General features: G+C 72.0%; 60 protein-coding genes (1 of these 60 cut by a window edge). 32 read left to right on the top strand and 28 right to left on the bottom strand.

Annotated elements, in window-relative coordinates:
- The 3 genes in view from ACXJKB_RS11495 to ACXJKB_RS11485 are tightly spaced (at most 50 nt apart) and all read right to left on the bottom strand, a layout consistent with a single transcriptional unit that may run on beyond the window.
- Positions 1-65 carry the start of a gamma-aminobutyraldehyde dehydrogenase gene (locus ACXJKB_RS11495; RefSeq protein ID WP_457188418.1) on the bottom strand. The gene continues 1,375 nt to the left of window position 1, outside the view, so the window shows 65 of its 1,440 coding nt (coding positions 1-65); the start codon lies at positions 63-65; the stop codon falls past the left edge of the window.
- A gap of 17 nt (positions 66-82) precedes the next feature.
- Positions 83-421, bottom strand: a complete 339-nt coding sequence (locus ACXJKB_RS11490; RefSeq protein ID WP_457188416.1) for a cupin domain-containing protein — start codon at positions 419-421, stop codon at positions 83-85.
- Between the two features lie 50 nt (positions 422-471).
- Entirely contained in the window at positions 472-2,088 is a 1,617-nt protein-coding gene (locus tag ACXJKB_RS11485) for a PucR family transcriptional regulator (protein ID WP_457188414.1), read from the bottom strand.
- A 107-nt stretch (positions 2,089-2,195) separates the two neighbouring features.
- Here ACXJKB_RS11485 and ACXJKB_RS11480 point away from each other — a divergent pair, with 107 nt between their 5' ends.
- The 7 genes from ACXJKB_RS11480 (at position 2,196) to ACXJKB_RS11450 (ending at position 9,125) form a co-directional block, all read left to right on the top strand.
- Positions 2,196-3,743, top strand: coding sequence for a CoA-acylating methylmalonate-semialdehyde dehydrogenase (locus ACXJKB_RS11480; RefSeq protein WP_457188412.1), 1,548 nt, complete (start codon positions 2,196-2,198; stop codon positions 3,741-3,743).
- Complete coding sequence (locus ACXJKB_RS11475) at positions 3,736-5,094, top strand: aminotransferase class III-fold pyridoxal phosphate-dependent enzyme (protein WP_457188410.1); 1,359 nt, start codon at positions 3,736-3,738, stop codon at positions 5,092-5,094. The genes ACXJKB_RS11480 and ACXJKB_RS11475 overlap by 8 nt, the downstream gene beginning before the upstream one ends.
- 13 nt (positions 5,095-5,107) lie before the next feature.
- Positions 5,108-6,517, top strand: coding sequence for an NAD(P)/FAD-dependent oxidoreductase (locus tag ACXJKB_RS11470; RefSeq protein WP_457188408.1), 1,410 nt, complete (start codon positions 5,108-5,110; stop codon positions 6,515-6,517).
- A gap of 98 nt (positions 6,518-6,615) precedes the next feature.
- The gene (locus ACXJKB_RS11465; protein WP_457188406.1) at positions 6,616-7,587 is read left to right on the top strand and encodes a cupredoxin domain-containing protein; all 972 of its coding nucleotides are present in this window, start codon (positions 6,616-6,618) and stop codon (positions 7,585-7,587) included.
- A 117-nt stretch (positions 7,588-7,704) separates the two neighbouring features.
- Positions 7,705-8,058, top strand: a complete 354-nt coding sequence (locus tag ACXJKB_RS11460) for an iron chaperone (protein WP_457188404.1) — start codon at positions 7,705-7,707, stop codon at positions 8,056-8,058.
- 161 nt (positions 8,059-8,219) lie between these two features.
- Complete coding sequence (locus ACXJKB_RS11455) at positions 8,220-8,648, top strand: aromatic ring-opening dioxygenase LigA (RefSeq protein WP_457188402.1); 429 nt, start codon at positions 8,220-8,222, stop codon at positions 8,646-8,648.
- A 57-nt stretch (positions 8,649-8,705) separates the two neighbouring features.
- Entirely contained in the window at positions 8,706-9,125 is a 420-nt protein-coding gene (locus ACXJKB_RS11450; RefSeq protein WP_457188400.1) for a DUF7144 family membrane protein, read from the top strand.
- A gap of 32 nt (positions 9,126-9,157) precedes the next feature.
- Here the strand turns inward: ACXJKB_RS11450 and fgd are convergent, their stop codons facing one another.
- The 3 genes from fgd to ACXJKB_RS11435 form a co-directional block, all read right to left on the bottom strand.
- A complete protein-coding gene (gene fgd, locus ACXJKB_RS11445) occupies positions 9,158-10,171 on the bottom strand; it encodes a glucose-6-phosphate dehydrogenase (coenzyme-F420) (RefSeq protein WP_457188398.1) in 1,014 nt (337 codons plus the stop codon).
- 43 nt (positions 10,172-10,214) lie between these two features.
- Complete coding sequence (locus tag ACXJKB_RS11440; protein WP_457188396.1) at positions 10,215-11,060, bottom strand: sigma-70 family RNA polymerase sigma factor; 846 nt, start codon at positions 11,058-11,060, stop codon at positions 10,215-10,217.
- A 118-nt stretch (positions 11,061-11,178) separates the two neighbouring features.
- Positions 11,179-12,156, bottom strand: a complete 978-nt coding sequence (locus tag ACXJKB_RS11435) for a helix-turn-helix transcriptional regulator (RefSeq protein ID WP_457188394.1) — start codon at positions 12,154-12,156, stop codon at positions 11,179-11,181.
- A 176-nt stretch (positions 12,157-12,332) separates the two neighbouring features.
- Between ACXJKB_RS11435 and ACXJKB_RS11430 the strand changes: the two genes are divergently transcribed.
- From ACXJKB_RS11430 to ACXJKB_RS11390, 9 genes are all read left to right on the top strand, one after another.
- Positions 12,333-12,668, top strand: coding sequence for an ANTAR domain-containing protein (locus tag ACXJKB_RS11430; protein WP_457188392.1), 336 nt, complete (start codon positions 12,333-12,335; stop codon positions 12,666-12,668).
- A gap of 8 nt (positions 12,669-12,676) precedes the next feature.
- Positions 12,677-13,387: a GAF and ANTAR domain-containing protein gene (locus ACXJKB_RS11425; protein WP_457188390.1), complete on the top strand. Its 711-nt coding sequence runs from the start codon at positions 12,677-12,679 to the stop codon at positions 13,385-13,387.
- Positions 13,388-13,469: 82 nt separating this feature from the next.
- Positions 13,470-14,615 (top strand): glycosyltransferase, encoded by a 1,146-nt coding sequence (locus tag ACXJKB_RS11420; protein ID WP_457188388.1) that lies wholly within the window; start codon positions 13,470-13,472, stop codon positions 14,613-14,615.
- Positions 14,612-15,679: a glycosyltransferase family 4 protein gene (locus tag ACXJKB_RS11415; RefSeq protein WP_457188386.1), complete on the top strand. Its 1,068-nt coding sequence runs from the start codon at positions 14,612-14,614 to the stop codon at positions 15,677-15,679. The genes ACXJKB_RS11420 and ACXJKB_RS11415 overlap by 4 nt, the downstream gene beginning before the upstream one ends.
- A complete protein-coding gene (locus ACXJKB_RS11410; protein WP_457188384.1) occupies positions 15,676-16,722 on the top strand; it encodes a hypothetical protein in 1,047 nt (348 codons plus the stop codon). The genes ACXJKB_RS11415 and ACXJKB_RS11410 overlap by 4 nt, the downstream gene beginning before the upstream one ends.
- Complete coding sequence (locus tag ACXJKB_RS11405; protein WP_457188382.1) at positions 16,719-17,576, top strand: glycosyltransferase family 2 protein; 858 nt, start codon at positions 16,719-16,721, stop codon at positions 17,574-17,576. The genes ACXJKB_RS11410 and ACXJKB_RS11405 overlap by 4 nt, the downstream gene beginning before the upstream one ends.
- Positions 17,573-18,010: an SRPBCC family protein gene (locus ACXJKB_RS11400; protein WP_457188380.1), complete on the top strand. Its 438-nt coding sequence runs from the start codon at positions 17,573-17,575 to the stop codon at positions 18,008-18,010. Before ACXJKB_RS11405 ends, ACXJKB_RS11400 begins: the two co-directional genes overlap by 4 nt.
- Positions 18,007-19,596: a phytoene desaturase family protein gene (locus tag ACXJKB_RS11395; RefSeq protein WP_457188378.1), complete on the top strand. Its 1,590-nt coding sequence runs from the start codon at positions 18,007-18,009 to the stop codon at positions 19,594-19,596. Before ACXJKB_RS11400 ends, ACXJKB_RS11395 begins: the two co-directional genes overlap by 4 nt.
- Positions 19,593-20,210 (top strand): methyltransferase, encoded by a 618-nt coding sequence (locus ACXJKB_RS11390; protein ID WP_457188376.1) that lies wholly within the window; start codon positions 19,593-19,595, stop codon positions 20,208-20,210. The genes ACXJKB_RS11395 and ACXJKB_RS11390 overlap by 4 nt, the downstream gene beginning before the upstream one ends.
- A 167-nt stretch (positions 20,211-20,377) precedes the next feature.
- On the opposite strand, the gene ACXJKB_RS11385 is transcribed toward ACXJKB_RS11390, so the two are convergent.
- From ACXJKB_RS11385 to ACXJKB_RS11375, 3 genes are read right to left on the bottom strand one after another with little or no spacing between them, the layout of a single operon-like run.
- Positions 20,378-20,578 carry a CDGSH iron-sulfur domain-containing protein gene (locus ACXJKB_RS11385; RefSeq protein WP_457188374.1) on the bottom strand — a complete coding sequence of 67 codons (201 nt, stop codon included), beginning with the start codon at positions 20,576-20,578 and terminating at the stop codon, positions 20,378-20,380.
- Entirely contained in the window at positions 20,575-21,531 is a 957-nt protein-coding gene (locus ACXJKB_RS11380) for an iron-containing redox enzyme family protein (RefSeq protein ID WP_457188372.1), read from the bottom strand. The genes ACXJKB_RS11385 and ACXJKB_RS11380 overlap by 4 nt, the downstream gene beginning before the upstream one ends.
- Positions 21,528-22,709 (bottom strand): alcohol dehydrogenase catalytic domain-containing protein, encoded by a 1,182-nt coding sequence (locus tag ACXJKB_RS11375; RefSeq protein WP_457188370.1) that lies wholly within the window; start codon positions 22,707-22,709, stop codon positions 21,528-21,530. The genes ACXJKB_RS11380 and ACXJKB_RS11375 overlap by 4 nt, the downstream gene beginning before the upstream one ends.
- 176 nt (positions 22,710-22,885) lie before the next feature.
- On the opposite strand from ACXJKB_RS11375, the gene ACXJKB_RS11370 reads away from it, so the two are divergent.
- Positions 22,886-23,347 (top strand): hypothetical protein, encoded by a 462-nt coding sequence (locus ACXJKB_RS11370; RefSeq protein ID WP_457188368.1) that lies wholly within the window; start codon positions 22,886-22,888, stop codon positions 23,345-23,347.
- 13 nt (positions 23,348-23,360) lie between these two features.
- On the opposite strand, the gene ACXJKB_RS11365 is transcribed toward ACXJKB_RS11370, so the two are convergent.
- The 3 genes from ACXJKB_RS11365 to ACXJKB_RS11355 all read right to left on the bottom strand — a co-directional run bounded on the left by ACXJKB_RS11365 (position 23,361) and on the right by ACXJKB_RS11355 (position 25,735).
- A complete protein-coding gene (locus tag ACXJKB_RS11365) occupies positions 23,361-24,326 on the bottom strand; it encodes a TIGR03557 family F420-dependent LLM class oxidoreductase (protein ID WP_457188367.1) in 966 nt (321 codons plus the stop codon).
- On the bottom strand, positions 24,326-24,994 hold the full coding sequence (locus ACXJKB_RS11360) for a response regulator transcription factor (RefSeq protein WP_457188365.1): 669 nt from the start codon (positions 24,992-24,994) through the stop codon (positions 24,326-24,328). Before ACXJKB_RS11360 ends, ACXJKB_RS11365 begins: the two co-directional genes overlap by 1 nt.
- Positions 24,995-25,057: 63 nt before the next feature.
- The gene (locus tag ACXJKB_RS11355) at positions 25,058-25,735 is read right to left on the bottom strand and encodes a hypothetical protein (protein WP_457188363.1); all 678 of its coding nucleotides are present in this window, start codon (positions 25,733-25,735) and stop codon (positions 25,058-25,060) included.
- Positions 25,736-25,857: 122 nt separating this feature from the next.
- Here ACXJKB_RS11355 and ACXJKB_RS11350 point away from each other — a divergent pair, with 122 nt between their 5' ends.
- The 3 genes from ACXJKB_RS11350 (at position 25,858) to ACXJKB_RS11340 (ending at position 28,339) form a co-directional block, all read left to right on the top strand.
- Complete coding sequence (locus tag ACXJKB_RS11350) at positions 25,858-26,547, top strand: HAD family hydrolase (RefSeq protein ID WP_457188361.1); 690 nt, start codon at positions 25,858-25,860, stop codon at positions 26,545-26,547.
- 239 nt (positions 26,548-26,786) lie between these two features.
- A complete protein-coding gene (locus tag ACXJKB_RS11345) occupies positions 26,787-26,909 on the top strand; it encodes a hypothetical protein (RefSeq protein WP_457188359.1) in 123 nt (40 codons plus the stop codon).
- Entirely contained in the window at positions 26,906-28,339 is a 1,434-nt protein-coding gene (locus ACXJKB_RS11340; RefSeq protein ID WP_457188357.1) for an FAD-dependent oxidoreductase, read from the top strand. Before ACXJKB_RS11345 ends, ACXJKB_RS11340 begins: the two co-directional genes overlap by 4 nt.
- Positions 28,340-28,346: 7 nt before the next feature.
- Here the strand turns inward: ACXJKB_RS11340 and ACXJKB_RS11335 are convergent, their stop codons facing one another.
- From ACXJKB_RS11335 to ACXJKB_RS11320, 4 genes are read right to left on the bottom strand one after another with little or no spacing between them, the layout of a single operon-like run.
- Positions 28,347-28,814, bottom strand: a complete 468-nt coding sequence (locus tag ACXJKB_RS11335) for a hypothetical protein (RefSeq protein WP_457188355.1) — start codon at positions 28,812-28,814, stop codon at positions 28,347-28,349.
- A gap of 51 nt (positions 28,815-28,865) precedes the next feature.
- Positions 28,866-29,456, bottom strand: a complete 591-nt coding sequence (locus ACXJKB_RS11330; protein WP_457188353.1) for a rhomboid family intramembrane serine protease — start codon at positions 29,454-29,456, stop codon at positions 28,866-28,868.
- Between the two features lie 51 nt (positions 29,457-29,507).
- Positions 29,508-29,990: a PPOX class F420-dependent oxidoreductase gene (locus tag ACXJKB_RS11325; protein ID WP_457188351.1), complete on the bottom strand. Its 483-nt coding sequence runs from the start codon at positions 29,988-29,990 to the stop codon at positions 29,508-29,510.
- A gap of 10 nt (positions 29,991-30,000) precedes the next feature.
- Positions 30,001-31,614: an amidohydrolase gene (locus ACXJKB_RS11320; RefSeq protein WP_457188349.1), complete on the bottom strand. Its 1,614-nt coding sequence runs from the start codon at positions 31,612-31,614 to the stop codon at positions 30,001-30,003.
- 45 nt (positions 31,615-31,659) lie between these two features.
- Here ACXJKB_RS11320 and ACXJKB_RS11315 point away from each other — a divergent pair, with 45 nt between their 5' ends.
- Positions 31,660-32,454 (top strand): SDR family NAD(P)-dependent oxidoreductase, encoded by a 795-nt coding sequence (locus ACXJKB_RS11315; RefSeq protein ID WP_457188347.1) that lies wholly within the window; start codon positions 31,660-31,662, stop codon positions 32,452-32,454.
- 8 nt (positions 32,455-32,462) lie between these two features.
- Here ACXJKB_RS11315 and ACXJKB_RS11310 read toward each other — a convergent pair whose 3' ends face one another.
- The gene (locus tag ACXJKB_RS11310) at positions 32,463-32,960 is read right to left on the bottom strand and encodes a nucleoside deaminase (RefSeq protein ID WP_457188345.1); all 498 of its coding nucleotides are present in this window, start codon (positions 32,958-32,960) and stop codon (positions 32,463-32,465) included.
- Between the two features lie 100 nt (positions 32,961-33,060).
- Between ACXJKB_RS11310 and ACXJKB_RS11305 the strand changes: the two genes are divergently transcribed.
- Positions 33,061-33,504, top strand: coding sequence for an SRPBCC family protein (locus tag ACXJKB_RS11305; RefSeq protein ID WP_457188343.1), 444 nt, complete (start codon positions 33,061-33,063; stop codon positions 33,502-33,504).
- 54 nt (positions 33,505-33,558) lie between these two features.
- Positions 33,559-34,365: a polyphosphate kinase 2 gene (gene ppk2, locus ACXJKB_RS11300; protein ID WP_457188341.1), complete on the top strand. Its 807-nt coding sequence runs from the start codon at positions 33,559-33,561 to the stop codon at positions 34,363-34,365.
- 6 nt (positions 34,366-34,371) lie between these two features.
- Here the strand turns inward: ppk2 and ACXJKB_RS11295 are convergent, their stop codons facing one another.
- A complete protein-coding gene (locus ACXJKB_RS11295) occupies positions 34,372-34,938 on the bottom strand; it encodes a TetR/AcrR family transcriptional regulator (protein ID WP_457188339.1) in 567 nt (188 codons plus the stop codon).
- A gap of 38 nt (positions 34,939-34,976) precedes the next feature.
- On the opposite strand from ACXJKB_RS11295, the gene ACXJKB_RS11290 reads away from it, so the two are divergent.
- Entirely contained in the window at positions 34,977-36,140 is a 1,164-nt protein-coding gene (locus ACXJKB_RS11290) for an MFS transporter (RefSeq protein WP_457188337.1), read from the top strand.
- Here ACXJKB_RS11290 and ACXJKB_RS11285 read toward each other — a convergent pair.
- Positions 36,127-37,149, bottom strand: a complete 1,023-nt coding sequence (locus ACXJKB_RS11285) for an NADPH:quinone reductase (protein ID WP_457188335.1) — start codon at positions 37,147-37,149, stop codon at positions 36,127-36,129. The genes ACXJKB_RS11290 and ACXJKB_RS11285 overlap by 14 nt on opposite strands.
- Positions 37,150-37,220: 71 nt before the next feature.
- Positions 37,221-38,270, bottom strand: coding sequence for an aldose epimerase family protein (locus ACXJKB_RS11280; protein WP_457188333.1), 1,050 nt, complete (start codon positions 38,268-38,270; stop codon positions 37,221-37,223).
- 100 nt (positions 38,271-38,370) lie between these two features.
- Here ACXJKB_RS11280 and ACXJKB_RS11275 point away from each other — a divergent pair, with 100 nt between their 5' ends.
- Entirely contained in the window at positions 38,371-38,589 is a 219-nt protein-coding gene (locus ACXJKB_RS11275) for a VOC family protein (RefSeq protein ID WP_457188555.1), read from the top strand.
- Between the two features lie 63 nt (positions 38,590-38,652).
- On the opposite strand, the gene ACXJKB_RS11270 is transcribed toward ACXJKB_RS11275, so the two are convergent.
- From ACXJKB_RS11270 to ACXJKB_RS11255, 4 genes are all read right to left on the bottom strand, one after another.
- On the bottom strand, positions 38,653-39,534 hold the full coding sequence (locus ACXJKB_RS11270) for an RNA polymerase sigma-70 factor (RefSeq protein WP_457188332.1): 882 nt from the start codon (positions 39,532-39,534) through the stop codon (positions 38,653-38,655).
- 2 nt (positions 39,535-39,536) lie between these two features.
- The gene (locus ACXJKB_RS11265) at positions 39,537-40,133 is read right to left on the bottom strand and encodes a carboxymuconolactone decarboxylase family protein (protein ID WP_457188330.1); all 597 of its coding nucleotides are present in this window, start codon (positions 40,131-40,133) and stop codon (positions 39,537-39,539) included.
- A gap of 258 nt (positions 40,134-40,391) precedes the next feature.
- Positions 40,392-41,180, bottom strand: coding sequence for an SDR family NAD(P)-dependent oxidoreductase (locus ACXJKB_RS11260; RefSeq protein ID WP_457188328.1), 789 nt, complete (start codon positions 41,178-41,180; stop codon positions 40,392-40,394).
- A 4-nt stretch (positions 41,181-41,184) separates the two neighbouring features.
- On the bottom strand, positions 41,185-41,985 hold the full coding sequence (locus tag ACXJKB_RS11255) for an alpha/beta hydrolase (RefSeq protein ID WP_457188553.1): 801 nt from the start codon (positions 41,983-41,985) through the stop codon (positions 41,185-41,187).
- A 205-nt stretch (positions 41,986-42,190) separates the two neighbouring features.
- Here ACXJKB_RS11255 and ACXJKB_RS11250 point away from each other — a divergent pair, with 205 nt between their 5' ends.
- The 5 genes from ACXJKB_RS11250 (at position 42,191) to ACXJKB_RS11230 (ending at position 47,529) form a co-directional block, all read left to right on the top strand.
- Entirely contained in the window at positions 42,191-43,258 is a 1,068-nt protein-coding gene (locus tag ACXJKB_RS11250; protein ID WP_457188326.1) for a LysR family transcriptional regulator, read from the top strand.
- 457 nt (positions 43,259-43,715) lie between these two features.
- Complete coding sequence (locus tag ACXJKB_RS11245) at positions 43,716-44,387, top strand: GAP family protein (RefSeq protein ID WP_457188324.1); 672 nt, start codon at positions 43,716-43,718, stop codon at positions 44,385-44,387.
- A gap of 187 nt (positions 44,388-44,574) precedes the next feature.
- A complete protein-coding gene (locus tag ACXJKB_RS11240) occupies positions 44,575-45,912 on the top strand; it encodes a DUF1254 domain-containing protein (RefSeq protein ID WP_457188322.1) in 1,338 nt (445 codons plus the stop codon).
- A 274-nt stretch (positions 45,913-46,186) separates the two neighbouring features.
- Positions 46,187-46,873, top strand: a complete 687-nt coding sequence (locus tag ACXJKB_RS11235) for a hypothetical protein (RefSeq protein ID WP_457188320.1) — start codon at positions 46,187-46,189, stop codon at positions 46,871-46,873.
- A 20-nt stretch (positions 46,874-46,893) separates the two neighbouring features.
- Positions 46,894-47,529: a DUF2306 domain-containing protein gene (locus tag ACXJKB_RS11230; protein ID WP_457188318.1), complete on the top strand. Its 636-nt coding sequence runs from the start codon at positions 46,894-46,896 to the stop codon at positions 47,527-47,529.
- A 299-nt stretch (positions 47,530-47,828) separates the two neighbouring features.
- Here the strand turns inward: ACXJKB_RS11230 and ACXJKB_RS11225 are convergent, their stop codons facing one another.
- The 4 genes from ACXJKB_RS11225 to ACXJKB_RS11210 form a co-directional block, all read right to left on the bottom strand.
- Positions 47,829-48,563, bottom strand: coding sequence for a hypothetical protein (locus ACXJKB_RS11225; protein ID WP_457188316.1), 735 nt, complete (start codon positions 48,561-48,563; stop codon positions 47,829-47,831).
- A 76-nt stretch (positions 48,564-48,639) separates the two neighbouring features.
- Positions 48,640-49,584 carry an NAD-dependent epimerase/dehydratase family protein gene (locus ACXJKB_RS11220; protein WP_457188314.1) on the bottom strand — a complete coding sequence of 315 codons (945 nt, stop codon included), beginning with the start codon at positions 49,582-49,584 and terminating at the stop codon, positions 48,640-48,642.
- Positions 49,585-49,640: 56 nt separating this feature from the next.
- Positions 49,641-50,285 carry a hypothetical protein gene (locus ACXJKB_RS11215; protein ID WP_457188312.1) on the bottom strand — a complete coding sequence of 215 codons (645 nt, stop codon included), beginning with the start codon at positions 50,283-50,285 and terminating at the stop codon, positions 49,641-49,643.
- 46 nt (positions 50,286-50,331) lie between these two features.
- Entirely contained in the window at positions 50,332-50,664 is a 333-nt protein-coding gene (locus ACXJKB_RS11210; protein WP_457188311.1) for a hypothetical protein, read from the bottom strand.
- 85 nt (positions 50,665-50,749) lie between these two features.
- Here ACXJKB_RS11210 and ACXJKB_RS11205 point away from each other — a divergent pair, with 85 nt between their 5' ends.
- Together ACXJKB_RS11205 and ACXJKB_RS11200 are read left to right on the top strand one after the other, a co-directional pair.
- Positions 50,750-53,779, top strand: a complete 3,030-nt coding sequence (locus ACXJKB_RS11205) for a BTAD domain-containing putative transcriptional regulator (RefSeq protein ID WP_457188309.1) — start codon at positions 50,750-50,752, stop codon at positions 53,777-53,779.
- 229 nt (positions 53,780-54,008) lie between these two features.
- Positions 54,009-54,386, top strand: a complete 378-nt coding sequence (locus ACXJKB_RS11200) for a hypothetical protein (RefSeq protein ID WP_457188307.1) — start codon at positions 54,009-54,011, stop codon at positions 54,384-54,386.
- The last annotated feature ends 206 nt before the right edge of the window (positions 54,387-54,592 follow it).

Below are 54,592 nucleotides of genomic sequence, written 5' to 3'. Positions count from 1 at the left end.
GTCGCCGACGCGACGAGCTCGCCGTCGATGAAGTTGCGGACCGTCTGGTCGGTGGGCTCGGTCATGGGGACTCCTCCGGTGCTCAGGCGACGTAGATCTTGCGGATGGTCTCGCGGACGACCCAGGTGGTGCGCTCGCCGGCCCGCAGGCGTACGACGCTGCCGGGCGCGAGGTCGACCTGCTCGCCGTCGTCGTCGAAGGACACCGTGCCCGAGCCGGACAGCACGACGAACACCTCGTCGACCTCGACGTCGGTCGCGGTGCCCGGCGTCATCTCCCACACGCCGACCTCGACCCCGGAGACCGCGGCGAGCGCGCGCGAGCCGGCCGCGGGGGCCCCGTCGACGACGGTGCCGGGGTCGAGCGGCGTGGTCGGCACGGTGGTGGCGACGTCCAGGACACGGGTGGTCACGCGGGTCATGTCCTGCATCGTCCCCAGCGGCGGGGCACCCGTGGGCCGACGATCTGTCGTCACTTCGACCGTCCGGCCAACAGTTCGTCTGCCACGAGCGCGACGTGGAGCGAGACGCGGACGTCGGGATCGTCGAGGTCGGCGTCGAGGACCGCCTCGATCCGCGCCAGCCGGTCGTAGAAGGCGGCCCGCGACAGGTGCAGGCTGGCGGCCGCCTCGGTCTTGCTGGATGGGTGCAGCAGCAGCGCACGCAGGGCGGCGAGGAGCTCGGTCCGGGACCCGTCGGCCCGGTCGTGCTCCTGCAGCGGCCCGAGCTCGCGCTCGACGAAGAGCCGGACGCGCTCGTCCTCGCCCAGCAGCGCCAGCAGGCCGCGCAGGTGCAGGTCGGCGAGCCGGTGCACGTCGGGGTCCTGCTCGCGCCGCGCCTGCGGTGCGGCGTCGGCGACCTGCCCGGCCTCGGCGACCGTGCGGGCGACGCCGGTGCGGTCGGGTGCGGTGCGGCCCGCAGCGACGACGACGTCGTGGTGGGCCAGCACGCGCGCGGCCAGCCGGTCGACCAGCTCGTCGGCGTCCGCGCCGGGGGTGGTCGACACGAGCACCCGCAGGTCGCGCTCGACCTCGCACACCAGCGCCGGCACCCGCAGCGCGTGCGCGGCCCGGACGACCGTGGCGGCCACCTCGTCCAGGTCCACGGGCGCCACGCTGCCCACCCGGCCGCGCACGACGACGCCGGTGAGGCTGCGACGGTGCACCGGGAAGCCGGCGAGCTCGCAGCGACGTCGTACGTCGTCGGAGCCGGGGTCCTCGGCCAGCCCGGTGAGCAGCTCGAGGTGCGTGCGACGCATGAGGGTGCCGCGGTCGCGGTCGTGCAGCCGGTGCAGCGCGAGGGCCGACGCGGCGCGCTCGGCGACGGCGACCAGCCGCTGCGACGGCGCCTGCGGCGACCCGATGACCAGCCGACCCCAGGTCCGGTCGGCCGTGCCGAGCCTGGTCACCAGCCAGCCGTTGGCGGCGTCCCAGCCGGTGCGGCCGGCCACCTCGACGCGGCGCGAGCGGGCCGGCCACCCGTCGAGGAAGCCGTCGTCCTCGTCCGGCCCGGCGAAGTAGTCGAGCGGCCGGTGCTGGGCGTTCTCCACGACCACGGGCGCATCGGCGAGACGCTGCACGGCCCGGAGGACCTCGACGGGGCTGGCCAGCTCGTTGCTGAGCTCGGTGAAGGTCTCGTGCACGCGCTGCGCCTCGCGCAGCTCGGCGAGCTGCTGGTCGACCACGCGCTCGCCGATCTCCTGCGCGAGCGCCGCGAACCGGGTCTCCCGGGCCAGCACGACCAGGGGCAGGCCGTGCCGCTCGCAGGCGTCGACCAGGGCGTCGGGCAGCGCGGACCCCCACCGCCGGCCGAGCTCGACGACCACTCCCGCACTGCCGACGTCGGCGAGCTCGTCGACGAACGACACCAGCCCGGCCGCGTCGTCGTCGCCCGGCAGGCCGGTGCCCATGGTGAGCAGGAGGTCGCCCGCGCGGAGCAGCTGGCGCACGTCGGCGCGCTCGGTGGCGTGCACCCATCGGATCGCCCGGTCCGTCCCGGCGGCGCCGGCGAGCACCTCGGGTGCGGCGCGGCGGAAGGTGGGGAGCTCCAGCGCCTCGCGGAGCGTCACTCCCGGCGTCACGTCGACCACGGCGCCCAGCCTACGCGCGCACGGGGTGACGAAGTGTCCGGCCGCCGCGTCCGATGCCGACGATCCGACACCCGCCGACGTGTCGTACGCCGAGCAGGATGAGCCGCATGACCACCGCCACTCCCCACGAGGTCCCCGTCGAGATCGTGCACTGGGTCGACGGCTCGCCCCTGACCGGCTCCCCCACCGGCTGGGCCGACGTGACCAACCCCGCGACCGGTCGCGTCACCGGTCGCGTCGCGCTCGCGAGCGAGGCCGACGCCGCCCACGTCATCGCCGCCGCGTCGCGCGCCGCCCGGGCCTGGGGCACGACGTCGCTGGCACGTCGTACGCAGGTGCTCTTCTCCTTCCGCGAGCTGCTCAACGCCCGCAAGGACGAGCTCGCCGCGATCATCACCGCCGAGCACGGCAAGGTGCACTCCGACGCGATGGGCGAGATCGCCCGTGGGCTCGAGGTGGTGGAGTTCGCGTGCGGCATCTCCCACCTGCTCAAGGGCGGCCACAGCGAGGAGGCCTCGACCGGCATCGACGTGCACTCCAAGCGCGTCCCGCTCGGCGTGGTGGGCATCATCAGCCCCTTCAACTTCCCGGCGATGGTCCCGATGTGGTTCTTCCCCATCGCGATCGCGGCGGGCAACGCCGTCGTGCTCAAGCCGAGCGAGAAGGACCCGAGCGCGGCGAGCTGGATCGCCGCGCTGTGGCAGGAGGCCGGGCTCCCCGACGGCGTCTTCAACGTCCTGCACGGCGACAAGACCGCCGTCGACGCGCTGCTCACCAGCCCCGACGTGCAGGCCATCAGCTTCGTCGGCTCCACGCCGATCGCGGAGTACGTCTACGCGACCGCGAGCCGGCACGGCAAGCGCGTCCAGGCCCTCGGCGGCGCCAAGAACCACATGGTCGTGCTGCCCGACGCCGACCTCGACCTCGCCGCGGACTCGGCGGTCAACGCGGGCTACGGCAGCGCGGGCGAGCGCTGCATGGCGATCAGCGTCCTCGTCGCGGTCGACCCGATCGGCGACGAGCTCGTCGCCCGGATCGCCGACCGCACCCGCACCCTGCTGATCGGCGACGGCGGCCGCGAGGCCACCGGAGAGGCGAAGGAGGCCGACATGGGGCCGCTCGTCACGAAGGCCCACCGCGACAGGGTCAGCTCGTTCATCGACTCCGGCGAGGCCGCCGGCGCGAWGGTGGTCGTCGACGGCCGCGACGTCGCGGCCCGCGGCGGGGAGGAGGGCTTCTGGCTCGGCCCGACGCTCTTCGACGACGTCACCCCCGACATGGACGTCTACCGCGAGGAGATCTTCGGCCCCGTCCTGTCGGTGGTCCGCGCGAAGTCGTACGAGGAGGCGGTCGCGCTGGTCAACGCCAACGAGTACGGCAACGGGACCGCCGTCTTCACCAACGACGGTGGCGCGGCCCGCCGCTTCGAGGCCGACGTGACGGTCGGGATGATCGGCGTCAACGTGCCCGTCCCGGTGCCGGTCGCCTACTACTCCTTCGGCGGCTGGAAGCGCTCGCTCTTCGGCGACACCCACGCCCACGGCACCGAGGGTGTCCACTTCTTCACCCGCGGCAAGGTCGTCACCACCCGGTGGATCGACCCCGCCAACCGCCCCGAGGGCGGCCTCGAGCTGGGATTCCCGCGCAATGACTGACGTCCTCTCCACCACGAGCGACCTGGCCAGCACGTACGACGCCGGGCGGGCCTACGAGCTCGACCGCGCGCACGTCTTCCACTCCTGGTCGGCCCAGGCCGAGATCAGCCCGATGGTCGTCACCCGCGCCGAGGGCAGCCACGTGTGGGACGGCGACGGCAGGCGCTACCTCGACTTCTCCTCGCAGCTGGTCTTCACCAACCTCGGCCACCAGCACCCGCGCATCGTCGCCGCGATCAGGGAGCAGGCCGAGCACCTGTGCACGATCGCCCCGGCGGTGGCCAACGGCACCCGGTCCGAGGCCGCCCGGCTGGTCGCGAGCCACACCCCCGGCGACCTCGACCACGTCTTCTTCACCAACGGCGGTGCCGACGCCAACGAGCACGCCGTACGCATGGCGCGGCTGCACACCGGCCGCCACAAGGTGCTGACGACCTACCGCAGCTATCACGGCGGCACCCACCTCGCGGTCAACATGACCGGCGACCCGCGTCGGTGGGCCAGCGACCACGGCTCGGCCGGCACGGTCCACTTCTTCGGCCCGTTCCTCTACCGCAGCGCCTTCCACGCGACCACCGAGGCCGAGGAGTGCGAGCGGGCGCTCGAGCACCTCGAGCAGGTCGTCGCCCTCGAGGGCCCGTCGACCATCGCCGCGATCGTGCTCGAGGCCATCCCCGGCACCGCGGGGATCATGGTGCCGCCGCCGGGCTACCTCGCAGGCGTGCGGGAGATCTGCGACCGCCACGGCATCGTGCTCGTCGCCGACGAGGTGATGTCGGGCTTCGGCCGCGCCGGGCGGTGGTTCGCCGTCGAGCACGGCGGGATCACCCCTGACCTGATCACCTTCGCCAAGGGCGTGAACTCCGGCTACGTCCCGCTGGGTGGCGTCGCGATCAGCGACGAGATCCACGCGACCTTCGCCCACCGCACCTACCCCGGCGGGCTCACCTACTCCGGCCACCCGCTGGCGTGCGCCGCGGCGGTGGCGACGATCCGCGCGATGGAGGACGACGACGTCGTCGGTCGCGCCGACCGCCTCGGCGCCGAGGTGCTCGGTCCCGGCCTCCGCGAGCTCGCCGACCGGCACGAGTGGATCGGCGAGGTGCGCGGCACCGGCGCCTTCTGGGCGCTCGAGCTGGTCAGCGACCGGGAGACCCGTGAGCCGCTGGCGCCGTACGGCGGATCGAGCCCGGAGGTGGCCGCGGTCGTGAAGGGCTGCCAGGAGCGAGGGATGCTGCCCTTCGTCAACTACAACCGCATCCACGTCGTGCCGCCGCTCACCACGACCGACGAGGAGGCGCGCGAGGGTCTCGCGATCCTCGACGCCGCCCTGGCCGCGGCCGCCGGCTGACGCCCGACGCCCGGTGACCGCTCACCTCACCGCCTACGAGCGGCACGCCCCGGACCCGCGGCTCGTGGCGGAGTCGCTGGCCGACAGCGTGCCGGCGGTGTTCTGGCTCGACGACGTCGGCGCGGCGCCGGCGTACGACCCGCTGACCGCCCCGACCCGCGCCGACCTCACCGTCGTCGGCGGCGGCTACCTCGGCCTCTGGGYGGCGGTCCACGCCAAGCGTCGCGACCCCGGCCGCCGCGTCGTGCTGCTGGAGGCGCAGACCGTCGGGTGGGCGGCGTCGGGGCGCAACGGCGGCTTCTGCGAGGCGTCGCTGACGCACGGCGAGGACAACGGTCGCTCGCGCTGGCCCGAGGAGTACGACGTCCTCGAACGGCTGGGCGCGGCCAACCTCGACGCGTTCGAGGCCGACGTGCGCGACCTCGGCCTGGCCTGCGAGTGGGAGCGGACCGGCGCACTGTCGGTCGCCGTCGAGGACCACCAGGTCGAGTGGCTGCGCGACTCGCCATGCTTCCTCGACGGCGAACAGGCCCGAAAGGCGATCGACAGCCCGCTCTTCCTGGCCGGCGGACTCGCTCCCGACACCACCGCCCTGGTCCACCCGGCCCGGCTCGCGCTCGGGCTGGCGCGGGCAGCCGCAGACCTCGGCGTGGAGGTGCACGAGCACTCGGCCGTGACCGCGATCCGGCGCGAGGGCGACGTCGTCGAGGTCGCCACCGACCGCGCGACCGTCACGTCCGACCACGTCGTGCTCGCGACCGGCGTCTTCCCGGCCCTGCTGCGCCGCAACCGGCTGATGACCGTGCCGGTCTACGACTACGTGCTCGTCACCGAGCCGCTCACCGCCGACCAGCGCGCCTCGATCGGCTGGGCCGGGCGGCAGGGGCTCGGCGACCTCGCCAACCAGTTCCACTACGCCCGGCTCACCGCCGACGACCGCGTGCTGTGGGGCGGGTACGACGCCGTCTACCCCGCGGGCGGGCGGCTGCACCCGCGCCACGAGGACCGGCCCGAGAGCCACGAGCGCCTCGCCGCCCATTTCCTCGCGACCTTCCCCCAGCTCGAGGGTGTCCGCTTCACGCACCGCTGGGCCGGCGCGATCGACACGTCCACGCAGTTCGCCGCGTTCTACGGCACCACCCACGGTGGCCGGGTCGCCCATGCCGCCGGCTTCACCGGGCTGGGTGTCGGCGCCACCCGCTGGGCGGCCGAGGTGCTGCTCGACCTCCTCAGCGGTCGGCCGACCGAGCGCACCGAGCTGCGGATGGTGCGCGAACGTCCGCTGCCCTTCCCGCCGGAGCCGCTCGCCTCGGCCGGCATCAACCTCACCCGCTGGTCGCTCGACCGCGCCGACCACCGCGAGGGGCGCCGCAACGGCTTCCTGCGGGTGCTCGACCGGGCCGGGCTGGGTTTCGACTCCTGAGCTGGTCTATGCCTCCGGCGATGGTCGGTTGTCGGGGACCGATGCCGCGAGGAGAGTGAGGAGGTTATCCAACTGCGAAGGAGTTGAGCATGCCCCCGATGTCCGCTCGACCGAGGAGGTCCTCGGTGTTCCTCGCGGTGTTCGCCCTGTTGCTTGCCGCCATGCCTGCACTGCTGGCCAGCAACGCCCACGCCGCGTCCACTACCAAGGCCAAGACCTGGAACGTCATGGTCGGCGCAGAGTCGAGCTCAGGGGCCATCCAGACGATGGCGTACGGGCCGACGAAGATCTGGATCAACGCCGGCGACACGGTGCACTGGGTCTCCAAGTCGATGGAGCCGCACACGGTGTCGTTCATCGACGACGCGCACCCCGCGGTCGCGTTCAGTCCCACGACCACGTACATGACCGCGCCGACGTCGCAGGGCACGATCTCCAAGCCCGGGAAGTTCCGCAGCTCCGGGATCATGGCCCCAGCACCCGACGCCCTCTTCCCGGACGCGGTCAAGACGTACGACCTGAAGTTCAAGCAGCCGGGCAAGTACCACTACCTGTGCTACGTCCACGGCAAGGCCATGAAGGCGGTCGTCGTGGTGCGCAAGGCCGGCACTCCCTACCCGCACACGCAGGCCGACTACAACGCGATGACCACCAAGGCGTCGAACGCGGACATCGAGCACGGGCTCGACCTGTGGGACGCAGCAATGGGCGCCGCTGACTCCCACCACGTGTTCGCGGGCGCCGCCGACATGCGCGTGCAGGTCAACCGGTTCATCGCTGCCAACGTCGTGGTGAAGGTCGGCGACAGCGTCACCTTCGACATGGCGAGGAACGCGTTCCCGGTCCCGCACACGATCACGTTCGGCCCGCCCCCGGCCAACCCGTTCGCGCCGACCGGCGACCCGACGAACTTCCAGGGTGCCGCCCTCAGCTCCGGGGTGATCCTGCCTCCGGGCTTCGGACCGCCGCCGAGCACGTTCACGGTGAAGTTCACCAAGGCGGGCACCTACTCGTACGTCTGCCTCATCCATGCCGGGATGGGCATGGTCGGCCAGGTCGTGGTGCAGTAGCCGCACAGGACTGACGAGAGTCCGGTTCCGACCAGCGGCCGGAACCGGACTCCGTAGGTCGTCTGGTTCACATGAACGGGACCGACGTTGCCGTCGCCGTCGAGCCATACTGCCCTCATGCCGAAGTTCGCGTCGGTCGACGACTACCTCGCCTCGCTGCCCGCTGAGCAGAGGGAGGTGGTGGAGGAGATCGAACGGCGCGTGCTGCTGGTGGTGCCCGGAGCCGATCGCGTGATCCGCTACGACATGCCGACCTGGCAGGTTGAAGGCGTTTCCCTCGTTCACGTGGCGGCGTGGAAGCAGCACGTCTCGCTCTATCCCCTGCCACCAGCAGGCGACTCTGATCTGGACGACGACCTCGTGCCTTATGCCGGAGCGAAAGGCACGCTCAAGGTGCCGTACCCCGAGGTCGACTACGCCTTGATCGAGCGGGTCGTGCGCCGTCTGCTCGAGACCCGCTCGTCGACCTAGCGTCGAAGCTCCCCAGAGTCCCTGTCCAAGCGGGACCGCGCCGCCGCGCAGGGCCAAGGTCACCCTGTCCGGGTGAAGCAGCGCCCCGGCGAGGACGGCCACGGTGAGGGGACTCGACACCTCCCGCCCAGAGCGGAGGTGTGGGCACAGGAGGGGATGACATGCGCAAGACAGCTTCGTTGGTCGCCATCGTGGTGGGGATCGTGATGGCCGTTGCAGGAATCGCTACCTGGGTGGTCGTCAGCAACACCCTGTCGGAGCAGAAGATCGTGGTGTCGGACGACGCCAACTGCCTCGCGGGCGACGAGGTCAACGGACCCTTCTCCGCCTTCTGCCAGGCCGACGTAATCGACAAGCACACCAAGGCCATCACCGGCGGCCTCACCTACTCCGAGCTCGACAAGGAAGACCCCAACCGGGCGACCGCGATGGACTCCGCGTTCCTGCAGGCCTCGCTGTTCACCTCGGTGGTCGCGTTCGGCGTCGCGTTCATGGCCTTCGGGGTCGGCATCGTGTTCACCCTGATCGGCCTCGGCATGCGCGCGCCCGTCCCGAACCGCGACCCGGCCGGCTACACCGCTGCGGGCTGACCCGCCGCTCCTCTCGACCCATCGCCCCCGCCGGGGGCTACGACCTGGAAGGTGCACATGACGACGTCGACCTACTCCACCCGCAACGCCTGGGCCTCCGGGCTGATGCTCTTCGCGGCCGCCATGCTGCTGACCGTCGGGCTGTTCCAGATCCTGCAGGCCATCGCCGCCCTGGCCAACGACGACATCGTGGTCAGGGGGCCTGAGTACACGTACCACTTCGACCTCACGACCTGGGGATGGGTGCACCTGCTCATCGGGGTCGTCCTGATGGCGGTAGGTGCGTTCCTGTTCACCGGGGCCGCGTGGGCCCGATGGGCAGGGATCGTGGTCGCCGTCCTGGCGATGGCGGCCAACTTCATGTGGCTGCCCTACTACCCGTTCTGGGCGATCACCCTCATCGGCCTGAACGTCGCGGTCATCTGGGCCCTCGCCGTGGTCGAGATCGAGCCCGACTTCGTCCGGCCGGCGCCGTAGCCGCGGCCCGCCCGCCGGCCCGACCTCACGAGTCAGTCGCGGAGCGCGCGGATGGCCGGGGCCACGTGCTCGCCGAGGTCGGCGAGGAACTGCTCCTGATCGTGTCCGGGGCCGTGGAGGACGAGGTGGTTGAAGCCCGCGTCGACGTAGGGCCGGACCGCCTCGACCACCTCGGACGGCGAGGTGGCGATGATCCAGCGCGAGGCCACCTGCTCGATCGGCAGGCGGTCGGCGGCCGCGGCCATCTCGACCGGGTCGTGGAGCCGGTGCTTGTCCTCGGCGCTGAGCGACAGCGGCGCCCAGAAGCGGGTGTTCTCGAGCGCCTCCTCGCGGTGAGAGGCGTACGACAGCTTGATCTCGATCATCCGGGTGAAGTCGCGCGCTGACTGGTCCGACGCGGCGAGACCCTCGTCGACGGCGGGCAGCAGCTTGTCGGTGTAGAGGTCCATGCCCTTGCCGCTGGTGCAGATGAAGCCGTCGCCCACGCGTCCGGCGTACTTCGCCATCTGCGGCCCGCCGGCCGCCACCCAGATCGGGACGCCGCCGTCGGGGCGGTCGTAGATCGTGGCGTCGACGGTGCGGTAGTAGTCGCCGTCGAAGGTGACCCGTTCGCCGGCCCAGAGCTCGCGCATGAGGCGTACGGCCTCCCGCAGGCGGGCCCAGCGCTCCTTGAAGTCGGGCCAGTCCGGGAGGCCGACGGAGATCTCGTTGAGCGCCTCGCCCGTGCCGACGCCGAGCACCACGCGGTCCGGGTTGAGCAGGGCGATGGTGGCGAGCTGCTGGGCGAGCACGGCCGGGTTGTAGCGGAACGTCGGCGTCAGGACGCTCGTCCCGAGCACGACGCGGTCGGTGCGCTCACCGAGGGCCGCCAGCGCCGCGAGGGCGCTGGGCGCGTGGCCGCCCTCGTGGCGCCACGGCTGCAGGTGGTCGCTGACCCAGACACTGTCCAGGCCGGCGTCCTCGGCGCGCACCCCGAGCTCGACGAGCTCGCGCGGGCCGAACTGCTCGGCCGAGGCCTTGTAACCGACAGCGAGGGAGGAGGTCACCGCGCCATGGTGGCACGGCGACCCGCAACGACCTCGCTGGACCTCAGGCGGCCGGCGGCCGCTCGACCAGACCGGCCTTGAGGTCGGTCAGGATCCGCGTGAGGACCCGCGACACCTGCGCCTGGGTCAGGCCGACGGACTCGGCGATCTCCTGCTGCGTCTGCTCCTGGTAGTAGCGCAGCCGGACGATGCGCCGGTCGCGCCCGGTGAGGCCGCGCATCAGCGGGTCGAGCATGACCTTGGCCTCCGCCTGGGCGAGCGCGCGGTCCTCGTGGCCCAGCAGGTCGCCGAGCGACGACGAGCCGTCCGCGACCCGGGCATCCAGCGAGGTGGGCGTGAAGCACCCGTCCGCGGCGAGCGCCTCCACGATGTCGGACGTGTCCTCACCGAGGTGGGTGGCGATCTCGCTGGGTCGGGGCGATCGGCCCAACCGCGACTCGAGCTCCTCCTGGGCCGAGGCGATGCGGGTCTGGAGGTCCTGCACCCGCCGGGGCGGACGCACCATCCATCCCGAGTCACGGAAGTGTCGGCGCAGCTCACCGCGGACGGTGGGCACGGCGAACGACAGGAAGTCGTGACCGGCGTTGGGGTCGAAGCGCTGCGCGGCCTTGGTCAGCCCGAGCAGCGCCACCTGCTCGAGGTCGTCGAGGTCGATGCCGCGGTTGCGGTAGCGGGAGGCCATGCTGCGGGCCACGGCCGCGTTGGTCTCGATCAGCTGACGGGTCAGCTCATCGGTGTCGGCCTCATGGCTGACCTCACGGAGGTCGCGGACGATGGCATCGGTGCGCCGGGCTCGTGCCTTGCCCTCGAGGGGCTGGGCCGAGCGGAACTGGATGGGGCGGGACTGGACGGGGGTGTGTCCAGAGGGGCGTACAGGGGCGACAGTCATGGAAACCACGGCTCGCTTCCTGGTGTTGATGGTGCCTGCCGTGGTCTCCAGCAAGACGATCAGGTTCCACCTTCGCATGGTCTGGACCAGTCGGACAGCCGCAAAGCGAAGCCACCCCTCAGGACGGGGGACGGAGCAACGTCTGTCCTGGGTTCTCGTCGAAGACCTGGCGGTAGTCCGAGGCGAACCTGCCCGGGTTGAAGAAGCCGAACCGGGCGGCGGCGTCGCCGACCGACTGCGCTGAGCCGTCGCGCAGCGACTGGCGCGCGAGGTCGAGACGCACCCGCCGCAGGTAGTCCTGCGGCGTGCAGCCGAGCTCCTTGCGGAAGGCGTACTGCAGGGCCCGCGGCGTGACCGCGACCGCCCCCGCCAGCTGCTCCAGCGTGAGCTCCTCGTGCTCGCGGTCCTCGATGACGCTGAGGGCACGGCGTACGGCGGACGGGCTGTCGCCGTAGAGCTCGCCGCGCGCCCCCGCGCGGGTGACGCCGTCGACGACGTCGTTGGGAAACGTGTCGAGAAGGGTGTGGCCGAGGAGCATGGACGCGTCGGCGTGCCCGAGCGCCGCCGTCACCTCGGGGTAGTGGGCGGCGAGCTCGTCCACGGTGGCGCGCCACCGCGCGGCTGCCGCTCTCGAGTGCGGGACGAAGGACCGGAAGCTCACCTGGGGGCCGGACCGCTCGGGGTCGATCTCGGCGACAGCCGCCGCGAGGAGGTCGCCTGCGATGCTCGTGGTGCGGATGTCGTAGCCCTCACCGCTCCCGCTGAACGGCATGTCCCAGCCCGCCGCCAGGATCGTCTCGCCGTCGCGGGCGACGTCGGTCACGCCGTCGCGGGTGTAGGAGACGCTCCCGCCGAGCACGTCGACCACGACGAGCGCCGGCATGGGGTCGGCGTCGAAGGTGACCGGACCGCCGATGGTCAGGTGGTCGAAGGCGACGGTGCCGTGGTCGGCACGCTGGTGGCGGACCGTACCGAGGTCCCCCGCGAGCCGGAGCTGTGCCCCGAACGCCTGGTCGAGCCAGTCGCGCGCGGCATCGCCGGATCCCTCGAACTCGAAGGCATCGGGCAGGCCACGCCGTGAACGCGTGTGCGGCATGCAGCACCTCCTGGTGGAGCGTGCGGACGACCCGACGGCTTGAGTCGGATCGAGCGTAACCCAGGATCCGGCTTCCCGCCCATCGGGAGGGCTGGAGCACAGCCTGTAGGGTGGACCCGCACAAACCGTCGATCTCCGCCCTGTGTCCGCGGACCTACGTCATGCAAGAGGTGACGATGTCTGGGACACCCCTATCTCCGGGCGAGCCGGCCCCCCACGCCGATGCGCTGCGCGACGAGGTCGCGCACCTGCACGAAGCCGTCAAGTCGCAGCGCGACATCGGCATGGCCATCGGCCTCGTGTCGGCGCGCTTCAGCTGCAGCACAGAACAGGCGTGGCGCACGTTGCTGCGCGTCTCGCAGGACAGCAACACCAAGGTCCGCACCGTCGCGCGGGTCCTCGTGGCGACCCACGACGGCACCGCCGGACCCGAGGACCGCAAGGCCCTGGAGAGGTTCGTCGAGCACCTTCCGGCGTCGGGCTGGCCCGGAGGGCCGACGGCTCAGGGATAATCCACCCCATGAACATCGACGACGCCGCGCTGGCCGACAGCCTGCGCCGGCTGTCCCAGCCCCGTGAGGACGACGGCAGCATCACCTCGGCGCTCCAGGTGGTGGTCGCCGCCTGCGTCGACCTGTTCGGCGTGGACGGCGCCGGGGTGCTCATCGCCGACGAGCAGGACATCCTCGTCTACGCCGCGGCGAGCGACGGCCCGGGCCGTCTCCTGGAGCAGACCGAGGCCGAGGCGGGCGAGGGCCCGTGCACCGAGGCGTTCGTCCAGGGGCGGGTGGTCACCAGCCGCGACGTGACAGCGGAGTCCGATCGCTGGCCCACGCTTGCGAGCGCGATGGCCGACCAGCCGGTGCGCGCCGTGCTCGGCACGCCGGTGCTGCTGGGGGGCGTGCCGGTCGGCACGCTCGACGTCTACAAGAGTCACCCCCATGACTGGGACGACAGCGAGGCAGCGGCGCTCGGCAGGTATGCCGAGATCATCGCCACGACCCTGGGCGCCGCGCTCCAGGCCCACACGGCCGGCGAGCTGGCCCGCCAGCTGCAGTACGCCCTCGACTACCGCGTGCTCATCGAGCGAGCCGTCGGCTACCTGATGGCGAAGGACTCGCTGGACGCGGTCGGCGCGTTCAACGCGCTGCGCACCGCCGCGCGCAGCCGTCGTACCAAGATCGGGGTCGTGTCGGAGCACGTCCTCGAGACCGGCGCGCTCCCGGCCTGACGAGGCTCCTCCCAAGGGAGGTGGTCCGCCCTCCGGGGCACGCCCGTGCGCATGAGCCCCAACCCTGCGGGTACTTCTGCGCGTGACCACCTCCGACATGACCACGGGGGCGCGCACGGCGTCGTCCGTGCCGCGTCCGCGTGCCGGGCGCCTCGTCATCGCCTCGGTGCCTGCCAACCACGTGTACGTCCGTCACCTCGCGCCCGAGGACGGCTCGGGTCCGGTGCGCCTGCCCGACCCCACGCCTCCGGGCGCGGCCACCACGCAGCAGTGGTGGCCCCCGGTGATGCTCGACGCCGCCTGGGTCGAGGACCACGACTTCGACGTCTTCCACCTCCACTTCGGCTTCGACGCCCGCAGCCCCGCGGACCTCGAGGAGCTGGTCGCCGCGCTCCGCCGGCGTGGCAAGCCGCTGGTCTTCACCGTCCACGACCTGCGCAACCCCCACCACCTCGACCGCGAGGCGCACGACCGCCACCTCGACGTGCTGGTGCCGGCCGCCGACGCGCTGATCACGCTCACGCAGGGCGCCRCCGCCGAGATCCGCGCCCGGTGGGGCCGTGAGGCGGTCGTGGTGCCGCACCCCCACGTCGTACCCCTCGACGTGATGCGCCGCGCCGCCGCCAGTCGCGGGATGCGAGGACGTGGGCCGCGCGACCGCGAGCTCCGCATCGGCCTGCACGTGAAGAGCCTGCGCGCCGGCATGCACCCCCACCCGCTGCTCCCCGTGCTCGTCGACGCGGTCCGCGACCTGCCGGGCGCGGTGCTGCAGGTCAACGGGCACCGTGACGTGCTGCTCCCCGACGGCCCGAGGTACGACGCCGAGCTGGCCGAGGCGCTCCAGCACCACGCCGCCCGCGGCGAGGTCGACCTGCGCATCCACGACTTCCTCGACGACGACGCGCTGTGGGCCTACCTGGCCGACCTCGACGTGTCGGTGCTGCCCTACCGCTTCGGCACCCACAGCGGCTGGCTCGAGGCCTGCCGCGACCTCGGGGCCGCCGTCATCGCCCCCTCGTGCGGCTACTACGCCGACCAGGGACCGGTGCTGACCTACGAGCACGACGAGGACCACTTCGACGCGGCCAGCCTCGTGGCGGCCGTGCGTGAGGTCCACGCCAGCCACGCACCCGCCCCGATCGACGTGGACGCACGACGGCTCCAGCGGGCACAGGTCGCCGCCACCCACGCCCGGGTGTACGACGCGGTCGTGGGTGGTCGACGGTGAGGATCTGCCTCATCGCCTCCAGCCGCTTCCCCATCCGCGAACCCTTCGCCGGTGGCCTCGAGTCGATGACCTGGACGACCGCGCGCGGCCTGGCCGAGCGGGGCCACGACGTCACGCTCTTCGCCGGTCCCGGGTCGGACACGTCGCTCCCGGTGCGCCTGTTGCCCCTGTCGACGGTGCAGGTCAGCTCCGTCGCGATGGCCGACAGGTTCGCGCCCGGACCGGGGTGGCTGGCCGAGCACCACGCCTACCTCGCCCTGATGCTCTCCCTCGCGCGCACCGGCGCCGAGGAGTACGACATCGTGCACAACAACAGCCTCCACCACCTGCCGATCGCGATGGCTCCGGCGGTCGACGTCCCGATGGTCACCACCCTCCACACGCCGCCGCTGCCGATGATCGAGTCGGCGCTGGCGCTGTGCTCGCGCCCGCCGCGCTTCGTGGCGGTGAGCGAGTGGACGGCCAGGTCGTGGCGCCACGCGGTCGACAGCGAGGTCGTGCTCAACGGGCTCGACCTGCGCGACTGGCCGGCCGGACCCGGCGGCGGCCCGGCCGTGTGGTCGGGCCGGATCGTTCCGGAGAAGGCGCCCCACCTCGCGATCGAGGCCTGCCGGATCGCGGGCGTGCCGCTCGTGCTGGCCGGGCCCGTGCAGGACCAGACCTACTTCGACCGTGAGGTGGCGCCGCTGCTGGGCGACGACGCCCACTACGCCGGGCACCTCGCGCAGCGCGACCTGTCCGCCCTGCTGCGGCAGGCGTCGGTGGCGGTGGTGACGCCCATGTGGGACGAGCCCTACGGCCTCGTCGCCGCCGAGGCCATGGCCAGCGGCACCCCCGTCGCGACCTTCGCCCGCGGTGGCCTCAGCCAGGTCGTGTCGCCGCAGGGCGGCGTGCTCGCCGCGCCCGGTGACACAGCGGCCCTCGCCGAGGGCGTCGTGGCCGCGGCACGGCTCGACCGGGACGGCGTGCGCGCCTACGCGGAGTCGACGTGCAGCGCCGACGCGATGGTCGAGAGCTACCTCGACATCTACGCCGAGCTCACCCGCCAGGACGACGCGGCGTGACCCGCGACGGCGCCACAGGGGTCGTCGGCTACTACGTGCACCACGTCGGCAGCGGGCACTGCCACCGTGCCCAGGTGCTCGCCACCCGGCTGCGGCGCGACGGCGTCGCCGTGACCGGGCTGTCGTCCCTGCCGCGGCCCGACGGCTGGGACGGGGACTGGGTGCGGCTGCCCCGCGACGACGACGGCGACCCCCGCGACGTCTCCGCGCACGGCCACCTGCACTGGGCTCCCCTCCTGCACGACGGCACCCGCTCCCGGGCCGCCACCCTCAGCGCGTGGCTGGAGACCGCCCGCCCCGACCTGATCGTCGTCGACGTCTCCGTCGAGGTGCTGCTCCTCGCCCGCCTCCACGGGATCCCCGCAGTCGGCGTGGTCCTCCCCGGACGGCGCGACGACCGCGCCCACCTCCTGGGCTTCGGAGTCGCCGAGGCGCTGGTCGGCTTCTGGCCGCGCGCGGCGCGCGACATGACGCCCGGGCTGCCCAACGACCTGCGCGAGCGGCTCGTGCCGGTGGGGGCGCTGTCCCGCCACCCGGTGCGCACGGAGCCGGAGCATGCGGCCGGGGCGGCCGGTCGTACGGTCGCCCTGCTGCTGGGTTCGGGTGGTCACGACGTCACCGCCGACGACGTACGCCTCGCGCAGGCGGCCACCCCCGACTGGCGCTGGCACGTGCTCGGCGCCGACCGCAGCAGCTGGGTCGCCGACCCGTCGGCGGTGCTCGCCGGCGCGGACGTGGTGGTCACCCACGCCGKGCAGAACGCGCTCGCCGAGACGGCCGCGGCCCGCCGACCCGCGGTCGTCCTGCCGCAGCGTCGACCCCACGACGAGCAGCAGACCACCGGCACCGTGCTGGCCGACGGCTGGCCGGCCGTCGTCCGGCCCGCCTGGCCCGCCGCCGGCGAGTGGGCCGGCGTGCTCGACCGGGCGGCCGCTCTCGACCCCCGCCGCTGGGCGGAGTGGTGCGACGGCCGGGCCGCCGACCGGTTCGCCGGGGTGGTCCTGGAGACCCGCGCGCGCCTCGTCGACCGGACCGCCCGATGACCCGCGTCGCCGTCGTCACGATCGCCCACGGCCGGCACGAGCACCTCGCCGCGCAGCACCGCTCGCTCGCCCGCGGCACCGTCCGGCCCGACCACTACCTCGCCGTCGCGATGGACGACCCCGCCATCGTCGAGGAGCAGGTCGACGGACTCACCCGCGAGGTCGTCGCCGTCGGTCGCGGACCCGCGGGCGGCCTGCCGCTGGCCGCCGCCCGCAACCTCGGCGTCCGCACCGCGATCGACGCCGGAGCCGACGCGGTCGTGCTCCTCGACGTCGACTGCGTGGCCGGGGCCGGCCTCGTGGCGTCGTACGCCGACGTGGTCGCGGCGCGACCGGAGCGCATCTGGTCAGGCCCGGTGACCTACCTCCCGCCCCGCCCCCCGGGCGGCTACCCCGACGACCCGGCCGACCTCGCGGACTGGGACGACCCGCACCCGGCGCGACCGAACCCTGCGCCCGGCGAGCTGCTGGAGTCCGACGACCCCGACCTCTTCTGGTCGCTGTCCTTCGCCGTCGACCCGCGCACGTGGGAGCGCCTCGGCGGCTTCTGCGAGGACTACACCGGCTACGGCGGCGAGGACACCGACCTGGGTCGTACGGCGATCGCCCGCGGCATCGGCCTCGGCTGGGTCGGCGGCGCCCGCGCCTACCACCAGCACCACCCGGTCAGCAGCCCTCCGGTCGAGCACCTCGACGACATCTTGCGCAACGGCCGGCTCTTCCACGAGCGGTGGGGCGAGTGGCCGATGACGGGCTGGCTGGAGGAGTTCGAGCGTCGGGGACTGGTGCGCCGCGAGGATGGGCACTGGACCCGGGAGACACCGCCGAGCAGCACGAAGGAGACGACACCATGAGCACGACGACCCGATCCGTGTCCGCCACGCCCGAGCAGGTGTGGGAGGTGCTGGCCGACGGATGGCTCTACCCCCTCTTCGTCGTCGGTGCGTCCCGGATGCGCGACGTCGACGAGTCATGGCCCGCCGTCGGCTCGAAGCTGCACCACAGCGTCGGCACCTGGCCGCTGCTGATCGACGACACCACGGAGGTCGTCGAGGTCGAGGAGGGCAAGCGGGTCCTGCTGCTCGCCCGCGGCTGGCCCGCCGGTCAGGCCCACGTCGACATCTCGCTGCAACCCGACGGCGACGCCACGGTCGTGACGATCGTCGAGGACGCGACGGCCGGTCCCGGGCTCCTGGTGCCGAAGCCGCTGCGCGACGTGCAGCTGCACTGGCGCAACATCGAGACCCTGCGACGTCTGGCCTTCGTGGTGGAGGGCCGGACGCAGTGAGCGCCGGCTCGCCGGGCACGTACGACGCCGTCGTGGTCGGCGCCGGCCCCAACGGGCTGGTCGCCGCCAACCTGTTGGTCGACGCMGGTTGGCGGGTGCTGGTGCTCGAGGCGCAGGCCACGCCGGGCGGCGCGGTCCGCAGTGACCGCGAGGTGCACCCCGACTTCGTCCACGACACGTTCAGCGCGTTCTACCCGCTGGCCGTGGCCTCGCGCGCGATGACCGGCCTGCGGCTGGAGGAGCACGGGCTGACGTGGGAGCATGCCCCGGCCGTGCTCGGCCACCCCTTCGGCGACGGGCAGTGGGCGGTCCTGCACCGCGACCGCCACGACACGGCCGCCGGTCTCGACAAGCTCCACGCGGGCGACGGCGACACCTGGCTCGAGCTGTGCCGCACCTGGGACCGCATCGGCCCGGCGCTCGTCGACGGGCTCACCTCGCCCTTCCCGCCGGTGCGCGCGGGAGCCCGGCTGGTGCCGGCGCTGGCCCGGACCGGCGGCCTCGACACCGTCCGGCGGCTGGCGACCCCGGTCGCCTCGCTCGGCCGCGAGCTCTTCGCCGGCCCCGCCGCCCAGCTGCTGCTCAACGGCAACGCCGGCCACGCCGACTTCCCGCTCTCCTCGCCCGGCTCGGGGGTCTTCGGCGTGCTGATGACGATGCTCGGCCAGACGGTCGGCTTCCCCGTCCCCCGGGGCGGCGCCCAGCAGCTCACCGACGCCCTCGTCGCCCGCTGCACCTCCCTCGGCGCGGAGCTGGTGACCGACGCCGAGGTGACGGCCGTCGACGTCCGCGACGGCCGCGTGGCCGGCGTACGCACCCGTGACGGGCAGTCGTACGCCACCCGCGCCGTGCTCGCCGACGTGTCGGCCACCCACCTCTTCGGCCGGCTGGTCGCCGAGGAGCACCTGCCCGCGCGCGTCGTGCGCGGGATGCGCGACTTCGAGCTCGACCCCGGCACCGTCAAGGTGGACTGGGCGCTCTCCGGCCCCGTCCCGTGGACCAACCGGCCAGATCGCGCGCCGGGCACGGTGCACATCGCGGACTCCGTCGAGGAGATGACCCAGACCCTGGCGCAGGTGTCGTCGGGCGTGGTGCCGGACCGGCCGTTCCTGCTGACCGGCCAGATGACGTCGAGCGACCCCACCCGGTCGCCCGCCGGCACCGAGTCGTTCTGGGCCTACACGCACGTCCCGCAGCCCACGGAGACCCGCCGCGACGCCGCTGACGAGGTCACCGGCGCGTGGGGCCACGACGACACGCAACGCTTCGCCGACCGCATGCAGGCGCGGATCGAGGCGCGCGCGCCCGGGTTCGGCGACCTGGTCCTCGAGCGCCGCGTGCTCGGGCCCCACGAGCTCGAGGCCCGCAACGCCAACCTGGTCGGCGGCGCCGTGAACGGCGGCACGTCGCAGCTGCACCAGGAGCTGGTCTTCCGGCCCGTCCCGGCGATGCGCGGCCGCGCGTCGACCGGCCTGCCGGGGCTCTACCTCGCCTCCGCCTCCGCGCACCCCGGCGGCGGCGTCCACGGCGCGGCCGGCGCCAACGCTGCCCGCGCCGCCCTCTGGCACCGAAGGATCCGCAGATGACCGAGCACCTCGCCTTCGGCACCCTCACGATCGCGTACGACGACCGCGTCCTGCGGCCGCGCGAGTGGACCGCCGCCCAGTCGGACTGGGCCGCCGACCTGATGACCACCGCGCCCGGCGGGACGGTCCTCGAGCTGTGCGCCGGTGCCGGGCACATCGGCCTGCTCGCGGTCGCCGCCTCCGGCCGCCGGCTGCTCTGCGTCGACGCGAACCCCGTGGCGTGCGACTACGCCCGTGCCAACGCGACCGCCGCCGGGATGGCCGAGCGGGTCGAGGTGCGCGAGGGGCGGCTGGAGGAGGCGCTTGCGCCCGAGGAGACGTTCCCGGTGATCATCGCCGACCCGCCCTGGGTGCCGCGCGAGCAGACGTCGCGCTACCCCGAGGACCCGCTCACCGCCATCGACGGTGGCGACGACGGCCTCGACGTCGCCCGCGCCTGCCTCGCGGTCATCGACGACCACCTCTCCCCCGGCGGCTCGGCCGTGCTCCAGCTCGGCACCCGCGCCCAGACCGAGGCTCTGCGCCGCGAACCCTGCTTCGCCGAGGGCCGGCTCGCGATGGTCGAGGTGCGCCAACAGGTGCGCGGGGTGCTCGCCCGCATCGACCGGGCCTGAGGTCGTACGACACGCCCGCGGGCGGTGTCCCAGCCACACTCGAGCGCTCAGGAATGTGGCTCACGCACCGCCCCGAGCCCGCCGTCGTACGACACGCCCGCGGGCGGTGTCCCAGCCACATTTCCCGCCGTAGGAATGTGGCTCACGCACCGCTCAGCGGCGGGAGTTCAGCTGCGCGGGATGACCTTGTGGGTCCCGTCGCACCAGGGCAGGCGGCTCGACTTCTCGCAGCGGCAGAGGGCGACGACGGGGCGGTCGACCGCGTGGACGGTGCCCTCGAGGTCCTGCACGGACTCGGCGCCGCGGAGCAGCATCGGGCCGTGCGGCACGAGCACGACGTCGGGGTGGTCGAAGTCGCGGTCGCTCACCGCTGGTCCTCCCACGCCCCGAGCATCGCGGTCGCGAAGCGTGCCTCGACGTCGAGGCAGGTGAAGGCGCCGAAGAGGATCTCGGCCGCCTGGTCGGGCTCGTCGTCCGCGAGGGTGCCGCAGATGTCGCGCGCGGCGAGGTGCTCGTGGATCGCGTCGGCCTCGACGTGCTCGTCGTAGTAGTCGGACATCGGGCCCTCGAGCCCGAGCCGGTCGAGCCCCTGCACCATCTTGCGCGAGGGCAGCGAGCTGGTCATCTCGAACGCCGCGAGGTGCCCCATCGCCGCGCCGCGCAGCCGGCGGTGCAGGCCGAAGAGGGAGCCGGCGTTGTTCATCTCGAGGTTCTCCGGGACGGCGTCGTCGACGTAGGCGCCGTACTCCGCCCGCAGCCCGACGGCCTCGAGTCCGCGCGCAAAGAGGTGGGAGTGCAGCCGGTTGGGGTCGCCGTCGCCGTACTCGTCGAACTGCAGCGCCATCAGCGCGGCCTTGGCCCGCACGGGCAGCCGCGGCACGACGAAGGCCGACGGGTCGGACTCCTTGAGGTGGTAGACCGAGCGCTGCCGCAGCAGCTCGAGCACCTGGTCGCGGTCGGCGCGCCGGCGCACGAAGTCGGCCAGCGACGGCCCGTCGTCCGCGGCGACGAGGTCCTCGAGGGCGGTGGGTACGTCGGCGGKGGCCGGCGTCGCGTCGACGCCGGCCTCCGTCCACCGCGCGCGCAGCCGGTCCTCGAGGGCGGTCTCGAGGTCACGGCGTACGCCGAGCAGGTCGGGGTCCCACTCGGCGCGGTCGTCGGCGTCCTCGAAGCCGCGGAACGACAGCTCGTGCAGCGTCCAGAGCGAGATCGACTCGTCGTCCCACGAGTCCGCCCCGGGTGCCGACCCGCTGAGCTCCGGGTCGGCGAGCCGGGCGACGAGCCACTCGCTCAGCCCGCCGCGCGGCTTGGGCAGTCTCACGGCTGGAACACCACCTTCACCATGCCGTCCTCCTTGTCGCGGAACTTGCGGTAGGCCTCGGGGGCGTCGTCGAGCGGCAGGTGGTGCGTGGCGAACGACTCGACGCCCAGCACGTCCTCCTCCTGCTCGAGCAGCGAGAGGATGTCGTCGCTCCAGCGGCGGACGTTGGCCTGGCCCATCCGCACCTGCACCTGCTTGTCGAACAGCTGGAACATGGGCAGCGGGTCGGTGGGGGCGCCGTACACGCCGGAGATGCTGATGGTGCCGCCGCGGCGGACGCTGTCGATGCAGCTCATGAGGGCGGCGAGGCGGTCGACGCCGAAGTTGAGCATCACCTTCTCCTGCACCTTCTTGGGGAGCAGGCCGAGCGCCTTCTGCGCGGTCTCGGCGACCGGCGAGCCGTGCGCCTCCATCCCGACGGCGTCGATCACGCCGTCGGCGCCGCGGCCGTCGGTGAGCTGGCGGACGGCGTCGCCCACCCCGTCGACCTCGGTGAAGTCGATCGTCTCGGCGCCGCGGCCGTGCACGCGGGCGAGCCGCTCACGCACGGAGTCGACGACGATGACCCGCAGGCCGCGGTGCAGGGCGATCCGGGCCGCCATGTCTCCGATCGGGCCGGAGCCGACGACCAGGAGCGTGCCGCCGTCCTCGACGTCGGCGTACTCGACGGCCTGCCACGCAGTGGGCAGCACGTCCGAGAGGAACAGGAAGCGGTCGTCCACCGGGCCGTGCGGCACCTTGATCGGCAGCGTGTCGCCGAACTGCACCCGCAGCAGCTCGGCCTGCCCACCGGGCACCTGCCCGTAGAGCTTGCTGTAGCCGAGCAGGCTCGCGCCGGTGCCGGTGTCGCGGTTCTGGGTGGTCTCGCACTGGCTGTGGAGGCCGCGCGTGCACATCCAGCAGGTGCCGCAGCTGATGTTGAACGGCACCACCACGCGGTCGCCGGCGACCAGGGTCGTGACTGCGGACCCGACCTCGCGCACGATGCCCATCGGCTCGTGCCCGACGATGTCGCCCGTCGTCATGAACGGGGCCAGCGGGTCGTAGAGGTGCAGGTCGGACCCGCACAGCCCGGTCGACGTCACCTCGATGACGACGTCCGTGCGTTCCTCGATGACCGGGTCCGGGACCTCCTCGACCTGCATGTCCTGCTTGCCCTGCCACGTGACTGCCTTCATCGAGCGGTGACCTCCTCGGTCGGTCGTACTGCCTCTGATTCGGTGGGAATGCGTGGACAGCCAGTGCCCCCGGACGGCGCCGTCCATGCGTCCCCCGGGCCTGACCGCGGCCCGGCCGCGGACGACCCGCCCGTTGGCAGGTGGTGCCTCCCCTCGCCGTCTGTGAACCTCGGAGCATGGACGACCAGCCCTCCCCCGAGCACCGCCGGCCCGACGGGGTCACCGACGCGACCGTCGAGGCGGTTGGCAAGCTCTCTGCGGCCCTCGACCACGTCGAGGACGCGCGTGGCCACCTCTACGCCTTCCACCGCCTCATGGGCAGCGCCGAGTCGACGTTCGAGGAGGCCGAGGAGCTCGTGCGCGAGGCCGGCCATGACGACATCGCCGACGCGATGGACCGCGACGTGCTCGGCCAGAACCCGCTGCCGGGGATGTGGTCCTTCCAGATGGTCGAGGCCTTCGACGACGGCTTCTACGACCGCGCGAAGGCCCTGCACCAGCGCGCCCTCGACGAGCTGATGGACGGGCAGCGCCACGTCTTCGAGGCGGAGATGAAGGAGCTGCGACGCACCCGCGGGCGCGAGGGCCACGAGGCGAAGCCGGCGGACGTCGAGGGCGACCCCGAGTACGACGACTGAGGGCGGCGAGGAGCTAGCGCGAGCCGCGCAGCTGCGGGAGCACGTCGGACCCGTAGGCCGCGATCAGGTCGGCGTAGTGCGGTCCCATGTTGGCGACGTACACCTCGTCGAAGCCGGCGTCGACGAACGGCGCGTAGGCCTCCACGTGCTCGGCGACGTCGGGCCCGAAGGCGCCCTTCTCGGCGAACGCCTCGCGCGTGACCAGCTCGCTGGCCTGCTCGAAGTGCTGCGGGCTGGGCAGCACCTGGCTGAGCTCGCCCGGGACACCGGAGTTCGGCCACAGCTCGTACGCCGCGTCGATCGCCTCGTCGCGGGTGGGACCCCACGCGACCTTGAAGCCCGCCTGCGTCGGGGCGTCGGCGCCCCTGGCGGCACGGAACGTCTGCACCGCCTCGGCGTCGGGCTGGGTGGTAATGAAGCCGTCGGCGATGCGGCCCGCCACGTCGAGCGCCTTCGGGCCGAAGGCGCTCATGTAGATCGGCGGCGGCTGGTCGGGCAGCGTGTAGATGCGGGCCGTGTCGACGGTGTAGTGCCGCCCCTCTCGGGACACCACCTCGCCCGTCCACAGCGCGCGGATCACCTCCACGGCCTCCTCGAGCATCTCGAGCCGCAGCTCGGCGTGGGGCCACACGTCGCCGAGGACGTGCTCGTTGAGCGCCTCACCGGTGCCCACGCCGAGGGTGAAGCGGCCCTCGCCGAGCAGCACGGCGGACGTGGCCGCCGCCTGCGCGACGATCGCCGGGTGGGTGCGCACCGTCGGGCAGGTGACGGCGGTGGTGACCGGGAGGTCGCACACCTGCGCAACCGCCCCGATCATCGACCACACGAACGGCGACTGCCCCTGGGCGTTGTTCCACGGGTGGAAGTGGTCGCTGATCCACAGGCTGTCGAACCCCGCCCGCTCGGCGAGCCGCGCCTGCTCGAGCAGCTCGTCGGGGGTGTACTCCTCGCAGGAGAGGAAGTAGCCGAAGCGGGTCATCAGCGCCCGGCGTAGGCGCTCACGCGGGGACGGGTCTGCTGCTCCGGTTCGTGGGACATCAGCAGCCCGTGCTGGATGGCCCAGAGCACGGCCTGCGAGCGCGAGGTCACCTCGATCTTGGAGTAGGCGCCACGGATGTAGGACTTCACCGAGTTGATGCTCAGGTTGGTCTCCTCGGCGATGTCGCGGTTGGCCTTGCCGGCCGCGATCATCGAGAGCACCTCGGTCTCGCGCTGGGTCAGCGGCCACTTCTCGGCCGCCGCCTTCTCCGCCTCGGCCTGGCCGGTCCACGCGTCGACGACGACGCGGCCGTCGGCGACCTGGAGCAGGTTCCACACGAGGCGCCGGGCCGGCAGCCACTTGCTGACGAAGCCGGCAGCTCCGCGCGACATCTCGGTGGAGACCGCCTCGGGGCTGCAGTCCCAGCCGAAGGCGACCATGCGGGTCGGGAAGCGCTGCGGGGCGGGGCGTACGCCGGCGGTGCGGCGGTGGGGTTCGTAGAGCGTGAGGTCGCACAGGGGAGCCGGACCGTCGGCCCGGTGTGCCACCACGGTGATCAGCGCGGAGTGGGGCTCGAGCATGGCGCGGAGGCCGTGGACGACGAGCTCGCTCTCCTCCATGATCGCCACCTTGACGTGGCGGGTGACGGGGGCAATAGGTCGTTGCATGGGCGTTCAGTACCCCGATGGGCGGGGCGCATGCGCCCCGGAAGGTGAAGTCCTGGGCCATTCCTAGGCCAGCAGCACCCGGGCCACGCAGGCCGCGTCGGACTCGGAGACGCCGGCACGCTCGGCGGCCTCACTCAGCATCACTGCCGCCATGTCGGTGGTGACCGCCATCCGCGCCGCGACGAGGCCCACGGCCACGTCGATGAGGCGCTGCTCGCGGAGCTTGGCGGGTGCGTGCTGCGCGCGGCGGAGGGTCTCGAACCCGAGGTCTGCGTTGGTGACCGCGCCCGCCTGCCATGCGCCCAGCGCCTCGACGAGGCCCTCGATCCGGTCGCTGAACGCGTGGGCCGTGGAGGCGTAGAGGTCGATGTTGAGCACCGCGCGTCCCTGCTCGACGACCGGCAGGCACACGGTGCTGGCGATGGAGCCGAACGCCCGCTCGCGGGCCATGTCGGCCCAGTCCAGCTCGTCGAGGGGATGGGCCTCGCCCGGTGGCGGACCGGGGCCGGCCTCGCGGGTCTCGTACGCCGGGACCTCGTCCTGCGCAGGCACGCTGGTCGCGTCCCGGTCGACCAGGGTGAAGGTCAGGTCCTCGTCGAGCAGGGTGACACTGAGCGCGACGCAGTCCGGCACCGAGCGCACGGCCCAGCCCTCGATCACCCGCAGCAGGCCTTCCATGTCATCGATGGACGCCGTCACGTACTCGTCCAACGCCTCCCGACTCTGCGGCAGCAGCTCCATGACGATCCCCTCGACACATCGGTGTTGCCTGAGCCCTTGATGCTCCTCCGACGGCAAAGACCACACCACACCCGCGCGGGCGGTGACGCATGGTGCCCCGTCCCGCGGGGTACGACGCGGCCGTGAGCGCGGAGAACCGACACCTTCCCATCGTGGTCCTCGACCTGGACGGCACGCTCGTCGACTCGGTCTACCAGCACGTCGTCGCCTGGCACGCGGCGTTCCACGACGTCGGCCTGCACGTGAGCGCAGCACGCATCCACGAGACGATCGGGATGGGTGGCGACCGGGTGGTCGCCCAGGTCGCCGGGGACCCGGCCGAGGCAGCCGTGGGCGAGGACGTCCGCAGGTTGCACGACGACTACTTCCGCTCGTACCTCCGCACGGTGTGCGCCCTCGACGGGGCCGCCGACCTGGTGGAGGCGCTCGCAGGCCACGGGCACCGGCTCGTGCTGGCCAGCTCGTCGGAGGCCGACCTCGTCGACGACCTGCTCGAGCTCGTCGGCGTACGCCACCACCTGACGGCGGTCGTGACCGGATCCGACGACGCCGCGACCAAGCCCGCGCCAGACATGGTCGAGCTCGCGATCGAACGGGCCGGTGGCGGCCAGGCGATCGTCATCGGCGACGCCGTCTGGGACGTGCTGTCCGCCGAGGCCGCCGGGGTGCCGTGCCTCGGGCTGCGCAGCGGCGGCGTCAGTGCCGAGCGGCTCAGCTCCTCAGGCGCGTCGCGGGTCTACGACGGCCCGCGCGACCTGCTCGACCACCTCGAGGGCCGAGCGCTGACGCTGCCGGGTGGCTCGACGACCTGATCAGCCGCGGGACACGTGGTGGGCACGTACGAAACCCGCCGGAGTCACCTCGCACGGCGTACGGGAGGTCAAGACCGGCGGGTCTCGCGTTGGTCGCCGGGGTCGTGGCGGGACAACCCCGGCGCGACTGAGGTGTACCCCTCAGGGGTGGAGTGCATACGCCCCCCGACTGAGAGCCGGCCGACGGGGTACGGGAACCGCGACCTGAGACGTCCCCGCACCCCCCCCAGGAGGAAGAGATGAGTCCGTCCGACGACCGGTCGCAGGAGCCCTGGACCGACCCGCAGACCCACCTCGACACCGACCCGGTGAACGCCGAGGAGAGTCCCACCGACGACGACGCCGAGGAGGACGAGTCGTGACCTCGCTCTGGCTCGACCGGGCGTCGCCGATCGCCGACGACCCGCTGCCCGGCTCCGGGGATGCCCTGGACGCCCTCGTCGTGGGTGCCGGGCTGACCGGCCTGACCACCAGCCTCCTGCTCGCCCGCGCCGGGCTGCGGGTCGCGTGCGTCGAGGCCCGCCAGGTCGGCGCGGTCACCACCGGCCGCACCACCGGCAAGGTCTCGCTGCTCCAGGGCACGCACCTGTCCCGCATCCGCAGCCACCGGTCCGAGGAGGTCGCGGCGGCCTACGTCGACGCCAACCGCGAGGGCATGGAGTGGCTGCTGCGGTTCTGCGACGACCACGCCGTCCCCTACCAGCGCCGCACCGCGGTGACGTACGCCGCCGACGAGCAGGAGCGCTCGTCGGTCGAGAAGGAGCACCGGGCCGCCGCCGCGCTCGGCCTGGCCGTCGAGTGGCGCGACACCCTCGACGTGCCCTTCCCCCACGTGGCCGCGACGACCCTCGCCGACCAGGCCCAGCTCGACGCCATGGACGTCCTCGCGGCGCTCGCCGAGCAGCTGCGCGCCCACGGCGGCACCCTGCACCAGGGCCAGCGCGTGCGATCGGTCTCGAAGGGCGGGCGGCCGACCGTCCGCCTCGAGGGCGGCGAGACGCTGACCACCGACCACCTCGTGCTCGCCACCGGCACCCCGATCCTCGACCGCGGGCTGCACTTCGCCCGGCTCGAGCCGCAACGCTCCTACGTGCTGGCCCTCGACGGCGCCGGGCCGATGGAGGGGATGTACCTCTCGGCCGGGTCCGACGCCCGGTCGGTGCGCGATGCCCCCGGCGGCACGCTCGTCGTGGGCGGCGCCGGCCACGTGGTCGGTCGTACGGACTCCCACCTCGTGCACCTCGAGCGGCTCCGGGGGTGGGCGGCGAAGTGGTACCCCGCCACCACCGAGACGCACCACTGGTCGGCCCAGGACTACAGCAGCCCCGACGGTGTGCCGTACGTCGGACCGCTGCGGCGGGGCGGCGACCGGATCCACGTCGCCACCGGCTACGAGAAGTGGGGTATGACCAACGCGGTCGTGGCCGCCCGCGCGATCTCCTCCGACATCCTCGGCGACCTGCCGTGGTGGGCGCAGACCCTCAGCGGCCGGTCGCCGTCGGCCTCCAACGCCGCCGAGATCGCCCGGATCAACCTCGGCGTCGGCGCCGCTGTCGTCACCGGGGCCGTGCGCACCGCTCGCGAGCGGCTGCCCGGCAACGCCGGACCGGCCCAGGCCAACCAGTGCGGCATCGTCGGCGTCTGCACCCACCTCGGCGGTCTGCTGAAGTGGAACGACGCCGAGGAGACGTGGGACTGCCCGCTGCACGGCTCCCGCTTCTCGCCCGACGGCGAGGTGCTCGAGGGTCCCGCGACCCGGCCGCTCCTCAAGCGCCCGAGCGCCGCCGAGTGAGGTCGTCCTAGCGGTTGGCGCAGACCAGGTCGGCGGAGAGGGCTGCCTCGGCGGAGAGCTCGACGTCGGGGCCGCAGACCAGGTCGAGGGGGTCGGCCGCCTCCTCGACGGTGGCCACGGCCTCGTCGAAGGCCGGGACCACGTCGGCGCAGGCGTGCTCGAGACCGATGCGGGTGAGGCTCGAGGTGGACAGGTCGCCGCTGAGCGCCAGCTCGACGGTCCAGTCGCCGGCGTCGGTGCGGACGCAGTCGGCGGTCGCGGTCTGCCGCAGGGCGGCGAAGTCGAAGGTGCCGGTGCCGAGCTCGTCCTCGAGCGCTGACTGCCAGTCGGCGAGCGCCTCGCCCTCGGCCCGCGAGGCCGTCTCGGACGCCTCGGTGGTGGCGTCGGCACCCCCGCCACAGGCGGTGAGGGCGGGGACGAGCAGGACGACCAGGAGTGCGGCGGGGGCGAGGGGGCGGAGGGCGGGAGCGCGCATGGCGGGCAGGCTAGGAGCCGGACGACGGACCCGTCCGGGGTTCGTTACCGATCAGTACGTGATGCTCGACTCACTCCGCTGGCGGGTGGTCAGCACCCGTGCGGCGATGAACCCGCCGATGGCCCCGAAGAGGTGGCCCTGCCACGAGACGCCCGGCTGGCCGGGCAGGACACCGAGCAGCGCGCCGCTGTAGAGCAGGAAGACCGCGACCCCGATGAAGATCTCGACGGTGCGACGGTTGAGGAGGCCGCGGACGATCAGGTAGACGATCCACCCGAAGATCAGCACCGAGGCGCCGGCGTGGGTGCTGCCCGGCTGCGCGAAGAGCCAGACGCCGAGCCCGCCGACGACCCAGATGATCGCGGTGGCGGCGAGCCCGCGGGCCAGCCCGGTCGCGAGGGTGAGGAAGCCGAGCACCAGCACCGGGACGGTGTTGCTGACCAGGTGGTCGAAGCCGAAGTGCAGGGTCGGCGCGAGCGCCACCCCGACCAGGCCGTCCTCGCTGCGGGGCTGGATGCCGTACGCGTCGAGCGGGTTGCCCGTCGCGGCGTCGAAGATCTCGAGCAGCCACAGCAGCACGACGAACCCACCGGTGACGAGCGCGGCACCCTTCCAGGCGGGCTCACGGGCGGTGGTCTGCATGCCCCTCATCGTGACATCCGGCGCGAAACGGGCGCCCTGTCTCGGCGGCGTTCAGGACCGGCGGGCGGCGACCTCGGGCGGGAAGCCGCCGGTGGAGACGGTGCCCCAGCGGGTCGGCGTGATCCGGAGCAGGGACTTGCCCTGGTCGACCATCGCCTGCCGGTACTCCTCCCAGTCGGAGTGCTCGCCGGCGATGGAGCGGAAGTAGTCGACGAACGCGTCGAGCGCCTCCTCCCCCTCGCTCGCGTCGAGCACCTCGCACGTGCCGTCGACCTGCACCCACGCGTCGTCCCACTCGTCGGAGAGGACGAYGACGGAGACGCCCGGCCGGTGCCGCGCGTTCTTCGTCTTCGCGCGCTGCGGGTAGGTGGCGACGACGATGTGTCCGCCGGCGTCGACGCCGCCGCTGACCGGCGACGCCTGCGGGCTGCCGTCGGCGCGCTCGGTGATGAGCAGCATGCGGTGGCGCGGGCGTACGAACTCGAGCAGCTCGTCGAGCCCGACCTCGGTGTTCGTCGCGATGTTCGGAGCCATGGCTTTGAGGTTAGCGACTGCCCGCGACGACCTCTCCCCCGATCCAGACGCGCTCGACCCGGGCGGCGCCGATCTCGTCGGGGGCGTCGAAGGGGTCGCGGTCGAGGAGGACGAGGTCCGCGACCGCGCCGGGCTTGACCATCCCGGCGTCGTCACGGTGGCACACCCAGGCCGAGCCGGAGGTGTACGCCGCGAGGGCGACCTCGAGGGACAGGGCCTGGTCGGGGAGGAACGGCTCGCTCCCGGCACGCCCGGGTTCCCCGTAGGCCATCCGGTGGACGGCGACGTGGACCGCCTCGAGCGGGTTCGGGGTGCTGACCGGCCAGTCGCTGCCGGCGACGAGGCGGGCGCCGGCGCGGTGGAGGTCGCCGAAGGGGTACTGCCGCGCCGCCCGCTCCTCGCCGAGGAACGGGATGGTGAGGTCGACCATCTGGTCGTCGTAGCAGGCCCAGAGCGCCTGGACGTTGGCCGCGACCTGCAGCTCGGCGAACCGCGGCACGTCGGCCGGGTGCACCAGCTGGAGGTGCGCGACCTGGTGGCGGTGCAGCGGCTCGGTGCCCTCGAGCGCGTCGAGCGCCTCGCGGACGCCGCGGTCACCGAGGCCGTGGACGTGCACCTGGAAGCCGGCCTCGTCGAGGGCGCCGACGATGCCGCGCAGCGCGCCCGGGTCGACGAAGGAGAGACCGGTGTTGGTCGTCGCGTGCCCGCACCGGTCGAGGTAGGGCTCGACGAGGGCCGCGGTCCCGTTCTCCGCGACCCCGTCCTGCATGATCTTGACCGAGGTCGCGGCGAACCGCCCGTGGGAGTACGCCGTCCGCTTCTCCACCAGCTCGGCGACCTGCTCCAGCCCGCGCTCGCGCTCCCACCACAGCGCCCCCACCACCGAGGCGACGAGGTCGCCCGAGCGGGCGGCGCGCAGGTAGGTCGGTCCGGTGTCCTGCATGCCGGCGTACGCACCGACGATCGCGTCCTGCCAGCCGGTGATCCCCAGCGACAGCAGGTGGCGCTGGCCCTCGAGCAGCCCGGTGTAGAGCTCGTCCGGCGTCGCCGTCGGGAGCACCGCGAGCGCCAGGCCCATCGCCCCTTCGTGCAGCATGCCGGTCGGCTCGCCCGAGTCGTCGCGCTCGACGCGGCCGTCGGCCGGGTCGGGGGTGTCGCGGGTGATGCCGGCGACCTCGAGCGCGCGGCTGTTGACCCACATCCCGTGGTGGTCGCGGTTGACCAGCGCGGCCGGGCGGTCGGCGACGACGGAGTCGAGCTCCGCCGCGGTCGGGAGGCCACCGGGGAAGGCCGCCATCGCCCAGCCGCCGCCCTGCACCCAGTCGAGGTCGGGCCGGGAGGCGGCGTACGACGCCACGTGCGCGAGGTAGGCGGCGCGGTCGATCGGCAGGCCGCTGAGGTCGCACGTCAGCCGTTCGAGACCGCCCTGCACCGGGTGGACGTGCGCGTCGGTGAAGCCCGGCAGGAGCAGCGCCCCGCCGCAGTCGACGACCTCGGCGCCGGGCGTGCGCAGCGAGCCGCCGACCGCCACGACGCGGCCGTCGCGCACGAGCACGTCGCCGACGTCGCCGAGGTGGCGGAAGCCGTTGAAGACGCGTGCGTCCGTGAAGACGGTGTCCGGCATGGCGCCCATCGTGGCAGGCCTCCGGCCCGCGCTACGGTCGGTCGCATGCAGATCGACCTCGCCGGCAGGAGCGCGCTCGTCACCGGATCCACCCAGGGCATCGGCCTGGCGATCGCCGAAGGCCTCGCGTCCGCGGGTGCCCGCGTGGGCGTCAACGGGCGGTCCGAGGAGTCGGTCGGCCGGGCGGTCGACGAGCTCCGGGCGGCGGTCCCCGGCGCGGACGTCGTACCCGTCGTGGCCGACGTGGCCACCGACGACGGCTTCGCCGCGGCGGTCGACGCGATGCCGGAGGTCGACGCGCTGGTCAACAACCTCGGCATCTTCGAGAGCCGGCCGGCGCTGGAGATCACGGACGAGGAGTGGCGGCGGTTCTTCGAGGTCAACGTCCTCGCGAGCGTGCGGCTGACCCGCCACCACCTGCCGGAGATGGCGCGGCGGGGCTGGGGCCGGATCCTCTACATCGCCAGCGACTCGGCGGTCGTGACGCCGGTCGAGATGATCCACTACGGCATGTCCAAGACGGCCCTGCTGGCCGTCTCGCGCGGCTTCGCGAAGGAGGCCGCGGGGACGGGCGTGACCGTGAACTCCGTCATCGCCGGTCCGACCCACACCGGTGGTGTCGAGGACTTCGTGCGCAGCCTGGTCGGCGACGACCTGCCGTGGGACGAGGCGCAGCGCGAGTTCATGACGAAGCACCGCCCGCAGTCGCTCCTCCAGCGGCTCATCGAGCCCCACGAGATCGCCGCGATGGTGACCTACCTCAGCTCGCCGCTCGCCTCCGCCACCACGGGCGGTGCGCTGCGGGTCGACGGCGGGTACGTCGACGCCATCCTGCCCTGAGGACGGCCTCAGCCGCCGTCGAGCCCGCGCCGGTGCAGGTCCCGGACGCGGTCGTCGTACGGCGACACGGGTCCGTGGACGGGCACGCCCGGGGCGACGTCGGTGATCGGCAGCGCTGCGACCGGCGAGGCGGGCAGACCCCACCCGGCCCGCCACTGCGAGAGCTGCGCGGACGAGGCGGCGTACACGATCGGCCCGAGCCCGACCCAGGCGTGGCCGGCGGCGCACATCGGGCAGTGCTCGCCCGAGGTGTAGACGACGCAGCCGCCGCGCTGCTCCTCGGGCACGTGGGCGGCGGCCCACTGGGCGAGCTCGAGCTCGGGGTGCGCGGTCGGGTCCGAGCCGGACACCTCGCGGTTGCGCCCGGTGCGCAGGACCGCGCCCGAGGAGTCGACCAGCACCGAGCCGAACGCGCCGTCGCCGTCCCCGAGCGCCTCCTCGGCGAGGCGCAGGCAGAGCTCGAGGTGGTCGGCCGCTCCGGGCAGGTCCGGCAGGTCGCGTGGCATGGGCCCCATCTGACCCGATCCGGGCCGGCGCGGACAAGGGTGCAGCGCGCACCCCTTCGGGCGGTCTGCGGTCCGCGACGGTCTGCCTACTGTCGAAGGCATGACCACCGTCAGCCGCACCTTCGACGTCCACCCGCAACCCGCAGTCGTCATCGACTACCTCAAGGACTTCAGCAACGCCGAGCAGTGGGACCCCGGCACCGAGTCGTGCACGCGGCAGGACTCCGGCCCGGTCCAGGTGGGCTCCTCGTGGCACAACGTCTCGAAGATCGCCGGCGTGACGACCGAGCTGACCTACACGCTCCAGGAGCTGACCGACGACACGATCGTGCTGGTCGGCCACAACGACACCGCGCGCTCCGTGGACACGATCACGGTCGTGCCGAGCCCCGACGGGCCGGGCAGCCGGATCACCTACGAGGCCGTCATCGAGCTCAAGGGCGCGGCCAAGGTCGCCGACCCGGTCATGAAGATCGTCTTCGAGAAGATCGGCAGCGACACCGAGGACGACATGACGACCGTGCTCAACCGTCTCGCCGCCTGACCTCCCGGCACCGTAGTCTCGGTGCCACCACGCCGGACGACGAGCGGAGGGGCGATGGCCGGGGACGACGAGCGCTACAACTCCGCGGGGCGCCTGCGGGGCAAGGCGTACGACACCGAGATGGAGCGGCTGCAGGAGCAGCTGGTGCTGCTGCAGTACTGGATCCAGTCGCAGGGGCTCAAGGTCCTCGTTGTCTTCGAGGGCCGCGGCTCGGCCGGCAAGGGCGGCGTGATCAAGCGGATCACCGAGCGCACCAGCCCGCGCACGGTGCGGATCGCAGCGCTGCCGAGGCCGACCGACCGCGAGCGCACCCAGTGGTACTTCCAGCGCTACGTCGAGCACCTGCCTGCCGGCGGGGAGATGGTCCTGCTCGACCGCAGCTGGTACAACCGCTCGAACGTCGAGTGGGTGATGGGCTTCTGCACCGAGGACGAGCACCAGGAGTTCCTGCGCAGCTGCCCGGAGTTCGAGCGGATGCTGGTGCGCTCGGGGATCGTGGTCCTGAAGTACTGGTTCTCCGTGAGCGCCGAGGAGCAGCGGCGCCGCTTCGAGGCCCGCAACGACGAGCCGCTCAAGCGGTGGAAGCTGTCCGACATGGACCTCGCCGAGCGTGAGCTCTACGTCCGCTACTCGATGGCGAAGGACACCACCTTCCAGTACACCGACATCAAGCAGGCGCCCTGGTACGTCGTCCCGTCCGACGACAAGCGCGCGGCGAGGCTCAACTGCATCACCCACCTGCTCTCGCAGTTCGACTACGAGGACGTGGCGCCGCCGCGCGTCGAGCTGCCCGAGGTGCGCGACATCCCCTACGTCCGCCCGCCGCTCCACGAGCAGACCTTCGTGCCGCAGGTGTTCTGAGGCGGGTCAGGCCGCCGGCAGGACCAGGTCCGCGACGACCCGCGCCTCGGTCAGCGGATCGGCCGGCGCGCCGCGCAGGAGGCTGGCGAGCGCTCCGTTGTAGACCACGAGGAGCCGGGCGACCGTCCCCTCCGGATCGGCGATCCGCGCGTCGTCGACGAGCTCGCGCAGCCGCTCCACCAGGGCGGTTGTGTCCGCCTCGACGAGGCGCAGCACGGGGTCGTCCCTCCCGTCTCGCGGGCGCTCGGACGCGGTCGCGAGGAAGCAGCACCACTGGGTCGTGCCCGACGAGCGGCGGAACTCCACCAGCGCGTCGAAGAGTGCGAGCACCCGGTCCCGCGGCGAGCCGGCTGCCGAGATCGATGCCTCCCACTGGACCGCCCAGGCCGCGAGCCGGCGCTCCAGCACCGCCGCGAGCAGCCGGTCCTTGCTGCCGACGTGCTGGTAGAGCGTGGCGATGGCGACGCCCGCCTCCGCCGCGACCCGGTCGACGCCGGTCACCCCGATGCCGTCGACGAAGAAGAGCCGCTCGGCGGTGTCGAGGATGCGCTCACGGGTCTCGGTCCTGGCCACATCTGGAGCATAACGCTCGTTATGGTAGAACGGTCGTTATGGTCACCGAGACAGACGTCGAGCAGCGCTCCCCCGCGAGGAGCGTCGCTGTCGCGCTGGGGGGCACCCTGCTGATCGCGTCGACGTACGGCATGGCGCGGTTCGGGGTCGGTCTCTTCGCGCCGCGCCTCGTCGCCGAGCGCCCCGAGCTGGCACCGGTCGTCGGGTGGGCGGCCGCGGCCCAGTTCGTCGCGTACTCGCTGGCCGCGGCAGTCGCGGCCCGGGTCTCGGACCGCCGGCCCCGCGCCGCCGTCCTGGTCGCGGGGACCACCGCTGCACTCGGGTGCGTCGGGGTCGCGACGACCGCGTCACCGGGCTGGTTCGTCGTCCTCGTCTTCGTCGGCGGCACGGGGGCGGGCCTCGCGTCGCCCGCCCTGGTGCGCCTCGTCGACGCCGCCACCCCACCCCACGCGGCCGCGACGGCCCAGTCGCTCGTCAACACCGGGACGGCGGTCGGGGTCGTCGTCGCCGGTGCCCTCGCCCTCGCCGTCCCGTCCACCGCCGGCGCCTGGTGGACCATGGCGGCGCTCAACGCCCTCGCCACGGGTGGGGTGCTCCTGCTCGTGCGTGGTCGCGCCGCGGGCGGCGCGCAAAGGACCGGAGCGGGCACCGGGACGTCGTACGACTGGCGTCCCCTCGCGACGCCGGCGGTCGCGGCGGCGGTCGTCGGCGCCGGCTCGGCGCTCCTGTGGTCCTACGGCCCGCTCGTCGCGACCGGCGCCGGGCCGGTCGACGAGGGCAGCGTCGGGTTCCTGTGGATCGCGCTGGGCCTGGGCGGACTCCTGGGCCCGCTGACCGGCCGGCTCGTCGAGCACCGCGGGCTGGCGGGCGCCTGGACCTGGTCCGTCGGCGCGGTGGCCGTCGCCTCCGTCGCCCTGGCCAGCGCGGTCGGCCTCGGCCTCGCGTGGCCGTCGTACGTCGCCATGGCGTGCTTCGGCGCCGGCTACATGTGCCTGTCAGGCGTGCTGATCCTGTGGGCACGGGAGGTGTGGCCCGAGGCGGCGGGGCGCGGGACGTCCGTCCTCTTCGTCGCGCTGGCGGTCGGCCAGGCCGTCGGTGCGGTCGCCTTCGACGTGTGGCTCGACGTCGCCGGTGCCGTCACCGCCTGCCTGACCGCCGCCCTCCTCTGCCTCGCGGGCGCAGCGCTGGTCAGGCGTCGCTGACGTCGATCAGCACCTTGCCGATCGCACCGTCCTCGACGGACGCGTGGGCCTCGGCGGTGCGCTCGAGCGGGTAGTGGTGCAGCGGCAGGCCGTGATCGTCGCCGACCCCGTAGCCGCCGTCGGCGACCGCGGCCGTGATGTCGTCGGCCGCCGCGCGCAGCGCCGCCTCCCCGACCGTGTAGAGCAGCACCCACTGGAAGCGGGCGTTGGTCGAGAAGGTCTCCCGCACGCTGATGCTCACCTCGTCGCCGCCGTTGTTGGCGTAGATCGCGATGGTGCCGCGCGGCTTGATGACGCGCAGGTCGAGCTGCAGGTTCTGCGCGGGTGCCACCTCGACGACGATGTCGACGCCGTCGGGCGCCAGGTCGCGGACGGCGTCGGCGGTGTCGCCCTCGCGGTAGTTCACCGTGTGGTGCGCACCGGCGGCGGTCGCGAGCCTGGCCTTGTCGTCGCTGCTGACGGTGGCGATGACGGTCGCGCCGGCCCACCGCGCGAGCTGGATGGCGGCGTTGCCGACCGCGCCCGCACCGCCGGCGACGAGCACCGTCCGACCGGACAGGGCGCCCGGGGCGAGCCGTTCGGGCCCGTCCTCGGAGGTGGTCAGGGCGCGGTGGGCGGTGATCGCCGGGACGCCGAGGGAGGCGCCCACGTCGTACGACGCCCCCTCGGGCAGCACGGTCAGGTGACCGACGGGAAGCACGACGAGCTCCTGCGCGGTGCCGCCGGGGCGCCGGTGCTGCGCGAGCATCGTCCAGACCCGGTCGCCGACCGCGAGCCCGTCGACGTCGGGTCCGACGGCGTCGACGACACCGGAGCCGTCCTGGCCGGGCACGACCTCGGGGAAGGCGAGCTCGCCCATGCCGCCGGCGCGGAACTTCCAGTCGGTCGGGTTGACCCCGGCGCGGACGATCCGCACCCGGACCTCGCCCGGGCCCGGGTCGGCCGCCTCGCGCTCGACCACCTCGAGGACCGAGCTGTCGCCTGTCTCGGTGTAGACCACGGCACGCATCGCGCTTCTCCTTCGTCGGGGACGTGTGGTGTGCCTCAACGCACGCACCCCGCCGACTATGCCGCCCGGGGTCAGGTCGTGCCGAAGCGCCACTCGAGGTGGGCGTCGTACGTCTCCCCAGGCCGCAGCGTCGCCGACGGCCACTCGGGCCGGTTGGGCGAGTCGGGGAAGAGCTGCGGCTCGAGCGCGACGCCGTCGCCCTGGCGGTAGCGGCCCCCGCTGGTCGAGCGGCGGGTGCCGTCGAGGAAGTTGCCGGTGTAGACCTGCAGGCCCGGCTGGTCGGTCCACAGCTCGACGGAGGTGCGCGTCCTGGTGGACAGCAGGCTCGCAGCGCGACGCAGCCCGCTGCCGCGCACGACGAAGTTGTGGTCGATGCCGCGGGCGTCGACCACCTGCGGGTGCTCGGTGCGCAGCGCCGGTCCGATGGGCCTCGTCGTGCGGAAGTCGAAGGGGGTGCCGGCGACCGGGCTGTGGCCGCCGGACGGGATGCCGGTCCCGTCGATCGGGGTGACGTCGTCGGCCTCGACGAGCAGCTCGTGGCCGTCGATCGTCCCGGCGCCCTCACCGTCGAGGTTGAAGTAGGCGTGATTGGTCAGGTTGACCACGGTGGCGGCGTCGGTCGTCGCCTCCAGGGTGCCCCGGACGGTCTGCCCCTTCACCTGGTAGCGGACCCTGGCGCTCACAGTGCCCGGGAACCCCTGATCGCCGTCCGGGCTCACCAGCGACAGCACCAGCTCATCGGCGTCGTGCGACTCGACGTCCCACAGTCGTACGTCGAACCCCTCGGGCCCGCCGTGCAGGCTGTTGCCCCGGTCGTGGGTGCGCACCTCGACGTCCCGACCGTCGAGCGTGAAGCGGCCGCCGGCGATGCGGTTGGCGTAGCGCCCGATGACTCCGCCGATGTAGTCCCCGCTCGCGAGCCGCTCCGCGACGTCCGGATGTCCGAGCACGACGTTGCGCCGCTCGCCGTCGCCGCACGCCACGGTGAGCCGGTGGACGGCCGCGCCGAGGGTCAGCACCTCGACCACGGGCCCGGGCTCGGCGCCGATCGTCAGGCGGCGTACGTCGCGTCCGTCGGCCATCTGACCGAAGAGCTGGTCCTGCGCGGGGTTCTGGCTCACGGGAACATCCTCCGGCATGGCGGCGCGGGCGACCTCGCACTGGGACCCCCCGTGTCGGCGCCCAGTCGGAACGTGACCTGTCTGGCATCGCGAGACGCCGATCTATCGTGCGTCCCGGCTGCACCTCGACGTGTATCCCACCGGCCGCGACGACACGTTGCCCATGGCGAGTCGAGTCGAGATCGTCGACGCTCGCGTCGCCGCGCTCGTGAGCCTCGGCGCAAGCGTGGATCGGCGAACGAAGGGCGATGAGCCAGGTGACGAGTTCTACTACGTCGTCATGCGCGACCCGGAGGGCAACGAGTTCTGCGTCAGCTGACCTGCGCCTTCACCCGCCCGCCCGCCCGCCCGCGACCATCAGCGCCCTCGAGCCGCCCTCGGATCACCGGCTGAGCATCGCCTCGGTGTCGATGCCGCCGAGCTTGGCCGGGTTGCGGATCGCGTAGATCTGGGAGATGCGGCCGTTCTCGACGACGAGGCTGATAGCGGTGTCGTAGCCGTCGGCGACGTCGACGATCTTGGCGCCGGGTGAGCCGTTGAGGGTGACGGGGACGATGCGGGCGCCGGCGCCGAACTTCTCGAAGGTGCGGAGCAGGTTGGCGACCTTCTTGGCCCCGACGACAGGCTTGAGCGTCGCCTGGGCGATGCCTCCGCCGTCGGCGACGAGCACAACGTCAGGGGCGAGGGCGTCGAGGAGGCCCTGTAGATCACCCTGGGTGACCGCGGCGAGGAACCGTTCGACGACCTGCTGCTGCTCGCTGCGGTGGACCTCCACGCGCGGCCGGCGGGATGYGACGTGCTCGCGGGCGCGGTGACCGATCTGGCGCACCGCGGCCTGGGACTTGCCGACGGCCTCCGCGATCTCGGCGTACGGCAGGTCGAAGACCTCACGCAGCACGAACACGGCTCGCTCGACCGGCGTCAGCGTCTCCAGCACGGTGAGCATCGCGAACGAGACGCTCTCAGCCAGTTCGACGTCCTCGGCCACGTCCGGGGCCGTCAGCAGCGGCTCGGGCAGCCACTCGCCGACGTACTGCTCGCGCCGCCGGGCGTTGGCGCGGAGCTGGTCGAGGGCCTTGCGGGTGATCATCCGGACCAGGAACGCGCGGGGGTCGCGCACCTCTGCGCGCGCCTCCGCGCCGATCGCGTCCCAGCGGATCCACGTCTCCTGGACGACGTCCTCCGCCTCGGCGGCCGAGCCGAGCATCTCGTAGGCGACGGTGAAGAGCAGTCCGCGGTGCGCGACGAACGGGTCCTCGATCACGGTCACGAGCCTACGGCGACCGGCGGTGTGGTCGGCTGGGCCAACGGCTTCAGGCCGCACGCATCGGCGAAGCCGTCGGACTCGATGCCGAGCGCGACGTTGGCGCGGGTGGTGAAGTTGGCGAACGCGACCACCGCGGTCAGCTCGAGCACCCCGGCCTCGCCGAGCTGCGACACCAGCGACTCGACGAGGTCGTCGGTCACGGTCGGCTGGGTCTCGGTCATCGCCTCGGCGTACTCGAGGACTGCCTGCTCGAGCGGGGAGAACACCTCCGACTCGCGCCAGCGCGGAACCTCGCGGGCCTTGTCCATGTCGAGGTCCTTGTTGTGGGCCTCGAAGTAGTTGAAGTCGAGGCACCAGCTGCAGCCGACGCGCGAGGCCACGACCATGTGCGCGAACGACTTGAGCTGCTCGTCACACCGGTCCCACTTCTGGACCTTCCTGCCGACGGACGCCATGTCCATCAGCACCTGCTGGTGGTGCCAGTAGACGCCGATCGACGTGGGCACCGTGCCCAGCGTCCTGCGCGCGAAGCGCTTGATGAGCCGGCCCTTGGGGCCGGTGATCTCGGCAGCGGGGATGCGGGTCGTTCCAGACATCTCGTCCTCCTCATGGGGTGGGTAGGACATCAAGACGCCGGTCGGCCCGGATGTGTGACACCGGCTTCGGATCAGGGCGGAACCAATGCGTGATCGCGACCGCGGGCAGCGCGAACACAAGGCCAGCGCACCCTCCCCGTGGCGGCGACACAGGCGAGGATGACTGCGAGGACAGGTCGCAGCCAGGTGAGCGGCTGGGGCCGCGTCGCTGGTGATCTGAGTTGGTGGGACTTGGAAGCTGCTACTGGGTGATCTCGGTCAGAGGGTCGTGACGAGGCCGCCGTCGATCGTGAGGTCTGCGCCCGTGATGTTGGCAGCGGCGTCACTCGCGAGGAACGCCACCAGGCGGCCTATCTCGGCTGGCTGCGTGAACCTGCCGGTCACGCTCGCGGCCGCCGCGCCGGCCGCGACGGCCGCGGGGTCCGAGCCAGTGGCCCGGGCGACAGTCGCGGCAACCCCCGATGCGCCGAGCCACAGATCGGTGGCGACGGGTCCCGGGCTGATGGTGTTGATCCGGATCCCGCGCGAACCGAACTCCTTCGAGATCGCCTTGCAGAAGTTGGACAGGGCGGCCTTGGCCGCCCCGTAGTCGATCACCGCTGGGTCGGGCAGGAAGGCGTTGACCGAGCTGGTGGTGACGATGACTCCCTTTCCTGCGTCGAGCATCGGAACCAGCGCCGCTCGAGTCGTGCGTACAGCGGCCATCAGGTTCAGCGTGATCGAGGCGAACCACTGATCGTCGGTCACGGAGAGGAAGCCTTGCGTTCTCGGTGCTGCGGCGCCGACGTTGTTGACGAGCACGTCGATCCGCTGATGTCTCTCCATCGCTGCCGCGACCAATGCGTTCGGGCCGTCTCGATCAGCGAGGTCGACGGCGACGAAGGAGACGTGGCCCTCGTCGACGAGGTTGTCGAGCTCATCCGACCGCTGGCGGGCCCCGGCCACGACATGCCCACCCTCGGCGACCAGCGCCTTGACGATCGCGAGTCCGATGCCTCTGCTCGCGCCGGTGACCACGGCGATCGACCCGTTCAGGCCCAAGTCCATGACGTCAGAGACCTTGTTCCTTGAGCCAGATCAGGACCGCATCGGCCACGTCTCGCCAGCCATGGTCGATCGTGAGTGAGTGCCCGCGACCTTCGAACTGCTTGAGCTCGGTCACCGCCGACGACTTGCGGTACTGCTTGAKGGTCGAGCGAGTGACGACGTCCGGCACCGTGTGGTCCTCCAGCCCCGAGATGAGGAGAAGAGGCCCGCGAGTCTCGTTGCCGGTCTCGACGGCGGCCGGTGAGTGCAGGGAGAAGTTGGCCACGGCAGCCTGGAACAGCGGTCTCGCGGGCGACGGAATGGTCCAGGACTCGAACAGCTCATCGGACTCCTCCTGACTGACCGCGTTGCCGAAGCCGAACCGGAACTCCTCCTTGGTCAGAGCGACGGCACGGTGACGATTCGCCGGATTCCCGAGCGCAGGCAGGCCGGCCCGCAGTTGCGAGAGCGGCAGCGGCAGCACTCCCTTGATCTGGGCGGGGTCTATGGCGACCCCAGCGGCGCCGACTCCCTCCCCGAGCAGCTTCTCGGCCAGGAGACCACCGAAGGAGTGACCGACGAGCACCGGCGGGGCACCCAGCTGCTCGATGATCGAGGTGAAGTGTCGTGCAGCCTCATCGATCCCGATGTCTGCCACGAGCTCGGGTTGCTCGCGTGCTGCCGCGACCGTTCTCGGCTCGTTCGGCCAGCCAGGAGCGATCGGCTCGTAGCCGTTGTCCCGGAACAGCTCCATCCATGGGCCCCAGCTGGTGGCGTGCAACCACAGACCGTGGATGAACACGACGGGTGTCGGATTTCTTGGCATGAGGAGGACCTCTCTCGAAGAGCTCGGCAGTGGCGTCCGAGCGCAGATCGAGCCAACACCCGCGTCACCTCGACGGTCCAATACCTGTTCCTGCCCGACCGATAACCAGCCCGCTCCTCGAGCGAGGTCCGACACCGAGTGAGTCCGCTATCGTGAGAATGCGGGCTCGGCGTACCGCGGTGCTCCGACCGGCAGGGGTGACGGAATGGATATCGACCTGCGCCTCGTGCGCTACTTCGTCGCGGTCGCCTCCGAGCTGCACTTCGGCCGCGCAGCCGCCCAGCAGTTTGTCAGTCAGCCCGCGCTCTCCAAGCAGATCAAGAAGCTCGAGACCCAGGTCGGGGAGCCGCTGCTCGTACGCGACAGCCGGCACGTCAGCCTCACGCCCCGCGGCGAGCGGTTCTACGACGATGCGCAGCAGCTCCTCGCCATGGCAGACCGGCTCCAGAGACCGGCCCGCTCCCCAGGTATTCGGGTCGCCCACATCCATGAGCTCGCGACCAGCCGCGACGTGTGCGACGCCTTCGCACTTGCCTTTCCCGACACGCCGTTGCTCGAACACGCCATGGTCAGCGACGCTCAGCTGGAGGCTCTCCTGGCCAACCGGCTGGACGTCGCGATCCTCCGGGTCACGCCCGCGATGGTTGCCCGGCATCCGCACGGATGGAGCCATCGGCTGCTACGCATGGAGCCCATGCTCATCGTCGGAGCAGTCGATGAGGACAACGCGCACGTGGCGTCGCTGCTCGATCTCCCGCTCGCGGTCTTCGGTGACCCGATTGACTCCGGCACCTACAACGCATACGGCGAATACCTGACCGCGCTCGAGCAGGACCTCGACGTCACGATGAGGTGGCTCGGCACGCCAGGCGCCTTCAGCCACTGCCTGGCCCACGTACGACGAGCGGACCCGCCGCTCAGACACCTGGAGTTCCTCACCTACGCCGAACGCTACGCCGCCGCCGGACTCCCGACTCGGCGGCCGCGAGAGCGTCAGCCGTACTACCCCTGGTCGCTCGCGTGGCGCGACGACGACACGAGCCACGCGACCGTCGAGTTCCTCCGGGTCGCTCAGGACGTCTCGAGCGAGCGTGGCTGGCTTGACCTCTCCGGTCATGCTCCCCCGTGGCTGCCGACAGACGAGCCGGTCCGCGCCGAAGCACTCGGCCCTGAAACCGACAGTGGGATTCGAATACAGACCCGGCACGCCCACCCGGCTCTGCCGTGCGATCCCGACAAACGCGTCGGTCCGAAGCCCGCCGTTCACAAGTAGGTGCATCGGGGCGGAGTCCTCGACTTTTTCAACCCTGCCTGCTGCGTCGTTTCGCCCCCTGTCGGAAACCAACGGATCTGGCGAGATCTGCGCACTAGCGACTCCTGCGACCACGGACGGCCCACTCGGCCATGGGGTCCAACCAGTCCACGAGGGCCTGAGCGGTGGAGCGATCGAGGTTCGGCGGCGGCGGGAAGGGCGCGTCCATGCGCCGACGTTCCCACGTCCTGGGTGGCCGACGCGCACACATCCGGATCTGCCGCGTTGAGGGCGCCTACGCTCGCCCGGCTCTGCCGCGATCAGCGTGCGGATCTGCCGATGAACGGATGCCGCATGAGCGCCAACACCTCGGGTTTCCGTCACGTCACCCGATGCGGATGATCCGAGAGCGTCGGGAGTGGACAAGCCTTGTCCCATGAGCGATCGCACGTCCCCGGGACGACCGTGAGGAGGACCCATGAACGACGTCATCGGTGAGACCCTCCCCCTGGCCCTCGGCGTCGCGATCAGCCCGATCCCGATCATCGCGGCCATCCTGATGCTGCTCTCCCCCAAGGCGAGAGGCACCAGTCTGGGATTCCTGCTCGGGTGGGTGCTCGGGATCCTGGTCGCTGTCGTCGCCTTCACCTTCCTCGCATCCGTCCTCCCCGAGGCGGACGACAGCTCGTCCAAGCCGGTCGCCGGCACGATCGAGATCGTCCTGGGCGCGCTCCTGCTGGTCCTCGCGATCAAGCAGTGGCGATCGCGGCCCGCCGGCGACGCCGAGCCTCCCCTGCCGCACTGGATGCAGGCCATCGACACCATGACCGCCGGACGGGCCCTGGTCCTGGGCTTCCTGCTGTCCGGACTGAATCCCAAGAACCTGCTCATGGGAGCCGCCGCTGGTATCGCGATCGGGTCCGCCGACATGACGACCAACGGCTACGTCGTCACCATCGCGGTCTACACCGTCGTCGCGGCGTGCACCGTCGCCGTCCCCGTCATCGCCTACCTGGTCGCCACGGACAAGATGGCCGCCCCGCTCGCCAGCCTGCGCACGTGGTTGGTGCACAACAACTCCACCGTCATGGCCGTGCTGCTGCTCGTCATCGGCGTCGTCCTCGTCGGCAAGGGCATCGGCAGCTACTGACGTCCCCATCTGCCCGTTGGGCGGGCGGACCTTGGCGAGATGCGCGACGTGCCGTCAGGTCACCTCAACCGGGTGAAGTGAGCAACCATCTGCTCGCAGAGGCTGCTCGCGTACCTGACCACAACCATGATGTCGGGTCCACTACTGGTCTTGTCGACCATCGCCTCGGCTCGAGAGGAACGCGCTCATGCAGACGTCCGACGACTCCGCGGAGATCATCACGCAGACGTACTTGTACGGCTTTCCGCTGGTGTTCAACCTCGATCAGGTGACGCGCTACGTTACCGAAGGAGTGGGGGCGAACCCGGCAGCGCCGTTCAACAGCTTCAGCCACGCCCGGAAGCTGGCCGGGCCACAGGACACGTTCGTGACGATCAACAACGACACGGTCTACTCGATGGCGCAGCTCGACCTCAGCGTCGGGCCAGTGGCGCTGCACGTGCCGGACACCGGTGGCCGGTACTACGTGCTGCAGTTCGTCGACGCCTGGACGAACAACTTCGCTTACGTCGGCCACCGCGCCACCGGCACGAGGGAAGGCGACTTCCTCCTGGTCCCACCCGACTGGGACGGCCCCACCCCCGAGGCGCAGACCCTGATCCAGTTCCCCACCACGGTTGCCTCGATCGTCGGACGCTGGTCGGTCGCCAGCGACGAGGACCTGCCGGCCGTGCACGCACTCCAGGACGCGACAACCCTCACCCCTGTCGATGCCGCCGCGGTGGCGGTTGGCCTCGCGGCACCGGATCCCGGCGTGCCGGACGAGCTGATCTTCCTGGAGAAGCTGCGCGTGTGGTCGCAGCAGTTCCCGCCCGCCGACCGCGACAGGCCGCTCCAGGAAAGCCTCGCCCCGATCGGTACGACGCAAGCCAGCGCCTCGCCGTACCTCACGATCTCGGACGAAGAAGTGGCATCTCTCGCCGCTGCGCTCGAGGATGCGAAGGCGACGCTCCACCAGGCACTCGTCTCGGGTCACAGCCCTGAGGTGAACGGCTGGAAGCTCACCTTCCACGCCTTCGACTACAACCTGGACTTCTTCGAGGTCGGAGCGCTCGACGACGACACGTTCAAGATCTCCGATCCGAAGCTCCGCATCGTCGAGCGAGCCGCCGCCGCGATCGGTGGCCTCTGGGGCAACCATCCCTACGAGGCGGCGTACATCATGACCTACCTCGACGACCACGGCGAGCAGCTGAACGGCGCCAACACCTACACCCTGCGCTTGAACCCGACCCCACCGGTCAGGGCCTTCTGGTCTCTCACGATGTACTCCGTTCCCGACTTCTACCTCGTCGACAACCCGATCAACCGCTACTCGATCGGCGACCGCACACCCGGAGTCATCCTCGACGACGACGGCGCCCTGACCATCACGATCAGCCACGAACGCCCCGAGGGGACCAAGGAAGCGGCCAACTGGCTCCCCAGCCCAGCAGGCGATTTCCGCCCCGTCATGCGCATGTACGAACCCGACGCGGCGATACTTGACCAGAGCTACGAGTTTCCCGCCATCACCCGAGCCTGATGTCCCAAAGCAACGCAAAGCCCTGAGCAGGTAGCGGCCCTCGCTTCCGCCGCACGCACGGATCTGCCGCGATCAGCTCGACCGGATCTGCCGATGAGCGTGCATGCCCGCCGCGCGCGGGGGGCCTATCCAGCGAACACATAGGGGCGTATGTTCAAGTCGAAGCGGTGCTTGCGCCCCAGACCCCGACGTAGCCAAGTGGGTCACGTTACTCACTTGGCCCAATGTCGGGGACTACAGCAGTCGGTCCAGGGCTACCGACGGGAACGTCAACATGACAGTCAGCCCTAGTTTCCTCACCCGCGGAGCCGCCGCAGCAGCGGTCGGCGCTGGAGTGCTCTTCATCGGGGTCCAGATCGGCCACCCGCCCCTGGAGGCCGCCAGCGTCGCCACGAGCGAGCTGATCGTTCGCGACTCCCTCAAGATGCTGATGGCCGTCCTGGCTCTCGTCGGCATCTCCGGGATGTACCTGAGCCAGGTCCGCCGGAACGGGCTCCTCGGACTCGTTGGGTACCTCGTGCTCGGCGCCGGTTACCTCTTGATCGCGTGCATGACGTACATGGCCACGTTCGTATTGCCCGAGGTCGTCGCATCCGATGCCGCCTTCGTCGATGACGTCATCGCCCACATCAAGGGCGACACCCCTGCCGGCGACATCGGCCCTCTGGCCGTGGTGCTCAAGGTTCAGGACATCTGCTTCCTGGCCGGAGGACTCATCCTGGGCATCGCACTGTTCCGGGCTCGGGTCCTCGCCCGGTGGGCCACGGTCCTCCTTGCCGTGGGTGGCGTCATCACGATCCTGCTGTCGGTGATGCCGGACGCCTTCTACCGGCTGCTGGCCTTCCCGAACGGCATCGCCCTGATCTGGCTCGGCTACTCGCTGTGGCAGAGCCAACGGCAGGTGACCGAGCCGACGCACGACACCGACGAGGCTTCGCAAGAGCACGCCGCGGTCCCGTGAGGGCGCGGGGCTCAACGTGGATGACACCGATCGCGTTGGTCGCGCTCGGCACCATCCCTGTGATCGCCGGTTCACTTCGCCTCGTCGACCTGTCTAGTGGGACCGATGTGCTGCCGGCGGACGCCCAGTTCGACGCGTCGCCTTTGCCCGTCGTGGTCCACATCGTTTGCGCGTCCGTGTTCGCGATCGTCGGCGCCTTCCAGTTCTCGCCCGTCATCCGCCGCCGACGACCCGCGTGGCATCGGCGAGCTGGGCGGGTGCTGGTGGTCGCCGGGCTGGGCGTGGCGCTCTCGGCGTTGTGGCTCAACCAGTTCTTTCCTCGGGCCGAGGGCGCCCGTGAGGTGCTCTACCCGCTCCGCATGGTCTTCGGCGCGGCCATGGTGATCACCATCGTCCTGGGCTTCGCGGCCGCGCGCCGACGTGACTTCGCCCGCCACCGGGCGTGGATGATCCGCAGCTACGCGATCGGCCTCGTCGCCGGCACCCAGGTGCTCACCCTGGGCTTCGGCGAGGCGCTCCTTGGTCACGACGACCTGACAATCGCCCTGCTCATGGCTGCCGCCTGGGCTATCAACCTGGCTGTCGCCGAACGAGCGATCCGCAGAAAGCCCCACCGTCGTACCCCCGCGGTGCCGCCCCAGGTCGCCGTCCCATGACGCAGAGTGCCTCGCGTGAGGGACGCGAGCGTCCGCTCATCATGCCGCGTGGGTGCGCTGCTCCGCGTCGACAACGTCGTGAGAGAACACATCTAGCAGCCGAGCGGCCAGGGACGTCGCCGCGCTGTCGCGCGCTTCCTCACCATGCTGTCCGGTTGCTGACCTTGGCCGGCGAATAGTCGTTCGGCGGTGCCGCCACCAAGTTCAAGGTCGCTTCGCACCCGATTGGTGCCACCCCGTCGTGGCGCGTGGCGACGAGGTAGGACTCGAGTCGTTGGACGAAGACGAGCGCGTCCCTGTTAGCGGTTGGCGATGGTGCTTCGTGGGCGTGTGTTGCGTACGAGGACGACGGAGACGGCGATGAGCCACAGGCACCACAGGACGTAGCCGGCGAAGTTGGTGAGGGACGCTGGCTCGAGGATGGGGATGACGATGCCGGTGGCGATGAGGACCGCGGAGATGATGCCTGCCGCGGCGAGCCAGGTGGGCAGGATGGTGCGGCGCAGGGCGACGACGACGAGGACGGTGAACGCGGCGGTGATGGCGTAACCGAGAGTCTCGCCGATGACCTTGCCGAGGATGGTGTGAAGCAGCTCGAAGCGGTCTTCTGCTGCGGCTCGTTTCGACGGGTCGAGTGCGTCGTTGCTGATGGCGGGGACGAGTGTGACCCACCGTTGCAGGCCGATGACTTGGACAGTGGCAGCTGCGATGCCGAGGCCGGCTATCCACCGGCCGACGGTGCCGCCTGCGAGTCGGCCGAGCCAGATGCCGGCGGGGGCGAGGAGGGCGGAGCTGAGGGCGAGGACGCCGAACCACGTCATCACTGCGGCCTGGTGGTCGCGGTAGAGGGCGAGGATGTCGGCGACGGGCTCCTCGAGGATCTGCGGGTACTCGAAGACGGTGCCGAGGATGGTGAACCCGGCGGTGGCGAGGAGCGCTGCGAGGGTGAGGGCTGCGGCGGCCCGGCGGGCGAGATGAGGGTCGAGCGCGGGCCGGTCGGCGAGCTGTGCGGTGGGGTTGACGGGCGTGGACATGACTTCTCCTGCGAGGCGACTTGTGGCTGAGGGATGGGCGTCGGGTGCGTGGCTGAGCGGGGCGGCTGATGGTGGGTCAGGCGGCGTTGGCGGTGGCGTGGTGGCGGTACCAGGTGAGGGTGTCGGCGACCGCTGCCTTCCCCGGTGTGGCGGTGGCGTCGAAGGCGCGGCGGAACTTGGAGTCGTCGACGATCCACGGGTCGGTGAACTGGTAGAGCGTGTGGAGGTACTCGCGCATGGCGGGCTTGGCGATGCCGATGGCACGCAGGGTGAGGCGGCCGGCAGCCATGAGGCGCGGCTTGGTGCCGGCGGCGGCGTAGACGCCCTCGACGAGGGCGCGGGTGGTGGGGGCGCCGTCGACGGGGAGGTGCCAGATCTGGCCGGGTGCCTCGGGACGGGTTGCGAGGGTGGCGAGGCCGGCGGCGACGTCGGGCGTGTAGGAGTAGCTGTGCGGCTGGTCGGGGTCACCCATGACTTGGGCGGTCTTGCCGCGCAGCGCAGGGATGAAGATGGTCTCTCCGAACGCTGAGCGCAGGGCGCCGGGGCCGAAGTAGTCCGACGCGCGGCCGATGGCGACTTCGACGTCGCCGGCGGCGTGCGCGGCGAGGAGTTCTTCGGTCATGGCGGCGCGGGTGGCGGACTTCTTCGACGTCGGGTTGGGTGCCATGGTTTCGACGAGCGGTGCGCCGTTGGGTGGGCCGTAGGAGTACAGGTTGTCAAGGACGACGAGCCTCGCGCCGGCGTGGCGGGCGCCGGCGAGGACGCCGCGTTGCAGGGGCGGGAACTCCTCGGCCCAGCGTTCGTAGTTCAGGGCGTTGAGGCAGAAGTAGACGGCGTCGGCGCCCTCACATGCTTCGGCGGTGAAGCCGGGGTCGGTGGCGTCTCCGCCGATGACGCGTGCGCCAGGGAAGGTGCCGGCGCCGTTGCGGTTCACCGCGGTGACGTCGTGGCCAGCGGCGGTGAGGTGGGTGACGAGGGGGTGGCCGACCTGGCCGGTTCCGAAGACGACGTGACGTGACATGACTTGGTCCTTCTGTGCGTGGGTGGGCGGGGCGGGATGGTCGAAGGGGCGGCGGGTCAGTGGGTCCGGTGCAGGAGAGGAAGAACGCAGGTGAGGGCGGTGACGGTGACGGCACCTGCAGCGCCGAAGACGGTGAACTGGTCCTCGACCTGGACGCCGACGAGCGTGGTGAGGGTCCAGCCGAAAGCCCAGGCGAGGCTCAGGTAGGCGGGCCAGACGTAGACCAGCCAGGCCCGGGACCGACTGTGGAGCTGGCTGTGCGAGCGGCTGTTGTGGCGCGCGAGCACGACGCTCTGGGTGAGGCCGACGACCGCGCCGCAGATGAGGCCTTGGGTGACGAGGTCGGACAGCTCGGTGGCGTAGCCGACGACCGTTGAGCCGACGGCGAGACCGGCGCCGAGACCAACCGCGGTGGCCGTGGCCCAGATGGCGGTGTCACGGACGTCGAGTCGCTGCCCGAAGCCTTGAGCGACGCCGAGGACGGTGCCGGTGACCAGGCCGCCGAGCAGGGTTGCCGGGAGCGAGTCGACGGGGCCGACGAGGAGCATCGCGGCGAGGCCGCCGAGCGGGAAGCCGGGGAACGAGGCCATCCAGCGGAGGAAGACCGAGAGGCTGGAGCGCCGGCCGGCGACTGGCGAGGTGCGGGCATCGGCGTTGTAGGGGTGGGAAGCCGGGACTGAGGCGGGGGTCGGGGTGGACATGGGCGGTTCTCCTTCAGGAGCGACCGGCAGTGGCCGGTCGATGGGGTCAGCGGGGTCGTGCTGCGAGCCACGCGGCCAGCAGCTGGTCGGGGTAGGTGGCGAGGTGGTCGCGGACGAGGGCGTCGAACAGGTCGGCATCTCCGTGGAGCAGGACCTGGGCGAGTACTACGAGCTGCCGGTCGCGGGGGCGGGTAGCGGTGTCGGCAGCCAGGTCGGTGAAGCCGCTGTCGTGGCTGAGGACGGCGGCCGCGACGAGGAGCATCACGTCAGGCTCCGGCGCTCCGTCGCGTTCGTGGGCGGCGTGGGCGATGACCTGCGCCTCGGCGTCCGGGTTGCCGGCGACGAGTTGTAGGAGTAGCTGCTGAGCGTCGTGAGCCATGACCTGAGGTTGCGCCGGACCGCTGACGAAGCGCTGACGGCCGCTGACGCTGGGCAGCACGCCCGGGTGTCTCTACGCTGGCTGGGTGCTCACCATCGCCGTCTTGGGCGAGGTCGAAGCCACTCGGGACGGCGTTCGCCTGCCCCTTCCCACCGGCAAGACCACCGATCTGCTGGTTCGCCTCGCGATGCAACCAGGCACCCCCGTGCGCATCGACACCCTCATCGAGGACCTGTGGGGCGAGCCCGTGGACCGCAACACCTTGCAGGCCAAGGTCTCCCAGCTGCGTCGAGCCCTCGGCGACAAGGACGCCGTCGTCGCGCACCCAGACGCCTACCTGCTCGACGTGCCCTCCGAACACGTCGACGCCGCCGCCGCGACCACGCGCGCGGTGGAAGCCGCCGCGGCCGCGGCTGAGGGCCGGCATCCTGACGTCGTCACCGCAGCCGCGGCAGGCGTCGCGCTCTTCAGCGGCACCCCGCTCGTTGGGCAACGTGACTGGGCGGCACCGATGCGCACCGCGCTCGAGGAGACCCGGTGGGGCCTGGTCGAGCAGCTGATGCACGCACGCGTCGCCCTCGGTGGGGGTGGCGAGCTCGTCGCCGACCTGGAACGCCTCGTCGATGAGCAGCCGTTGCGAGAGCGGTTGTGGGAGGCGCTGATGACGGCGCTGTACCGCGCCGGTCGTCAAGCCGATGCACTCGCGGCCTACGGCCGCGCGCGACGACACCTCATCGACGAGCTCGGGCTCGAGCCCGGGCCCCAGCTGCGGGAGCTCGAGGCGAAGCTGCTCGCCCAGGATGCGGGCCTGCGCGGGGCAGACCAGGACGTGAAGCTCGCGCCGACCAACCTGCCCCGACCCCGCGCTCCGCTCGTCGGCCGCGACCGCGACCTGTCCGCCGTGACCGGCCTGCTCCAACAGCCGGGCGTCGTGACGCTCGTCGGGCCGGCCGGCGTCGGGAAGACGCGCCTCGCGATCGACGTCGCGCACGCCGCAGCACCGGCAGGCGGAGCATGGATGGTGCGTCTGGACGCTCTGCGCGCGGGAGCGAGTGTCGGCGAACTCCTCGAAGCGGTCGCCACTACCTTGCACGTCGCCCCGGAAGCCGGGGCCTTGCAGGACCGGCTGCGGGGCGCACCCACCTTGATCGTGCTCGACAACTGCGAGCACGTCGTGACCGCCGCCGCGGACCTCGTCGACTGGCTCCGGGATGCCTCGCCGCAGGTGCGAGCCATGGCAACCAGCCAGCTGCCTCTGGGCGTCGATGACGAAGAAGTCGTAGACGTCTCACCGCTGCCGCACGCAGCGGCGGTTGACCTGTTCGAGCAGCTGGTGGCACGCCAGGGACGACGCCCGACGTCCACACCGGGGCGCGAGGCCAGCACCGCCGAGGCGCCCACGGCCGAGGTCGACCGCGACCTGGTGGAGAAGATCTGCGGGGCGCTCGACGGCCTCCCGCTTGCGCTCGAGCTGGCAGCTGCGCGCGTGCGGTCCCTTCCCCTCGACGAGGTGGCTCGCCGCCTCAGCGACCGGTTCGCTCTCCTGCGAGACCCTTCCCGGTCGCCCGACCGTCGGCATGCTCTCGAAGCGGCACTGTCGTGGAGCTACGACCTTCTGTTCCCCGACGACCAGCGAGCACTCCAGGCGTTGTCGTGCTTCGCAAGCGGCGGCACCCTGCAGGCCGTCGAAGCAGTCATGGCCGCGTTGGACGTACCGCCCACAGCAGTTCCCGACACGCTCGCCCGGCTTGTGGAGCGCTCACTGACAGTGCTGGACACAGGTGTTGCCGCGCCGCGGTACCGACTGCTCGACAGTGTGCGTGCCCACGCTCAGCAGCGCCTCGGGGAGGCCGGCGGCCTCGACGCGGCCCGGCATGCTCACGCCTCTTGGTACGCGGAGCGAGCATCGCGGTGCGCCGAAGAGATCCGGGGCCCGGCGCAACCGTCATGGCTGGACTTCGTGCGAGCCGAACGCGCCGAGGTCGACGCCGCGTTGGCGTGGGCGGCCAGCCACGACGAGCCGACAGGGACGGCCATCGCAGTAGGGCTGGGGTGGGCGTGGGCTGTGCTCGGTGACGGGTCGGCTGCGGCGACTCGGCTCCGGTCGGCGGTTGGACCGCGAGCGGAGCCGGGCGCGCGAGCGCGCGCTGCGATGTACGCGGCGTGGCTGGAGGCCTCGGCCGGTGACCTCGCCTTGGCGCACGACGACCTCGAGGTCGCGTCAGCGGCTGTCGCTGAGTTGTCGACCGCGCAGCGGGTAGCTGGGACTGAAGCGAGCCGCCGGCTGGCGGACCTGGCCAGGACGCGTTCGTTCGTAGCCGTCCAGGACGGCCGGCCGGCGGAGGTGCTGGCGGATGCCGCGGCGGCGCTGGCGGTCTACCGCGAGCTGGACTTGGCGTGGGAGTGCGGGGCGGCGCTGCTGCTGCTGGCGTACGGGGCGCTGATGGTGGGCGAGGCAACTGCTGCGGGTGCGCACGCGTCGGCAGCGGTGGAGCTCATCGAGAAGGGCGGGGACTTGTGGGGCCTGGTGCATGCGCGCGGCATTCTTGCTGGGGTGTCGGCAGCCGGGGGCCGGTTCGGCGAGGCGGCGCAGCTGTTCGAGTCAGCGGCTGACGCGGCGGCGGCGATGGGGTTCGCCGGTCAGGCGGCTCTGCATCTGGCGTCGCGGGCACGCATCCTGGTGGCGGTCGGCGACCTTGGCGCGTCGGATGCGGTGGACCGCGCGTTGGAGGCGGCGGCGGGGGTAGGTGATGGCCGCCTGACATGCGGGTTGCGAGTTCATGCCGCCCAGTTGGCTCGCATTGCTGGCGAAGGGGGGCGGGCGCGGCTGCTACTGCAGGCGAACGAGGACTGGTTCGGCGACCACGGTGGTGGGGACCGGGCCGGGGTGACGCGCGCTCTGTTGCTCGCGATGAACGACGACGAGGATGCGCTGACCGAGCTCGTCGTATCGGACCCGGACGCGTCGGCCCGGCAGGTGGCACTGGATGCGCTGGCACGGCTGGCGGCGCGAAGAGGCGACGCCGGGCGAGCAGCGGAGCTGGTGGGTGAGGCGGACGCGGTGGTGTTGCCGGCGCCGGACTTCGTGTTGCGGGTGGACCGGCCGCCCGGCTGAGCCGGCACCCGCGCCCGGGTGGTGCCGGGCGTCAGGCTGGTCGCTGGCCCCGGTGTAGTTGTCCCACTTCATGAGGTTGTTGACACGAACGACCGGATCCGCCGATGTGCGGGCGCCAGAGCGACGGGTCGAGGTGGCAGAATCGTGCTCGTGGCCCCGTGTCCCTGCGGTATGAGCCGGTGACCCCGACCGCACCCGACGGCTCGTTGGACGAGGAGGAGGTCGGAGCATGAGCGGCCTGGGCATCACCAGCCACCCGTGCCCAATGCTGGGTTGCGACTCCACGTTGGAGTCCAGCCCCTCATGGAACGGACCGAAGAGCGCGAACCAAGTCATCCACGACGACGGCTGGTTCGTCTGGAATAACAAGCTCGTGTGCGGCAAGCACCAGGGTGAGGACGGCCCCGGCCCCGACGCCACCAGTGACGCCGCCCGCAGGCGGGAAATCGTCGAGGCCCGGCGGGCCGAGTTCCTTGCCGCGGTGCGCTCCGCCGAGGGGCACACCCGCACCCAGACTGAGCACGACGCGGACTACTGCAAGGAGTGTTCGGAGGCACTGGGAGAACGGGTGCAATGGCCGTGCCCCACGGTCAGCCGTTACGGCTAGCCGATCCGGATCTGGCATCCCCTCTGTGTCAAGGAGCGCTTGGAGTGAGGGTCTTCCGACCGAGAGGTGGTCGGCGTAGCGTCGGTCGCGCGGGTCCGGGAAGTGGCTGATCCGAAGTGTCGATGAGCGGGTGCGAGTCGGCCGCGCTGGATTGAAGTGTCGCCCCGCAGTGCCCTCCCGGACCCGCCTCAGCCAGCTGCCGGGCG

The sequence above is a fragment of the Nocardioides sp. P5_E3 genome (genome assembly GCF_054049275.1).
This window is presented reverse-complemented; position numbering and strand designations above follow the sequence as displayed.

Bases quoted from the DNA above. Each gene is read 5' to 3' on its own strand.
- ACXJKB_RS11265 (WP_457188330.1), bottom strand. From the start codon at position 40,133: ATGTCTGGAACGACCCGCATCCCCGCTGCCGAGATCACCGGCCCCAAG.
- ACXJKB_RS11360 (WP_457188365.1), bottom strand. From the start codon at position 24,994: ATGCAACGACCTATTGCCCCCGTCACCCGCCACGTCAAGGTGGCGATC.
- ACXJKB_RS11250 (WP_457188326.1), top strand. From the start codon at position 42,191: ATGGATATCGACCTGCGCCTCGTGCGCTACTTCGTCGCGGTCGCCTCC.
- ACXJKB_RS11260 (WP_457188328.1), bottom strand. From the start codon at position 41,180: ATGGACTTGGGCCTGAACGGGTCGATCGCCGTGGTCACCGGCGCGAGC.
- ACXJKB_RS11245 (WP_457188324.1), top strand. From the start codon at position 43,716: ATGAACGACGTCATCGGTGAGACCCTCCCCCTGGCCCTCGGCGTCGCG.
- ACXJKB_RS11240 (WP_457188322.1), top strand. From the start codon at position 44,575: ATGCAGACGTCCGACGACTCCGCGGAGATCATCACGCAGACGTACTTG.
- ACXJKB_RS11435 (WP_457188394.1), bottom strand. From the start codon at position 12,156: ATGCCGCACACGCGTTCACGGCGTGGCCTGCCCGATGCCTTCGAGTTC.
- ACXJKB_RS11345 (WP_457188359.1), top strand. From the start codon at position 26,787: ATGAGTCCGTCCGACGACCGGTCGCAGGAGCCCTGGACCGACCCGCAG.
- ACXJKB_RS11210 (WP_457188311.1), bottom strand. From the start codon at position 50,664: ATGGCTCACGACGCTCAGCAGCTACTCCTACAACTCGTCGCCGGCAAC.
- ACXJKB_RS11405 (WP_457188382.1), top strand. From the start codon at position 16,719: ATGACCCGCGTCGCCGTCGTCACGATCGCCCACGGCCGGCACGAGCAC.
- ACXJKB_RS11320 (WP_457188349.1), bottom strand. From the start codon at position 31,614: ATGCCGGACACCGTCTTCACGGACGCACGCGTCTTCAACGGCTTCCGC.
- ACXJKB_RS11285 (WP_457188335.1), bottom strand. From the start codon at position 37,149: ATGCGTGCCGTGGTCTACACCGAGACAGGCGACAGCTCGGTCCTCGAG.
- ACXJKB_RS11400 (WP_457188380.1), top strand. From the start codon at position 17,573: ATGAGCACGACGACCCGATCCGTGTCCGCCACGCCCGAGCAGGTGTGG.
- ACXJKB_RS11440 (WP_457188396.1), bottom strand. From the start codon at position 11,060: ATGACTGTCGCCCCTGTACGCCCCTCTGGACACACCCCCGTCCAGTCC.
- ACXJKB_RS11330 (WP_457188353.1), bottom strand. From the start codon at position 29,456: ATGCAGACCACCGCCCGTGAGCCCGCCTGGAAGGGTGCCGCGCTCGTC.
- ACXJKB_RS11375 (WP_457188370.1), bottom strand. From the start codon at position 22,709: ATGAAGGCAGTCACGTGGCAGGGCAAGCAGGACATGCAGGTCGAGGAG.
- ACXJKB_RS11490 (WP_457188416.1), bottom strand. From the start codon at position 421: ATGACCCGCGTGACCACCCGTGTCCTGGACGTCGCCACCACCGTGCCG.
- ACXJKB_RS11370 (WP_457188368.1), top strand. From the start codon at position 22,886: ATGGACGACCAGCCCTCCCCCGAGCACCGCCGGCCCGACGGGGTCACC.
- ACXJKB_RS11200 (WP_457188307.1), top strand. From the start codon at position 54,009: ATGAGCGGCCTGGGCATCACCAGCCACCCGTGCCCAATGCTGGGTTGC.
- ACXJKB_RS11335 (WP_457188355.1), bottom strand. From the start codon at position 28,814: ATGCGCGCTCCCGCCCTCCGCCCCCTCGCCCCCGCCGCACTCCTGGTC.
- ACXJKB_RS11465 (WP_457188406.1), top strand. From the start codon at position 6,616: ATGTCCGCTCGACCGAGGAGGTCCTCGGTGTTCCTCGCGGTGTTCGCC.
- ACXJKB_RS11365 (WP_457188367.1), bottom strand. From the start codon at position 24,326: ATGACCCGCTTCGGCTACTTCCTCTCCTGCGAGGAGTACACCCCCGAC.
- ACXJKB_RS11225 (WP_457188316.1), bottom strand. From the start codon at position 48,563: ATGTCCACGCCCGTCAACCCCACCGCACAGCTCGCCGACCGGCCCGCG.
- ACXJKB_RS11315 (WP_457188347.1), top strand. From the start codon at position 31,660: ATGCAGATCGACCTCGCCGGCAGGAGCGCGCTCGTCACCGGATCCACC.
- ACXJKB_RS11355 (WP_457188363.1), bottom strand. From the start codon at position 25,735: ATGGAGCTGCTGCCGCAGAGTCGGGAGGCGTTGGACGAGTACGTGACG.
- ppk2 (WP_457188341.1), top strand. From the start codon at position 33,559: ATGGCCGGGGACGACGAGCGCTACAACTCCGCGGGGCGCCTGCGGGGC.
- ACXJKB_RS11305 (WP_457188343.1), top strand. From the start codon at position 33,061: ATGACCACCGTCAGCCGCACCTTCGACGTCCACCCGCAACCCGCAGTC.
- ACXJKB_RS11455 (WP_457188402.1), top strand. From the start codon at position 8,220: ATGCGCAAGACAGCTTCGTTGGTCGCCATCGTGGTGGGGATCGTGATG.
- ACXJKB_RS11235 (WP_457188320.1), top strand. From the start codon at position 46,187: ATGACAGTCAGCCCTAGTTTCCTCACCCGCGGAGCCGCCGCAGCAGCG.
- ACXJKB_RS11220 (WP_457188314.1), bottom strand. From the start codon at position 49,584: ATGTCACGTCACGTCGTCTTCGGAACCGGCCAGGTCGGCCACCCCCTC.
- ACXJKB_RS11310 (WP_457188345.1), bottom strand. From the start codon at position 32,960: ATGCCACGCGACCTGCCGGACCTGCCCGGAGCGGCCGACCACCTCGAG.
- ACXJKB_RS11450 (WP_457188400.1), top strand. From the start codon at position 8,706: ATGACGACGTCGACCTACTCCACCCGCAACGCCTGGGCCTCCGGGCTG.
- ACXJKB_RS11230 (WP_457188318.1), top strand. From the start codon at position 46,894: ATGACACCGATCGCGTTGGTCGCGCTCGGCACCATCCCTGTGATCGCC.
- ACXJKB_RS11290 (WP_457188337.1), top strand. From the start codon at position 34,977: ATGGTCACCGAGACAGACGTCGAGCAGCGCTCCCCCGCGAGGAGCGTC.
- ACXJKB_RS11425 (WP_457188390.1), top strand. From the start codon at position 12,677: ATGAACATCGACGACGCCGCGCTGGCCGACAGCCTGCGCCGGCTGTCC.
- ACXJKB_RS11430 (WP_457188392.1), top strand. From the start codon at position 12,333: ATGTCTGGGACACCCCTATCTCCGGGCGAGCCGGCCCCCCACGCCGAT.
- ACXJKB_RS11215 (WP_457188312.1), bottom strand. From the start codon at position 50,285: ATGTCCACCCCGACCCCCGCCTCAGTCCCGGCTTCCCACCCCTACAAC.
- ACXJKB_RS11460 (WP_457188404.1), top strand. From the start codon at position 7,705: ATGCCGAAGTTCGCGTCGGTCGACGACTACCTCGCCTCGCTGCCCGCT.
- ACXJKB_RS11390 (WP_457188376.1), top strand. From the start codon at position 19,593: ATGACCGAGCACCTCGCCTTCGGCACCCTCACGATCGCGTACGACGAC.
- ACXJKB_RS11475 (WP_457188410.1), top strand. From the start codon at position 3,736: ATGACTGACGTCCTCTCCACCACGAGCGACCTGGCCAGCACGTACGAC.